This is a genomic window from Bradyrhizobium sp. AUGA SZCCT0105, assembly GCF_018129565.1.
Classification (GTDB): Bacteria; Pseudomonadota; Alphaproteobacteria; order Rhizobiales; family Xanthobacteraceae; genus Bradyrhizobium.
This window is the reverse complement of the sequence record NZ_JAFCMK010000017.1, coordinates 1-57,671: the sequence shown is the minus strand read 5'-3', so window position 1 is coordinate 57,671 and position 57,671 is coordinate 1. Positions and strand designations below refer to the sequence as shown.

52 protein-coding genes (1 of these 52 running past the window's edge) are annotated in these 57,671 nt (G+C 64.0%); 37 read left to right on the top strand and 15 right to left on the bottom strand.

All coding sequences use genetic code 11. From position 1 onward, the window contains the following. The 3 genes in view from JQ573_RS38400 to JQ573_RS38390 are tightly spaced (at most 3 nt apart) and all read left to right on the top strand, a layout consistent with a single transcriptional unit that may run on beyond the window. On the top strand, positions 1–247 hold the end of the coding sequence (locus JQ573_RS38400) for a (2Fe-2S)-binding protein (RefSeq protein ID WP_212316377.1). 251 nt of this gene lie to the left of the window's left edge; 247 of the gene's 498 nt are visible here — the last part of the coding sequence; its start codon lies off the left edge, out of view; its stop codon occupies positions 245–247. Next, on the top strand, positions 244–1,290 hold the full coding sequence (locus JQ573_RS38395) for a xanthine dehydrogenase family protein subunit M (RefSeq protein ID WP_212316375.1): 1,047 nt from the start codon (positions 244–246) through the stop codon (positions 1,288–1,290). The genes JQ573_RS38400 and JQ573_RS38395 overlap by 4 nt, the downstream gene beginning before the upstream one ends. A gap of 3 nt (positions 1,291–1,293) precedes the next feature. Then, complete coding sequence (locus JQ573_RS38390; protein WP_212316373.1) at positions 1,294–3,561, top strand: xanthine dehydrogenase family protein molybdopterin-binding subunit; 2,268 nt, start codon at positions 1,294–1,296, stop codon at positions 3,559–3,561. Between the two features lie 81 nt (positions 3,562–3,642). Here the strand turns inward: JQ573_RS38390 and JQ573_RS38385 are convergent, their stop codons facing one another. Further along, entirely contained in the window at positions 3,643–4,290 is a 648-nt protein-coding gene (locus tag JQ573_RS38385) for a cupin domain-containing protein (RefSeq protein WP_249132742.1), read from the bottom strand. A gap of 180 nt (positions 4,291–4,470) precedes the next feature. Here JQ573_RS38385 and JQ573_RS38380 point away from each other — a divergent pair, with 180 nt between their 5' ends. From JQ573_RS38380 to JQ573_RS38365, 4 genes are all read left to right on the top strand, one after another. Further along, positions 4,471–5,238 carry an ABC transporter substrate-binding protein gene (locus JQ573_RS38380; protein WP_212316371.1) on the top strand — a complete coding sequence of 256 codons (768 nt, stop codon included), beginning with the start codon at positions 4,471–4,473 and terminating at the stop codon, positions 5,236–5,238. A 213-nt stretch (positions 5,239–5,451) separates the two neighbouring features. Next, complete coding sequence (locus tag JQ573_RS38375; RefSeq protein WP_212316370.1) at positions 5,452–6,105, top strand: amino acid ABC transporter permease; 654 nt, start codon at positions 5,452–5,454, stop codon at positions 6,103–6,105. Beyond that, positions 6,102–6,833 (top strand): amino acid ABC transporter ATP-binding protein, encoded by a 732-nt coding sequence (locus JQ573_RS38370; RefSeq protein ID WP_212316369.1) that lies wholly within the window; start codon positions 6,102–6,104, stop codon positions 6,831–6,833. Before JQ573_RS38375 ends, JQ573_RS38370 begins: the two co-directional genes overlap by 4 nt. A gap of 14 nt (positions 6,834–6,847) precedes the next feature. Continuing rightward, a complete protein-coding gene (locus JQ573_RS38365; RefSeq protein ID WP_212316368.1) occupies positions 6,848–8,140 on the top strand; it encodes an FAD-binding oxidoreductase in 1,293 nt (430 codons plus the stop codon). A gap of 127 nt (positions 8,141–8,267) precedes the next feature. Here the strand turns inward: JQ573_RS38365 and JQ573_RS38360 are convergent, their stop codons facing one another. Both JQ573_RS38360 and JQ573_RS38355 read right to left on the bottom strand, forming a co-directional pair. Further along, complete coding sequence (locus tag JQ573_RS38360; RefSeq protein WP_212316367.1) at positions 8,268–9,257, bottom strand: dienelactone hydrolase; 990 nt, start codon at positions 9,255–9,257, stop codon at positions 8,268–8,270. A gap of 2 nt (positions 9,258–9,259) precedes the next feature. Beyond that, complete coding sequence (locus JQ573_RS38355; RefSeq protein WP_312011751.1) at positions 9,260–9,661, bottom strand: PaaI family thioesterase; 402 nt, start codon at positions 9,659–9,661, stop codon at positions 9,260–9,262. A gap of 275 nt (positions 9,662–9,936) precedes the next feature. Between JQ573_RS38355 and JQ573_RS38350 the strand changes: the two genes are divergently transcribed. Continuing rightward, positions 9,937–11,160: a GAF domain-containing sensor histidine kinase gene (locus JQ573_RS38350; RefSeq protein ID WP_249132740.1), complete on the top strand. Its 1,224-nt coding sequence runs from the start codon at positions 9,937–9,939 to the stop codon at positions 11,158–11,160. 439 nt (positions 11,161–11,599) lie between these two features. On the opposite strand, the gene JQ573_RS38345 is transcribed toward JQ573_RS38350, so the two are convergent. Next, complete coding sequence (locus tag JQ573_RS38345) at positions 11,600–13,189, bottom strand: gamma-glutamyltransferase (RefSeq protein ID WP_212316365.1); 1,590 nt, start codon at positions 13,187–13,189, stop codon at positions 11,600–11,602. Between the two features lie 101 nt (positions 13,190–13,290). Between JQ573_RS38345 and JQ573_RS38340 the strand changes: the two genes are divergently transcribed. Beyond that, positions 13,291–14,064, top strand: coding sequence for an enoyl-CoA hydratase-related protein (locus tag JQ573_RS38340; RefSeq protein ID WP_212316364.1), 774 nt, complete (start codon positions 13,291–13,293; stop codon positions 14,062–14,064). A 9-nt stretch (positions 14,065–14,073) separates the two neighbouring features. Here JQ573_RS38340 and JQ573_RS38335 read toward each other — a convergent pair whose 3' ends face one another. Then, entirely contained in the window at positions 14,074–15,087 is a 1,014-nt protein-coding gene (locus tag JQ573_RS38335) for an NAD(P)-dependent alcohol dehydrogenase (RefSeq protein ID WP_212316363.1), read from the bottom strand. A 212-nt stretch (positions 15,088–15,299) separates the two neighbouring features. On the opposite strand from JQ573_RS38335, the gene JQ573_RS38330 reads away from it, so the two are divergent. After that, entirely contained in the window at positions 15,300–16,160 is an 861-nt protein-coding gene (locus JQ573_RS38330) for a DUF2066 domain-containing protein (RefSeq protein WP_212316362.1), read from the top strand. A gap of 38 nt (positions 16,161–16,198) precedes the next feature. Here the strand turns inward: JQ573_RS38330 and JQ573_RS38325 are convergent, their stop codons facing one another. From JQ573_RS38325 to JQ573_RS38290, 8 genes are all read right to left on the bottom strand, one after another. Beyond that, positions 16,199–17,152: a helix-turn-helix domain-containing protein gene (locus JQ573_RS38325; RefSeq protein WP_212316516.1), complete on the bottom strand. Its 954-nt coding sequence runs from the start codon at positions 17,150–17,152 to the stop codon at positions 16,199–16,201. Positions 17,153–17,378: 226 nt separating this feature from the next. Next, positions 17,379–17,660: a hypothetical protein gene (locus JQ573_RS38320; RefSeq protein WP_050401090.1), complete on the bottom strand. Its 282-nt coding sequence runs from the start codon at positions 17,658–17,660 to the stop codon at positions 17,379–17,381. Between the two features lie 147 nt (positions 17,661–17,807). Further along, complete coding sequence (locus tag JQ573_RS38315; protein WP_212316361.1) at positions 17,808–18,299, bottom strand: MarR family transcriptional regulator; 492 nt, start codon at positions 18,297–18,299, stop codon at positions 17,808–17,810. A gap of 98 nt (positions 18,300–18,397) precedes the next feature. Further along, entirely contained in the window at positions 18,398–19,711 is a 1,314-nt protein-coding gene (locus JQ573_RS38310) for an MFS transporter (RefSeq protein WP_212316360.1), read from the bottom strand. Between the two features lie 37 nt (positions 19,712–19,748). Further along, complete coding sequence (locus JQ573_RS38305; RefSeq protein ID WP_212316359.1) at positions 19,749–20,072, bottom strand: non-heme iron oxygenase ferredoxin subunit; 324 nt, start codon at positions 20,070–20,072, stop codon at positions 19,749–19,751. An 8-nt stretch (positions 20,073–20,080) separates the two neighbouring features. Continuing rightward, entirely contained in the window at positions 20,081–20,596 is a 516-nt protein-coding gene (locus tag JQ573_RS38300) for an aromatic-ring-hydroxylating dioxygenase subunit beta (RefSeq protein ID WP_212316357.1), read from the bottom strand. Then, entirely contained in the window at positions 20,596–21,969 is a 1,374-nt protein-coding gene (locus tag JQ573_RS38295) for an SRPBCC family protein (protein ID WP_212316355.1), read from the bottom strand. The genes JQ573_RS38300 and JQ573_RS38295 overlap by 1 nt, the downstream gene beginning before the upstream one ends. Before the next feature lie 213 nt (positions 21,970–22,182). Beyond that, positions 22,183–23,079 (bottom strand): LysR family transcriptional regulator, encoded by an 897-nt coding sequence (locus tag JQ573_RS38290; RefSeq protein WP_212316353.1) that lies wholly within the window; start codon positions 23,077–23,079, stop codon positions 22,183–22,185. Positions 23,080–23,189: 110 nt separating this feature from the next. On the opposite strand from JQ573_RS38290, the gene JQ573_RS38285 reads away from it, so the two are divergent. From JQ573_RS38285 to JQ573_RS38255, 7 genes are all read left to right on the top strand, one after another. Then, complete coding sequence (locus JQ573_RS38285; RefSeq protein WP_212316351.1) at positions 23,190–24,809, top strand: FAD-dependent monooxygenase; 1,620 nt, start codon at positions 23,190–23,192, stop codon at positions 24,807–24,809. Between the two features lie 11 nt (positions 24,810–24,820). Continuing rightward, a complete protein-coding gene (locus JQ573_RS38280; protein ID WP_212316349.1) occupies positions 24,821–25,612 on the top strand; it encodes an alpha/beta fold hydrolase in 792 nt (263 codons plus the stop codon). 18 nt (positions 25,613–25,630) lie between these two features. Further along, on the top strand, positions 25,631–27,049 hold the full coding sequence (locus tag JQ573_RS38275; protein WP_212316347.1) for an MFS transporter: 1,419 nt from the start codon (positions 25,631–25,633) through the stop codon (positions 27,047–27,049). Between the two features lie 18 nt (positions 27,050–27,067). Then, entirely contained in the window at positions 27,068–28,258 is a 1,191-nt protein-coding gene (locus JQ573_RS38270) for a Xaa-Pro peptidase family protein (protein ID WP_212316345.1), read from the top strand. 389 nt (positions 28,259–28,647) lie between these two features. Then, entirely contained in the window at positions 28,648–30,195 is a 1,548-nt protein-coding gene (gene ilvA, locus JQ573_RS38265; RefSeq protein WP_212316343.1) for a threonine ammonia-lyase, biosynthetic, read from the top strand. A 120-nt stretch (positions 30,196–30,315) separates the two neighbouring features. Continuing rightward, the gene (locus tag JQ573_RS38260; RefSeq protein ID WP_212316341.1) at positions 30,316–31,044 is read left to right on the top strand and encodes a class II aldolase/adducin family protein; all 729 of its coding nucleotides are present in this window, start codon (positions 30,316–30,318) and stop codon (positions 31,042–31,044) included. Between the two features lie 153 nt (positions 31,045–31,197). Next, on the top strand, positions 31,198–32,172 hold the full coding sequence (locus JQ573_RS38255; RefSeq protein ID WP_212316515.1) for a TRAP transporter substrate-binding protein: 975 nt from the start codon (positions 31,198–31,200) through the stop codon (positions 32,170–32,172). 55 nt (positions 32,173–32,227) lie between these two features. Here JQ573_RS38255 and JQ573_RS38250 read toward each other — a convergent pair whose 3' ends face one another. After that, the gene (locus JQ573_RS38250; protein ID WP_249132738.1) at positions 32,228–33,115 is read right to left on the bottom strand and encodes an acetamidase/formamidase family protein; all 888 of its coding nucleotides are present in this window, start codon (positions 33,113–33,115) and stop codon (positions 32,228–32,230) included. A 456-nt stretch (positions 33,116–33,571) separates the two neighbouring features. Here JQ573_RS38250 and JQ573_RS38245 point away from each other — a divergent pair, with 456 nt between their 5' ends. The 8 genes from JQ573_RS38245 to JQ573_RS38210 all read left to right on the top strand — a co-directional run bounded on the left by JQ573_RS38245 (position 33,572) and on the right by JQ573_RS38210 (position 43,000). Further along, entirely contained in the window at positions 33,572–34,492 is a 921-nt protein-coding gene (locus JQ573_RS38245) for a CoA transferase subunit A (RefSeq protein WP_212316513.1), read from the top strand. Continuing rightward, positions 34,485–35,255: a CoA-transferase subunit beta gene (locus JQ573_RS38240; protein WP_212316339.1), complete on the top strand. Its 771-nt coding sequence runs from the start codon at positions 34,485–34,487 to the stop codon at positions 35,253–35,255. The genes JQ573_RS38245 and JQ573_RS38240 overlap by 8 nt, the downstream gene beginning before the upstream one ends. Before the next feature lie 27 nt (positions 35,256–35,282). Then, the gene (locus JQ573_RS38235; protein ID WP_207832125.1) at positions 35,283–36,236 is read left to right on the top strand and encodes an LLM class flavin-dependent oxidoreductase; all 954 of its coding nucleotides are present in this window, start codon (positions 35,283–35,285) and stop codon (positions 36,234–36,236) included. 36 nt (positions 36,237–36,272) lie between these two features. Continuing rightward, positions 36,273–37,550, top strand: coding sequence for an ArgE/DapE family deacylase (locus JQ573_RS38230; RefSeq protein ID WP_212316337.1), 1,278 nt, complete (start codon positions 36,273–36,275; stop codon positions 37,548–37,550). A gap of 158 nt (positions 37,551–37,708) precedes the next feature. Next, complete coding sequence (locus JQ573_RS38225) at positions 37,709–40,135, top strand: xanthine dehydrogenase family protein molybdopterin-binding subunit (RefSeq protein ID WP_212316511.1); 2,427 nt, start codon at positions 37,709–37,711, stop codon at positions 40,133–40,135. Continuing rightward, positions 40,132–40,971 (top strand): xanthine dehydrogenase family protein subunit M, encoded by an 840-nt coding sequence (locus JQ573_RS38220; RefSeq protein WP_212316335.1) that lies wholly within the window; start codon positions 40,132–40,134, stop codon positions 40,969–40,971. Before JQ573_RS38225 ends, JQ573_RS38220 begins: the two co-directional genes overlap by 4 nt. Continuing rightward, entirely contained in the window at positions 40,968–42,188 is a 1,221-nt protein-coding gene (locus JQ573_RS38215; RefSeq protein ID WP_212316334.1) for a 2Fe-2S iron-sulfur cluster-binding protein, read from the top strand. Before JQ573_RS38220 ends, JQ573_RS38215 begins: the two co-directional genes overlap by 4 nt. 53 nt (positions 42,189–42,241) lie before the next feature. Next, the gene (locus tag JQ573_RS38210; protein WP_212316333.1) at positions 42,242–43,000 is read left to right on the top strand and encodes a GntR family transcriptional regulator; all 759 of its coding nucleotides are present in this window, start codon (positions 42,242–42,244) and stop codon (positions 42,998–43,000) included. Between the two features lie 36 nt (positions 43,001–43,036). On the opposite strand, the gene JQ573_RS38205 is transcribed toward JQ573_RS38210, so the two are convergent. Continuing rightward, complete coding sequence (locus tag JQ573_RS38205; RefSeq protein WP_212316332.1) at positions 43,037–44,224, bottom strand: diaminopropionate ammonia-lyase; 1,188 nt, start codon at positions 44,222–44,224, stop codon at positions 43,037–43,039. A gap of 255 nt (positions 44,225–44,479) precedes the next feature. On the opposite strand from JQ573_RS38205, the gene JQ573_RS38200 reads away from it, so the two are divergent. From JQ573_RS38200 to JQ573_RS38145, 12 genes are all read left to right on the top strand, one after another. Next, complete coding sequence (locus JQ573_RS38200) at positions 44,480–45,256, top strand: LamB/YcsF family protein (RefSeq protein ID WP_212316331.1); 777 nt, start codon at positions 44,480–44,482, stop codon at positions 45,254–45,256. 21 nt (positions 45,257–45,277) lie between these two features. Then, on the top strand, positions 45,278–45,937 hold the full coding sequence (gene npdG, locus JQ573_RS38195; RefSeq protein ID WP_212316330.1) for an NADPH-dependent F420 reductase: 660 nt from the start codon (positions 45,278–45,280) through the stop codon (positions 45,935–45,937). A 3-nt stretch (positions 45,938–45,940) separates the two neighbouring features. Next, the gene (gene cofE, locus JQ573_RS38190; RefSeq protein WP_212316329.1) at positions 45,941–46,714 is read left to right on the top strand and encodes a coenzyme F420-0:L-glutamate ligase; all 774 of its coding nucleotides are present in this window, start codon (positions 45,941–45,943) and stop codon (positions 46,712–46,714) included. Then, entirely contained in the window at positions 46,711–47,649 is a 939-nt protein-coding gene (gene cofD / locus JQ573_RS38185; RefSeq protein ID WP_212316327.1) for a 2-phospho-L-lactate transferase, read from the top strand. The genes cofE and cofD overlap by 4 nt, the downstream gene beginning before the upstream one ends. Positions 47,650–47,657: 8 nt before the next feature. Beyond that, on the top strand, positions 47,658–48,350 hold the full coding sequence (cofC, locus tag JQ573_RS38180) for a 2-phospho-L-lactate guanylyltransferase (RefSeq protein WP_212316325.1): 693 nt from the start codon (positions 47,658–47,660) through the stop codon (positions 48,348–48,350). Beyond that, entirely contained in the window at positions 48,350–50,755 is a 2,406-nt protein-coding gene (gene cofH / locus JQ573_RS38175; protein ID WP_212316323.1) for a 5-amino-6-(D-ribitylamino)uracil--L-tyrosine 4-hydroxyphenyl transferase CofH, read from the top strand. Before cofC ends, cofH begins: the two co-directional genes overlap by 1 nt. A gap of 335 nt (positions 50,756–51,090) precedes the next feature. Further along, on the top strand, positions 51,091–52,290 hold the full coding sequence (locus tag JQ573_RS38170) for a pyridoxal-phosphate dependent enzyme (protein ID WP_312011748.1): 1,200 nt from the start codon (positions 51,091–51,093) through the stop codon (positions 52,288–52,290). Between the two features lie 278 nt (positions 52,291–52,568). Then, the gene (locus tag JQ573_RS38165) at positions 52,569–53,732 is read left to right on the top strand and encodes an ABC transporter substrate-binding protein (RefSeq protein ID WP_212316319.1); all 1,164 of its coding nucleotides are present in this window, start codon (positions 52,569–52,571) and stop codon (positions 53,730–53,732) included. Between the two features lie 110 nt (positions 53,733–53,842). Then, on the top strand, positions 53,843–54,715 hold the full coding sequence (locus tag JQ573_RS38160) for a branched-chain amino acid ABC transporter permease (protein WP_092116278.1): 873 nt from the start codon (positions 53,843–53,845) through the stop codon (positions 54,713–54,715). Beyond that, a complete protein-coding gene (locus JQ573_RS38155; protein ID WP_212316317.1) occupies positions 54,712–55,746 on the top strand; it encodes a branched-chain amino acid ABC transporter permease in 1,035 nt (344 codons plus the stop codon). Before JQ573_RS38160 ends, JQ573_RS38155 begins: the two co-directional genes overlap by 4 nt. Next, entirely contained in the window at positions 55,743–56,549 is an 807-nt protein-coding gene (locus JQ573_RS38150) for an ABC transporter ATP-binding protein (RefSeq protein ID WP_212316315.1), read from the top strand. The genes JQ573_RS38155 and JQ573_RS38150 overlap by 4 nt, the downstream gene beginning before the upstream one ends. Beyond that, positions 56,536–57,240 (top strand): ABC transporter ATP-binding protein, encoded by a 705-nt coding sequence (locus JQ573_RS38145; protein ID WP_212316312.1) that lies wholly within the window; start codon positions 56,536–56,538, stop codon positions 57,238–57,240. Before JQ573_RS38150 ends, JQ573_RS38145 begins: the two co-directional genes overlap by 14 nt. The last annotated feature ends 431 nt before the right edge of the window (positions 57,241–57,671 follow it).

Sequence of the window (57,671 nt, the reverse complement as noted above, 5' to 3'; positions counted from 1 at the left end):
CGAGCTGCATCCGGTGCAGGCCGCCTTCATCGCCCATGACGGCTTCCAGTGCGGCTTCTGCACCCCGGGCCAGATCATGAGTGGCATCGGCCTGATCCAGGAAGGCCAGGCCGGCGACGACCCCGAGCGCGTGCGCGAATGGATGAGCGGCAACCTGTGCCGCTGCGGCGCCTATCAGGGGATCACCGAAGCCGTGCTCGAGGCACAATCCAACATGACCGCCAGCAAGCAGAGGCGCTCCGCATGATGAACTTCGATTATGTCAGGCCGGCCAGCGTCGCGGACGCGATCTCGGCGGCTTCCGAGAAGGGCGCGACCTATCTCGCCTCCGGCACCAATCTGCTCGACCTGATGAAGGGCGGCGTCAGCCGGCCGAGCCGCCTCGTCGACGTCACGCGTCTGCCCGGGCTCGATCGCATCGAGCATCTCTCCGATGGTAGCTTGCGCATCGGCGCGCTGGTGCGCAACGCCGATCTCGCGCATGACACCGCGTTCGCGCGCAACTATCCCGCGGTCGCCGAGGCGCTGCTGTCGGGCGCATCGGCGCAGCTGCGCAATGCTGCGACCGTCGGCGGCAATCTGATGCAGCGGACGCGCTGCGCCTATTTCTACGACGCCGGCAGCGCCTGCAACCGGCGCTGGCCGGGCGCCGGCTGCGACGCGCTGAAAGGCGAGAACCGCTTGCACGCGGTGCTCGGCTGGAGCGAGGGCTGCATCGCCACCCATCCGTCCGACTTCTGCGTGCCGCTGGTCGCGCTCGATGCAATCGTCGAGATCGAGGGCAAGGGCGGCCGGCGCGAGCTGCCGCTCGAGGCGCTGCATCGTTTGCCCGGCGAGTCGCCTGAGCGCGAGACCGTGCTGGAGCGCGGCGACCTGATCGTCGCGCTGCGGCTGCCGGCCGACGCGCGAAGCTTCGCCGGCCATGCCCGCTACATCAAGGTGCGCGAGCGCACGTCCTATGCCTTCGCCGTGGTCTCGGCCGCGGCCGGCCTGCGTATCGAGGACGGCAAGATCCGTGAGGCGCGGCTCGCGCTTGGCGGCGTCGCGGCAAAGCCGTGGCGGGCGCGCGAGGCCGAGCAGGTGCTCGCGGGCGCCGCGCCCGATGCGGCGGTTTATCGCGAGGCGGCGCGCGCGGCGCTCGCCGGCGCCAAGCCGTCCGGCGACAACGCCTTCAAGATCGAGCTCGCACAGCGCATCGTCGTGCGCGCGCTCACCCTTGCCGCCGCAGGCACGCCGGATCGCATTCCCGCGCTGCCCGGCTCTCCCTTCTCGTCCGTTGCAGGAGCGTAACGCATGACGGTTGAACTCAGTCTGACCCGCGACCCCGCCCACATCAGGCACGGCTCGAATATCGGCCAGCCGATGACCCGCACCGATGGCGTGCTGAAGGTCACCGGCAAGGCCCGCTATGCCGCGGACAATCATCCGCCCGGCATGGTCTATGCCGTGATTGCAACCAGCTGCATCGCGCGCGGCCGCGTCACCGCGCTCGATGTCGCCGCCGCCATGCGCCATCCCGGCGTCATCGACGTGATGACGCCGGCGCACAAGCCCGAGCTGGCGGAAGATCCCGACGCCAAGGGCAACCCGTTCGCCTTCCGCATGGAGCTGTTGCAGAGCGACGAGGTGCGCTACGCCAACCAGGCAATCGCGGTCGTGATCGCCGAGACGCTGGAAGCCGCGACCGAAGGCGCAGCGCTGCTCTCGCCGCGCTACCAGGTCGAGATCGCGCGCGTCGGCCTCGACGCCGGCAAGGCCTATGCGCCACCCGTGGTCGGCATCGGCAACCCCGCCGAAGTCCGCCACGGCGATATCGATGCCGGCATGGCCGCGGCCTCGAAACTAACCGACGCGACTTACGAGACGCCGGCGCAGTATCACAACGCGATGGAGCCGCACGCGATCGTCGCGGTGTGGGACGGCGACCGCCTGTTCATCGACACGCCGAGCCAGGGCATGGGGTTCGCGCAGATGCGCATCGCGGGCCTGTTCGGCATCCCGCCGGCGAACATCCACATCAACAGCCCGTTCCTCGGCGGCGGCTTCGGCTCCAAGGGGCTGATCTCCGGACCGCAGGTGCTCGGCATCATGGCCGCCAAGCTGATCGGCCGTCCGGTCAAGCTGGTGCTGCGCCGCAGCCAGATGTATGGCCCGGTCGGCCATCGTCCGCCGACCCGCCAGCGCATCCAGATCGGCACCGACGATGCGGGCCAGCTGACCGCGATCAATCATGAGGCGCGGGTCACGACGTCGAGCTTCGACGATTTCTACGAGCCCGCCGCTGACGCCTCGCACACGCTCTATGCCAGCCCGGCGATCCGCACCGCGCACGAAGCGGTGCGCGTCGACACCGGCACGCCGCTGTTCATGCGCGCGCCGGGCGAGGCCACCGGATCGATCGTGCTGGAGAGCGCGATCGACGAGGCGGCGTTCGCCTGCGGTATCGATCCGCTGGAGTTTCGGCTGAAGAACTATGCCGAGGTCGAGCCGACCACCGGCAAGCCGTTTTCCTCGAAGGCGCTACGCCAGTGCTACGCCAAGGCCGCTGAGCGCTTCGGCTGGGCGGGGCGTCCGCTGCAGCCGAAGCAGATGCGTGACGAGAACGGCTTTCTGGTCGGCTGGGGCGTCGGCACCGCGACCTTTCCGGCCATCATGTTCCAGGGCAATGCGCGCGCGGTGGTCCGCGCCGACGGCAAAGGCGTGATGGAGACCGGCGCGCACGACATGGGGCAGGGCGCCTGGACCGCGCTGGCGCAGATATCGGCCGACGCGCTCGGTCTCGATTTCGATCAGCTGACGTTCCGCTCCGGCAGCTCCGATCTGCCCGATGCCGGCATTGCCGGCGGTTCGGGGCATACCGCAACCGTCGGCGCCGCGATCCACAATGCAGGCGCTGCCGTGATCGCAAAGCTCGCCGAGCTCGCGACCGCGGACCAGCGCTCGCCGCTGTTCGGCGCCGGCAATGCCGGCGTGGTGGCGCGGGCCGGGCGGCTGCATCGCCGCGACGACGATGCGCGCAGCGAAAGCTATGCCGACATCCTGGCGCGCGCCGGCCTCGCCGAGGTCGACGCCACCGGCAGCGGCGCGGCCGATGCGGCGGCGCAGTCGCAATATGCGATGCACGCGCATGGCGCCGTGTTTGCCGAGGTCAAGGTCGATCCCGAGCTCGGCCAGATCCGCGCGACGCGGCTGGTCGGCGCATTCGCTGCGGGGCGCATCGTCAATCCGTTGATGGTGCAGAGCCAGCTCTACGGCGGCATGATCTGGGGCCTCTCCTTCGCGCTGCACGAGGAGGCGGTGATGGACCATCGTTCGGGCCGCATCCTGAATGCGAACCTCGCCGAGTATCATGTGCCCGTGAATGCCGACGTGCCGCCGATGGAGGTGATCACGGTCGACGAGCACGATCCGCACGTCAATCCGCTCGGCATCAAGGGCGTCGGCGAGATCGGCATCACCGGCAGCGCCGGCGCAGTCGCCAACGCCGTCTTCCATGCCACCGGCATCCGGGTGCGGAATTTCCCGATCAAGATCGAGGAAATCGTGATGGGGTTGAAGTGATGCGTCTTGACGTGAGGGCTCCGTAATAACAGGTGTCGTCCCGGCTTTCGCCGGGACGACGAACGGAGAGAGCGCGGGGCCTCACCCCGCCGCCGTCACGCAATTCACCCACAGCACCACGGCCTTGGCGTCGCCGGCCGGATTGGAGAACCGATGCGGGCGGCGGCTGGCGAAGCGGAAGCTGTCGCCCTGCTTCAGCGTCCAGGTCTCGGTATCCACCGTCAGAATCATCTCGCCTGATAGCACGAGGCCGGCCTCTTCGCCGTCATGGGTATAGAACTCGTCGCCGGTGTTGCCGCCGGGTTCGAGATGCACGAGGAACAGATTGAGCCGGCTCTCGCTGCCGGCCGGGCTCAATAGCTGCTTCGAAATCCCGGTGCGCCACAGCTTCAGCTCGGCGCGCTGCACCTCGCGGGTCACGACGCCGCCGGCGCCGCCATCCCTCGGCGTCGCGCCGAACAGCGCGGCGATGCCGACGCCGAGCACGTCGGCCAGCGTCGCCAGCACGCGCAGCGAGGGCGACGACAGGCCGCGCTCGATCTGGCTGATGAAGCCGATCGACAGGTCGGTACGCGCGGCAACGGTCTCCAGCGACATCTGCTTGGTGCGGCGCAGGTCGCGGATGCGGCGTCCGACCGCGAGATCCATCGCCGGTTCGGCCGGCTTCTTGACCGGCTTTTTGGCCGCGCGTCGTGGCGTCACGGGCCGCGCTGCCGCGCCTTTGCGCATTCTCTTGCCGCCGCTCACGTCAATCCGCTTCCTTCATGTGCATGAAAACCGCTTGCATTGGCCGCGGTTTCGTGACCACAATTTCATATTGGTGAAAATAGGCCGGAACGGCGTCGCCCGCAACATCTAGCTCGAAAAGCAGGGCGATGCGGCGCCGAGGCCAGCTTCGGGAGGTGTGCGATGTCCTTTCAGCGTCTCGTCCATGCCGCGGTCGCGGCGCTTGCCCTTGCCTTGAGCGCGCCGTCAGGCGCGCAGCAGGTGCTCAAGGTCGGCTCGACGCCGACCGGCATTCCCTTCACCTTCCTCGACACCAAGACCAACTCGATCCAGGGCATCATGGTCGATCTCGCCACCGAGATCGGCAAGGACGCCGGCTTCTCGGTGCAGATCGAGCCGATGCAGTTCTCGGCGCTGATCCCCTCGCTGACCGCAAACAAGATCGACATCATTGCCGCCGCGATGTTCGCCACCGCCGCGCGCAAGGAGGTGATCGACTTCTCCGAGCCGGTCTACACCTATGGCGAGGGCCTCGTGGTGCCGAAGTCCGACGCCAAGGCCTATGCCACGCAGGAGGATCTGAAGGGCACCGTGGTCGGCGCCCAGGTCGGCACCGCGTTCGTCGATGCGCTGAAGAAGACCGGGCTGTTCAGCGAGGTCAAGGTCTACGACACCATTCCCGACATCCTGCGCGACGTGAATGCCGGCCGTCTCAAGGCCGGCTTCGCCGACTATCCGATCCTCGCCTACAATCTGCAGCAGGGCAATTTCGCCGATGTGCGGCTGGTCGATGGCTACAAGCCCGTTACCGTCGGCACGGTCGCGATCGGCATCCGCAAGAGCGACACCGAGCTGCTGGCGAAGATCAACGCCTCGCTGGCCAAGCTGAAGGCCAACGGCACGATCGCGAAGATCCTGGAGAAATGGGGCCAGAAGACCAGCGCGTCGTGAGCGCGTGTGCTGCTTCACTCTGTCTGGCTATGTGAGATTAGTTGACCCGTTACCCTGAGGAGCGCGTAGCGCGTCTCGAAGGGTCGACGGCCACCAGCGGGGCCGATTCATCCTTCGAGGCTCGCCCAGCGGCGCAAGTGCGCCGCAAGGCTCGCACCTCAGGATGACGGAGGTAGTATTCGAGCATGTGACGGGACTGGATACATTTAGCCGATGCAAAAATTCTTCCATGACGCCGTCGAGTTCGTGCCGATCCTGTTGCAGGGTGTCTGGCTGACCATCGTCGTCACGATCGGCTCGCTCCTGCTCTCGACCGCGCTCGGGCTGGTGTGGGCCTTGATGCGGGTGTCCGGAATTCACATCCTCACAGGCCTCAGCGCGGCGCTGGTCAATGTGATCCGCGGCATCCCGATCATCGTGCTGCTGTTCTACATCTATTTCGTGATGCCCGATTTCGGCATCGCGCTGTCGGCGTTGCAGGCCGCGATCATCGGACTCGGCATCGCCTACTCGGCCTATCAGGCGGAGAATTTCCGCGCCGGCATCGAGGCGATCGACAAGGGGCAGATCGAGGCGGCACAGACCATCGGGATGGGCTGGTGGCTCACCATGCGCCGCGTGGTGCTGCCGCAGGCGGTCAGGATCATCCTGCCGCCCTACGGCAACATCATGATCATGATGCTGAAGGATTCTTCGCAGGCTTCCACCATCACGGTCGCCGAGCTCGCATTGCAGGGCAAGCTGATCGCCTCCTCGACCTTCAAGAACACCAGCGTGTTCACGCTGGTGGCGCTGATGTATCTCACCATGAGCATTCCGCTCATCCTGCTGGTTCGGCACTTCGAGAACAAGGCGAACCGCAAATGATCGAGCTCCGCGACGTCCACAAGAGTTTTGGCAAGGTCGAGGTGCTGAAGGGCATCACGGCATCGGTCGCCAAGAGCGAGGTGGTGTGCATCATCGGCCCGTCGGGCTCCGGCAAGTCGACCATCCTGCGCTGCATCAACGGCCTCGAGAGCTACGATCGCGGCGAGATCAGCGTCGAGGGCGCGCGCGTCGATCAGGGCGCCCGCTCGATCGTGGCGATCCGCACCCAGGTCTCGATGGTGTTCCAGCGCTTCAACCTGTTTCCGCATCGCACCGCGCTCGAGAACGTCATCGAGGGGCCGCTCTATGTGAAGAAGGAGCCGCGCGAGGCGGCGATCGCCCGCGGCCGTGCGCTGCTCGCGCAGGTCGGCCTTGCCGACAAGGCCGAGGTGCATCCGCCAAAGCTCTCCGGCGGCCAGCAGCAGCGCGTCGCGATCGCGCGGGCGCTGGCGATGCAGCCGAAGGCGATCCTGTTCGACGAGCCGACCTCGGCGCTCGATCCGGAACTGGTCGGCGAGGTGCTGTCGGTGATGCGCAAGCTCGCCGATGACGGCATGACCATGGTCGTCGTCACCCATGAGATGGGCTTTGCCCGCGACGTCGCCGACCGCGTGCTGTTCATCGACGGTGGCGTCATCGTCGAGCAGGGCTCCGCCAAATCCGTCCTCAACCAACCGCAGCATCCGCGCACCCAGGATTTCCTGCGCCGCGTGCTGCACCCGTTGTGATCAGGCCACCTGCAATGAACGCGCCTATTCGCCTGCCGCTGCCACCGAGTCTCTACGCCGACACCGCGGTGGAGGCGACGCCGACACCGCCGCTGACATCGGACAAGAGCGTGCCGGTCGCGATCATCGGCGGCGGCTTTACCGGCCTGTCGACCGCGCTGCACCTCGCCGAGCAGGGCGTGCTCGCGACCGTGCTGGAGGCGCAGGAGCCGGGCTGGGGCGCCTCCGGCAACAATGGCGGCCAGACCAATCCGGGGCTGAAGCACGACCCCGATCAGATCGAACAGGATTTCGGCGCCGACCTCGGCCGCCGCATGATCGAATTCTCCTACGGCACCACCAACTTCACGCATGACCTGATCCGCCGCTACCAGATTCCCTGCGAGGCGCGGCAGAACGGCACGCTGCGCGCCGCCTATAATGAAGCCAGCGCCACGGCGATCGAGACCACGGCAAAGCAGTGCATCCGGCGCGGCATGCCGGTCAAGCTGCTCAATGCCGCCGAGATGCGCGAGATGACCGGCAGCGACCGTTACCTCTGCGCCATGCTGGATGTGCGCGGCGGCGACCTGCATCCGCTGAGTTACGCACGCGGCCTGGCGCGCGCCGCGATCGGTGCCGGCGTTGCCGTCCATGGCGAGACGCCGGCACTGTCGTTGCGCCGTGACGGCAGAAGCTGGCGAATCGAGACCCCGCGCGCAATCGTGCATGCCGACAAGGTGCTGCTCGCGACCAATGGCTTTACCGATGATCTCTGGCCCGCGCTCCGCCGCACCATCGTGCCGGTGTTCTCGTCGATCGCGGCGACCGCGCCGCTGTCCGACGAGGTCGCGCGTTCGATCATGCCGGGCCGTCCGGTGCTCTACGAGAGCGGCCACATCACGGTCTATTATCGGATCGACCAGCACAATCGCCTGCTGATGGGCGGCCGCGGCCCGATGCGCTGGATCAGCAAGCCGACCGACGTCGCTTATCTGATGCGCTACGCCGAACGGCTGTGGCCGCAGCTCAAGGGCGTCAGCTGGACCCACGGCTGGAACAGCCGGCTCGCCATCACCACCGATCACTATCCGCATGTTCATGCGCCCGCGGAGAATTTGCTGATCTCGCTCGGCTGCAACGGCCGCGGCGTTGCGCTCTCGACCGCGATGGGCGCGCAACTCGCCCGCCGCCTGGTCGGAGGTGCAAAGGCGGAGATCGACATGCCCGTGACCGGCATCAAGCCGATCCCGATGCACGCTTTCTGGCGCGTCGGCGTCACCACGGCGGTGCTGACCGGCCGGGTAAGGGACAAGCTCGGGATGTAGAATGCGGATGGGCGGTTGCGCAGGGTGGGTTAGCGAAGCGTAACCCACCGCTGGTCTCCCGTCGGTCGACAGGCCGATTTGGGACGACAATGGTGGGTTACGCCTCCGGCTAACCCACCCTACGAAGCTATCGCGTCCCGGCCTCGCCCAAATGCGTTCTGAAGAACGCGATGGCGGCCGTGTGGAAGCGCTGATGAAAGGCGAGGCGATCGAAGCCTGGCGGGTCGGTGCAGATGGCAGCCATCTTCGCTGTCTCCTCCGGCGTGCAGGTCGCGAGGAAGGAGAAGTGCTTGGCATCCTTCACCAGGTGAAAGTCCGGTCTGGACGGAAGCTTGTCGTTGATCGCGGCGGCACAGCACCCGGAGAGACCGTCGCCGCTCTGCGCGGGGTCCGAGCTCCACAACTGAATCGGGATCGTCACGGCTTTCAGGTTTTCGGCGGCAAAGAACAGCACAGGAAAGGGATCGACGATGATCGCAGCCTTGATCCGCGGATCGTGGACGACCGGTCCGCTCGGCTTTTCTCCGCCTTCGAGTTCCTTGCACGCCCGCAAGCTCGATGTCTGGCAGTTCGGCAGGCCCTTGCGGAGATCGGGCTCGCCGCCAATCGCCGCGAGGCCTGTATAACCGCCCCAGGAGAAACCATAGAGACCGATGCGTCCGGCATCGATGCGAGCTGCATTGGGCCAGCCTCCGAGTGCGTAGTCGATCGCGCGCTTGATGTCGGCGGGCCGCTCGACCGTGACGGCAAGGCTGTCGGTGCCGCTGGTGTCGCGCTCGGTATCGGTCGGATGATTGATCGTCACGACGATGAAGCCGGCATCCGCAAGCGCCGCGGCGGTGTCGTGATGGCCGCCGAGCCAGCCGCGCCTGCCATGCGAGATCACGATCAGCGGCAGCTTGTCTCCCACGATCGGGCAGTCGTTGACGCCGAAGAATGTTCTGCCGCCGCGGGCGTCGATCTCGTGCGGGGGCTCGGCGCAGGGATGCCATACCACCCCTCTGATCGCAGGCCCCTCGGGACCGGCGGGAACGTCGAAGCGCCGTAGTCCGGCCGCCTGCGCCGCAGAGACCGCAAGCAGCAGCAGGGCTGACAGCACGAAGGGAGCACAACGCATGGCTATCGCTTGTCCAGAATCCGCAATTCGGCCGTGGCGCTGGCAACCGTCAAATTGTCAGCGTCGATCAGATCGGCCTCGACGATCATGTCGCGGTCGGTCTGCGAGACGACCTTGGCCTTGGCCGTGATCGGACCGACGCGCGCCGGCTTGAGAAACCGCGTGGTGAGGGTTCTGGTCACCACGGTCTTGGTTGACGGAAGTACAGCGAGGGCGCCGAGGCCTGTCGCCGAATCCAGCATCGCCGCAAGGAAGCCGCCCTGGATCGTTCCATGCCGGTTGGTGAACAGCGGCTGCGCCACAAAGCGGATCGAGGCGATTTCGCCGTCGAAGCCCAGCCACTCGCGTCCGAGGAGCTGAGCGCCGGGCGGCACGTCTGCGCTTGCATCGCTCAAGCCAGTCACCATTGTTCGTTGTCGGGCCGAAATGTATCAGCCCATTTGCGTCCTGCAATGTCGCTCGGCGCGCCATCGCGAAAGTGCCGATCACTGATTTATCCGACAGGCCCCTGCGGCGTCGGTGCGATCCGAACTTGGGAAATGCGGGAACCATCATTAGATGTGGACAGCGGTCGAAGTTTCGGGCCATGCTGAGATCACTGACGATCCCCATCGTGCGTGACCCATGATCGAGCTTTTTGTACCCGGTGTTTTGCGTGAGGTAGATCCGAATTCCCGAGTTGATTGCCACGAACTTGGAAGGCTCGTCAGCCGCCGCGACGACAGAGCTCCCCGCTGACCTGAAGGCTGATATCCTGGCGATCAGCCGGATCGATGCAGTTCCGACCATCCTCGACGTGGTGTGCCGCAGCACAGGCATGGGCTTTGCCGCGGTGGCGAGGGTCACGGAAAGCCGCTGGATTGCCTGCGCGGTCCGGGACAACATCTCGTTCGGACTGAAGCCCGGCGATGAGCTGAAGGTCGAGACCACGATCTGCGACGAAATCCGGGCGAGCGGACACGGCGTTGTCATCGACCATGTCGCCGAGGATCCGGCCTTTCGCGACCACCGCACGCCGGCGATGTACGGATTTCAAAGCTACATTTCGATCCCGATCGTCCTCGCCGATGGCACGTTTTTCGGGACGCTCTGCGCGATCGATCCGCACCCGGCGAAAGTGAACACGCCGGAAGTCGTCAACATGTTCAGATTGTTCGCTTCGCTGATCGCGTTTCATTTGCAGGCGCAGGAGAGGGTCGCAACCAGCGAGGCCGCGCTGCTGAACCACCAGCAGGCGGATGAGATTCGCGAGCAATTTATCGCGGTGCTCGCGCACGATTTGCGCAATCCGCTCGCCTCGATCGACGCGGGCATGAGGCTGTTGCTGAAGGAGCCGCTCAACGAAAAGTCGATGACCTATGTCGGGTTGCTTCAGAACAGCGTGAAGCGCATGGCGGCCCTGATCGACGATGTCCTGGACTTTGCGCGCGCCCGTCTGGGCGGCGGCTTCAGATTGAAGCGCAGCGCCGACGCGCAATTGCTGCCGGCGCTTGAGCAAGTCGTGAATGAATTGCGTGCGGCATGGCCCGATCGCGTGATCCAGACCGATTTCGCCATCAATCGCGGCATCAACTCCGATCCGGCCCGGATCGCGCAACTGCTGTCCAACCTGGTCGGCAATGCCCTGAAGCATGGCGATGGCAATTCGCCGATCAGGGTGTCAGCGGCAACCGACAGCGAGGGCTTTGAGTTGTCGGTCGCCAATGGCGGGACGCCGATCTCTCCGGCGGTTATCGAGAGGTTGTTCCAGCCGTTCTTTCGCGTTGCGCACCAGTCGACCTACGAAGGCCTGGGTTTGGGCCTCTACATCGCCGCGGAAATTGCGCGCGCCCACAACGGCAAGCTCGAGGTGACGTCCTCCGCCGCCGAAACACGGTTCACCTTTCGGATCCCGCGCTGCTGATCGAAAGCCGTACAAACTCGCGCCGTTGATCCATCACCGACACCTCACGCCATGGCATGGACTTGGCCTCCCACTTTGCCAATCCCTGCACTATGATGTGTCGGCTATGTCTCCGAACACCCGTCGGTCATGTCCTCGGGCTGAACACTTGACCGGGCGATCCAGTACGCCGCGGCCTCTCGGCTCACGCGCCGGCGTCTCTGGAATACTGGATCGCCCGGTCAAGCCGGGCGATGACACCGAGATGAAGTACGCAATGATCGTGCGTCGTATCGCGCGAGAACCATCCTCGTCGTCCTGGCGAAAGCCAGGACCCATTACCCCAAATCGCAATCGTTGCGCGACGCTGGGGCCACAGCCCCCTTCAACAACATGACCCTGTGGTTATGGGTCCCTGCTTTCGCAGGGACGACGGCGGGAGGAGAGCTGTGCGCACAACTTACCCCTCCGCGATTGCATCGCTCCACGGATGAAACGGCTCGGTGGCGCCGCTGTTTGTGGTGCCGTCGCGCAGCACGATGCTGGGGCAGGCGAACTTCTTTGGTTGGGTCTGGATGCGGGCCTCCGCATAGTCGAAGCTGCCGCGCAGCGCGTCGCGCACAGCTTGCGGCAGGCGGACATCGCCGATCACCACATTGCCTTCGCTGGCGTCGATGCGTGGCTGGTGGATCGCGGCGTCGAGATCCATGCCGAAATCCATCACGAAGGAGAGCAACTGCGACACCGCGGGCAGGATGCGGCGGCCGCCGGATGCGCCGGCGGCAAGACGGCGGCCGTCGGCCCCTTCCGCCACCACGGGCGTGTAATTGGTCAGGCAGCGCTTGCCGGGCGCAAGCGAGTTCGGATTGCCTTGCGTCGGATCGAACCACATGATGCCGTTGTTCATGGTGAGGCCGGTGTTCGGCGTCACGAATTTGGAGCCGAAGGTCGACAGCAGCGTCTGCGTCACCGCGGCCATGTTGCCGTCGCGGTCGACCGCCGAGAAATGCGTGGTGCAGCTTGGGGCGATCGCCTCCGCGCCGAGCGCGCGGCGGCCGTCGACGTCGCCCATGTCCTTCAGCCGCTCGCGATAGGCGGCCTGCAGCGCCTCGGCGTAGGCAGCATAGGCGGCCGCGTCCGGACCGCCCTGCGCGGGTGCGAACGCCTTCTGCAACAGGCCGAGCGTGCGCGCCATGGTCGGACCCGCGGTCAGCTCCGGCGTCGCGTAGACCGTGCCGCCGCGATAGGGAATCCTGAGCGGCTCGCGCAGATGGGCGCGGAAGGCGGCGAGATCGCGCACCGACAGCGCGCCGCCGGCGGCCTGGATATCGTCAGCGATGTTGCGCGCCAGATCGCCCTCGTAGAAATCGCGCGGGCCAGCCGCGGCAAGCTGCGCCATCGTCGCCTTCAGCCTGTCCTGCGGCATGCGGACCACCGATCTGATGCCCCATTGCGCATTCGGCGGCAGGCCGTCCAGCAGATACGCCGCGGCGCTGGCCGGATAGCGCCGCAGATCGGCGGCGGAGCTTGCGATCATGTCGGTGGTCCACCAATCCACCAGCAGGCCTTCGCCGGCGAGCTTGACGCTCGGCGCCAGCAGGTCCTTCCACGGCATTTTGGCGTGGCGGCGATGCGCCTCTTCCATGCCGGCGACGACGCCGGGCACCGCGATCGAGCCGGGGCCGTGCAGATTGCGGTCGTCCTTGACCCGCGCCCAGGGGAACAGGTCGGAGGCGGCGCCACCGGTCAGCGGATAATCCTCGAGGCGCAGGCCGTCCGGCGCCCGCATGCCGTAGTCGATCACCTCGACGCGGTTCTCCTTGGCGCGGTACAGCACCATGGCGCCGCCGCCGCCGGCGCCGCTCATCCATGGCTCCAGCACGCCCAGCGCAAAGGTGGTTGCAATCACGGCGTCGACGCAATCGCCGCCCGCTGCCAATACCTCCGCGCCGACTTCGGCCGCCTTGCGCGATTGCGCGGCGACGATGCCGCCCTTGGCGCTGACGGCCGGCTTGCGGATCACTTGCGAGTTGGAGAACTGGTCGGACATGGCGTTGCTTTCGCTGTTCTTGTTGCGGGCGGGTCGCGTTGGCGTAGCATGCCAAGCTTGGCACTGTCAGTGCAACAAGAACCAATTTCGGGGAGCGGAAAATGAGCAGTGTGAAGCGTGAGCGGGACGGCAAGGTCGGCATTCTGACGCTGAACGATCCCGCCAGCCTGAACGCCATGACGCCGGAACTGCTCGGTGATCTCGCACGCGCCATAGGCGAGATGGGCGTCGAGCCCGGCATCCGCGCGCTGATCCTGACCGGGGAGGGACGCGGCTTCTGCTCCGGGCAGAATCTCAAGGCGTTCAACTCGCTCGGCGACAATATCTATACCGGCGTGATGAAGCATTACTGGCCGGCGATGCAGGCCTTGCGCGAGTGCCGGATGCCGGTGGTGGTCGCCGTCAACGGCGTCGCGGCCGGCGGCGGCTTCAGCCTTGCGATGTCCGGCGACATCATCCTGGCCGCGCGCTCGGCGAGCTTCATCCAGGTGTTCAGCCGGATCGGCCTGGTGCCCGACCTCGGCTCGACCTGGCTCTTGCCGCGCCTGATCGGGCGCCAGCGCGCACTCGAGTTGATGCTGCTGAACGAGCCGTTGTCGGCCGAGCGAGCCAAGGAGTGGGGATTGGTGCGCGACGTGGTCGACGACGCAAGGCTGCTCGACGAGGCGAAAGCGCTAGCAGGCCGCCTCGCCGATGGCCCGACGCGCGCGCTGGTCGCGACCCGGCAGCTGCTCGAGGAGAGCGAGCACGCAAGCTACGCCGATCAGTTCCGCCGCGAAATCGAGCTGCAGATGGTGATCCGCGAAAGCGCCGACGCGCAGGAAGGCCGCAAGGCCTTCGTCGAGAAGCGCAAGGCCCAGTTCACGGGGCGCTAGGCAAGCATGCTAGCCGATCGCGATCGCGATCTTGCCGAAATGCGCGCCGCTCGCCATGTGGGCGAACGCGTCCTTGACCTGGTCGAACGCGAACACCTTGTCGATCACGGGCTTGACGCCGTGCATGCTGATGCCGTCGCACAGCGCCTGCAGATCCTCGATCGAGCCGACGGTGACGCCCTGCAGCCGCTGCTGCTGCATCACCATCAGCGGCAGCCGGGTGTCGGACGAGGCGGGACCGGCGAGCACGCCGATGAAGGCGATGGTGCCGCCGATCTTCGTCGCGCGGATCGACTCGTTCAGCGTGCCGACGCCGCCGACCTCGACAACGAGATCGACACCGCGCCCGGTCAGCTCGCGCGCCTTCTTGCCCCAGTCGGGTGTGGTCTTGTAGTTGAGCGTCACATCGGCGCCGAGCTGCTTCAGCCGCACGATCTTGGCATCGCTGGAAGAGGTTGCAATGACGCGGGCGCCGCACATCTTGGCGAATTGCAGCGCGAACAGCGAGACGCCGCCGGTGCCCTGGGTCAGCACCGTCTGCCCCGGCTTGATATCGCCGAGCTTGACCACCGCGCTCCACGCCGTGAGGCCGGCGCAGGGCAGTGCCGCGGCCTCGATGTCGCTGAGATGGTCCGGCGTGCGCACCAGCGCGTGCGCCGGGAACACGCGGTATTCGGTCAGCACGCCGTCGACGCTGCCGCCAAGCGCCGCGCGCATCCGCGCCTCGCTGGGCTCGCCGCCGAGCCAGCTTTCGAAGAAGCTGCCGATCACGCGATCGCCGGGTGCGAAACTCCTGACGCCGGCGCCGACCGCCTCGACGACACCGGCGCCGTCGGAGACCGGCACCAGCGGAAATTTCTGGCGCGAGCCATAGCCGCCCTTGACCGTGAGCAGGTCGCGATAGTTCAGCGTCGCCGCCTTCAGCCGTACCAGGACCTCGCCGGGGCCGGCCTGCGGAACCGGCTTGTCGACCAGCGCAAGCGCGTCGACGCCGCCGGGGCCTTGCAACTCATAGCATTTCACGGGACGTCTCCTGCTGGCTGTTCTCGTCGATCTTCTTGTCTTGGGCGGCGCACCCGGCGCCGCCGCGCCTCCACCGAGCATATGTCAAGCTTGCGGCGCGTGGCCATAGCGTGCAGTGCGGCCGATGGAATGGTGCCCAAGTCCGAACATGTTGGCGCTGCCGAAAAATGCCGCCAATGTGCCGTTGATGACGTGACCGAGCGGAGGTGACCATGGCTGCCTTGCTTGAGACGAAACCCAATTCGATCGCCGCGTTCGCGCGCGGAGTGATCTTGCTTGCCGCTGCATTGATCTGTTGCAGCGCTGCGATGGCGGCGGATGACAGCCTTTACCGCGCGCAGGCCGTCGTCACCGGCCAGGGCGAGCCGAACCGCATCATCGGCTTCGGTGCATGCCTGGAAGACGTCCTGATCAAGGTCTCCGGCCAGCCGATGCTGGCAAGCGACCGCAGGCTGGCCGCATACAAATCGAGGGCCAGAGAATTCGTCAGCAGTTTCGACTATCACGACCAGTATGCCGGCAAGCCGCATCATGACGAGCAGGGCACCCGCGACCGGCCTTACGACCTGACGGTGGCTTTCGACGAGAACAAGATCGACGGCATCCTCGTCAAGCTCGGCCTCAAGCCGTGGCGATCGCAGCGGCCGGCGCTCGGCGTCTTCGTCGAGATGCTGCACGGCCCGAAGGACTATATCGTCACATCGGACGGGACGCAGTCCGATTTGCAGCGCGATGCACTCGCGGCTGCGGCCGGCAAGCGCGGCATGCGCTTCGTGCTGCCCGAGAGGGCCGCTCTGACGAGCGCCAATGTCGCGGCTGCCGGCCTCCTGAAGACGCCGCCCGCGCAGTTGAGTGCGATCGTGGCGCCGCGGGGCGGCGAGGCCATTCTGGTCGGACAGCTGGTCTGGGACGACAAGGATCTCGGCTGGGCCACGCAATGGCGGATGGCGTGGCGCGGCAGGGACTACACATGGCGGTTTCGCGGCGTCACCTTCGATGAGGCCTTCCGGCGCGGCATCGGCGGCGCCGCGCAGGTGCTATCCGGCAATGGCGATCCGGGACGATCGAAATGAGCTTGCGCTTGAACGTGCGTGAGCGCCTCCGGATCGTTCTAACCGGCGTAGCCGAGCGTCTGCGACGGGTACTCCCCGAACATCGCGCGGTAGTATTGCGAGAAGCGCCCGAGCTCGATGAAGCCCTGTTCGATCGCAACCTTGGAAACGGTGGTCTGCTCCGGCGTGCTTTCGCGCAGGATCGAACGGATCATGCAGAGCCGCTTGTAGCGCAGGAACGTCACCGGGCCGACGCCGAACACCTCGTGGAAGGCGCGGTGCAGGCTGCGTCGCGACAGCCGAAGCTCGGTGCAGATTTCCGAGACATGGACCGGGCGGGCGCCCGCGGCATGCAGATAGTCCTCGACGTGGCGTACCAGCTTCATCGCCGACGGCAGGTAGCTGGTTCCGTCTGATGGCAGCGATTTGATCGCCGTCGGCCTGACGCAATCGATGATCGCGCGCTTCCAGAACTCGGACGACGCCTCCGACAGCGCGTCCGGATACCGGGCGAGATGCGAGACGATCTGCGGCAGCCTGATCGCCCCGGCCATGCCGAGCGTGGGGTCGGCGCGAAAGTGGTTCTTTGCTTGCCATGTTTCGGCATCGGCGAGCCGCGGCTCATCGCCGAAGATGTCGGGCAGATCGGCCATGTCGAAGCGAATGGCGGCATAGGACGAGGCCTTGTGAAAGACGCCGTCATGCTCGACCGACGGAGGGATCACCAGCACGTCGGCCGGCTGCATGTCGAAAGCCCAATGCGTGACGCGGTCCGTGGCGTTCAGCAGCATTCCGATGATCAGCTTGTCGTCGGCCGAGGTGCGCTGGGTGCGGACCCCGACATTGAATGCGCCGATGCTGAGCGAGAAATCGCCGATCCCGACATGGGACAATGTCCCGCGCAGCTTGCCGCGCTCAAGCTGCATGACTTCGACATGCGAGCCTTTGACGGCGTCGTGGAGTCCCTCGAAGCCGTCAAGCTCGCCGGTGCTGACCGTCAGATGCTGGCCCATATCCACGCGTCCCACGGCGGAATCGTGGACGGGATTTTTGCCGGTTTTGCCCGGGAAGGCAACGCGGACGACGGCACGGGATCGATGGGTCGGGACGCCGTTTTGTCAGGACCGCGCGCCTTGGGGACGAGACTGGCACAAAGTGCATATCGCCCCCGCTGCATGGCGGGCAATCGTTTGATCTCAAAGCAGAATGCGCGGGTCGTCAGCGGCTCTGCGCCGGTGGCTAGGCCGCCATCAGGTGCTCAAGCGCGACAGCCTGCTCGCGGGTCTGGAAGGCGATCGCGGTATGCGTGAAGCCCGACGAGGCTTGGGTCTGCGCGATGTGATTGAGGACCTCGGTGCCCTTGACCACGTGAAGGTCCATTCCAGGGCCGGCGGGGAAGATGCCGAGGACGACATCGTAGGCGTCGACGATGGCCTTCAAGGCACCGCCCTTGTCTTCCGAAGCATCGATAAAGATACGAACATCCGCGGCGATACTACGAAGTTCGTCAAAGTCGATCACTGGAAGTCTCCTATACGCAACTCACTGATCGACTTTAGCTACAACTTGCTTACTGAAACCTAAATTGAGCCCGGTTCCTTCGTGCACTCACCGCACCGTGACTCGGATTTCGATCTGCGCGATCGCCGCCGTCCCGGCCTGCCGCCTTCAGGCGCCGGTTGGCGATCTCCGCTTCGCAATGCGCTTGACCGGCGCATGGGCCGGCGCGGCATGTTCGGACGGATCGGCCATGTGAGGAATGCGGTGCTCGATGTGATCAACGACACGGAAGAAGGTGTCCAGCGTCCTGGCGTCGAGGCCGGCCGTGAGGTTGCTGTGCCGGCGCAGGATTTCGTCGAGGCTGCGGTCAAGCAGCGCCACGCCCTGGGACGTGAGGCGGATCTCGCTCCGGTTCCGGGCGCTGCCCCTGACCGGGGTCAGCTCGATCAGCCCCTTCTTCTTCAGCGACGTCGTCTCGCGGCTGACGACGGCCTTGTCCAGCTGCGCGTTGGTCCAGATGTCGTAGGCGCTGGCGGGCTCATGCTCCCTGAGAAAGGATAGCACCCGCCATTCCGCGAGCGAGACGCCATAGGTTTGCGGGAAGAACGCATTGGCGTTCGCGCGCAACTTCGCGACGAGGCTCGACAGCACCGTCGGCACGTAGCGTCCGAAATCGATCACCAGCTCCGAGCGCGCGTCCTCTTGCGGGGCGCGGCGCGCGACAGCGACTTTGGTGCGACTTGTGGCAGTCCGATTTTTCATTCTTTCACGAGTTGTGTGCGCGCGATCAACACCAGCACCGCCGCGACGAGGAGAACGCCTGTTACCACGAGGAATCCGGTGGTGAAGCTGCCCGAATCGTCCTTGGCGCGTCCGATCACGATCGGGATCGTCGCGCCTCCGATGCTGCCGATGGTACTGACCAGGCCGATCGCTCCCGGCGCGCTTTGCCGCGACATGTAGGACTGCGGAATGGTCCAGAACACGGCCTGCGTACCATAGACGCCGACATTGGCAACCATGAATCCGATGATGATCCAGACCGGCGATGTGGAAAAGGCCGCGATTGCGAAGCCCGCTGCGGCGATCACGAAGGTCGTCGCGGCATAGTAGAAGCGTTCACCAACATGATCGGAGTGCCGCGACAGTGCAATCATGCCGATCAGGCCGGCGATCGGCGGGATCGCGGTCACGAAGCCGACCTGCGAATTCGGCAGGCCGAACGACTTGATGATTTGCGGCAGCCAGGGGAACAGCGACGCGAGCCCGCAGAACAGCCCGAAATTGCACAGGCCGAACAGCAGCACCATCGGCTTGGTGATGGTCCTGAGCACGCCCTCGGCATGCACCACCCCGGTTGCCTTGGCATCGCGCTCCAGCGCGCCGGTCAGCCAGTTGCGCTGCGCCGTCGACAGCCACGTCGCCTGCTGCGGGCGGTCGGTCAGGTAGAAGATGCCGACGATCCCCAGGATGATGGGCGGCACGCCTTCCAGGATGAACAGCCATTTCCAGCCGGCGATGCCGAACGTTCCGTTCAGCTCGAGGATGGCGCCGGAGATCAGCGAGGCGAAGATGTAGGAGATCGGCACCGCGTAGTTGAACATGGCGTTGTAGCGGGCGCGATAGCTGAACGGAAACCAGAGGCTCAGCAGCAGCATGACGCCGGGAAACAGCCCGGACTCGGCAAAGCCCAGGAAGCCGCGGAAAGCATAGAGGCTCAATGGCCCCTGCGTGAAGGCCATCAGCACCGTGGCAATGCCCCACAGGATCGCGATCCGCGTCAGCGTGACGCGCGCGCCGTACTTGCTGAGGATGAGATTGCTCGGGATCTCGAAGATGGAATAGGTGAAATACATGATGCCGACCGCGATGCCGAACATCTCGGCATTGAGGCCGAGCTCCTTGTTCATCTGCAGCGCGGCAAACGAGATGTTGCCGCGGTCGAGAATGGCGAGAAAGTACATCGCCATCACGAACCACATCAGGCGCAGCGCGACCTTGCGGATGGTGGTGCGTTCGATCTCCGGATCGGCGGTCGCGCTCACCGCCTTGTCCATCACGACTTCGGTCATCCCGGCTTCCCCCGATGCTTGCTTTTTGATGGTCGTCTTATGCGGGCAGGCAGACTTCCAGCCGGTCGCCCGCCACGCGAACGGGATAGGTCTGGATGTCGATCTCGACCGGACTGGTCAGCGCCTCGCCGGTCCTGATGTCGAAGCGGCCCATATGCAGCGGGCATTCGATCTCGCAACCGTCCAGCATGCCGTCCGACAAGAGCGCCTCCGCATGGGTGCAGATATTGCTGGTGGCGTAGTACTCGCTGCCGACGCGGTAGAGCGCGATGTGGTGGCCGGCGATCTCGATGCCGTGAGGTTCGCCCTCGTTCAACGCGCCGAGTGCGGCAGCTTCGTGCCAGATTCCTTGATCCGTCATGTGGTCTCTCAAATGCTGTAGAAATCGAGCACGGTCGGGACCCGGTCATTGACCAGCGTGATGACCTTGCGTGCGATCTTCCAGGTGTCGCCTTCACGCCGCAGCGTGTGCTGATAGCGCCCGTGGCGCAGATGCTCCTTGGCGACGCGCGGGTCGTAGACGTGCACTGAGAACACCGACTGACAGGTGATCTCGTCAGGTGCGCTCTCGGACGCTTCCAGGTTCGAGATCTGGTGCACGGTGCGCGGCAACGGCAGCGCGGTAATCGATTTGCGCGACTCGATGCGTGCGATCCGCTCTTCCAGCCCGCGCCGCGCATCGTGGTAGAGCAGCGAGACCTGCGTATCGGGATCATTGGTGGCGGTGTATTCGTCGAGCCATCCCGGCACCCAATAGACGGCATCCTCGCTGTACATCGCGACCCAATCGGTCCATTCGCCGGTGTCGAGCAGGCGGGCTTCGCGGAAGATGGTCGCGGCGGCGACCGCGTGCACATCCGTATGTTTGATTGCGCTGTCAGCCATCACGCCGTCTCCCCCGCGGCGCGCTGCAACAGCCTGCGCCACTCGCGATAGCCGGGGTGGAAATTCGTCTCGCCGCCAAAGGTGGTGGGGCCGAACGACCATTCGGACGGGGTTATGCCGAGTTCGCGCGTATGCACGCTTTCGCCGTGGCCAACCTCCGCAACGCCGCGCAGATAGCCTTGCGTGGGCGCGGCTGACGTCGCGTCGTAGCCGGTCTGGCAGAATTCATACATCACGTTATCGTCGGAGCTCGCGAGCCCCGAGGCATTGAAGAAGTCTTCGTAGTTGCGAATCCGCAGCGTGCGCGCCGCTGCGCTTTCGCCGACCGGAGCGAGACAATGCGACACCATCTCGGTCTTGTCGGGTGCGAGCGGCCGCCAGGTCCGCACCTGCGCCGACAGGATGTCGATGACCTGCAGGTTCGGAAAAATCGTGAGATTGCGTTGCCGAAGCATCCACTTGGCGCGGGTGCTGCCGACGCGTTGCCGTACGGCATTGAGACGCGCCGCGTCCATGCCGAGCGGACGACCATAGAGCTGCGTCCGCTTGATCGACCAGTTGACGGCATGGCCATAATCGAAGCTGAAGCTGCCTTGCCCTTCCTGTTCGCCTTCCGGCTCAACCGTGAAACCGGCGTCCGGTCCGGCGGTGGCGTTGCGCTTCTTCAGGATATCGACGTAGGAGCTATGGGTGGTCGCGAAATGATAGTAGTCGAGGCCGTTTTCGAACTGCAGCTTCCAGTTTGCATCGAAGGTGTATGTGCTGGCGCCCGGCACGAACTCGACTTCACCGCTGTCGCTCTGATCGATGATGAGGTCGAGGAAGGCGCGGGTGTCGCCGAGAAACTCTTCCAGTTGTGGAACGTCGGCTGAGAGGCTCGCGAACAGGAATCCGCGATACGAGCCAAGCCGGGCGACCGGGAGAAGGTCGTGATTCTGGTTCGAGAAGGAGGGCGGATACTGCCCGCTCGCTTCCTCGGTCACCGAGATGTTGCGTCCGCTCGAATCGTAGGCCCAGCCATGATAGCGGCAGACGTGAAATTTCTGCCGGCCCTGCTTGAAGGGGCAGACGATCGTTCCGCGATGCCGGCAGGTGTTGAGGAATGCGCCGACCTTGCCGTCGGCGCTCCGCATCACCAGAATCGGATGCCGGCCGATATGGGTGGTGACGAAGTCGTTGGGCCGGGCGATCTGGGATTCCAGGCCGATGAAATTCCACGTGGCCTCGAAAATATGCCGCAGCTCGGCGTCGAACACGTCGGGATCGCTGAAGATCCGGCGATCGACCTGGAAGATGCGTTCGCTGGGCCGGTCGTCAATGAGCCGGGAAATCTCCCGCAGCCGTGCCGCGTGGTTCTGCGAAGCAGCGTTCATCACGTCCTCCCTACGACTTGCCGGCGGCTGCAAGGCGCGTTCCACGGCGGGAACAGCCGGCTTGATCGCCAATCTTGGAACGACTCTATAGTTGTCATGACAACTATGGTCAAGGCGATTGGTGGACCCGGAGCGGACGCGGTGAGGCCGGGTCGCCTGGAACGGGCGGCGGGATGCCGCGAATGGAGCCGCGCGTGCAGCGCGGAATCATGCTCAGCTCTTGCGTGCCGGCGCGGTCAGGATAATCCCGTCATCGATCAAAGCGCGGCAAATCTTCTTCAACGTTGCAATCGCTTCACGCGTTGCCCGGCTGACCGGCCGTCCACGCGGCAATGCCAGGACGCGGTCGGCGCGCATCCACGGCAACAGCGCCGCCGATAGCGCACCGGCAGCCACTTCCTGGTGAATGCCGGAAAAGGGCAGCAATGCATAGCCGAGGCCCGCGGCCACCATGCGCTTCATCGGCGTGCTGTTGTCGACCCGTACCGCGCAGAGCATCGTCGGCGGGAACGGGTTGCGGCTGAGCGGGCCCACGGCGGATGGCAGGGCGTCGAACTCCTTGCGGGTCAGTCTGCCGCGCTTCAGCAGCGGATCGCGCGACGGACCGATCAGGAACACCTGTTCGACCATCAGCAGTTCATAGTCGAGGTGATCGTTGGGCGGCGGCGTCGTCACGATCGCCAGATCGAGCTCACCGCGCAGCAGGCGTTCGGATGCATTTTCCGTCAGGCCTTCACTCAGCTCGAGCCGCACGCGTGGAAATTGCTTCACGAATGTCTGGGCAAGCGGCGGGTAGAGGATATCGCCGAGGCTTGGCGGCGCGCCGATCCGCACCGTGCCGCTCGGCTCGCGATTTTCCGTACGCACCTCGGCTTTGATGTCGTCGATCGTGCCAAGCAGCCAGCGCCCGCGCGCGAGCAGCACCTTGCCGGATTCCGTGACCGAGACACCGCGCGCGCCGCGTTCGAGCAGGGCGCCGCCTAACTCGTCTTCAAGTTCCTTGACGTGGCGGCTGAGCGCCGACTGGGCGACGTTCAGCGTGCTCGCTGCGGCGGCAAAGCCGCCACGCTCGGCGACGGCAACGAAATAGCGGATCTGCCGCAGGTCCATGATGGGCGCTCCATCTCAAATCGAGATGGATACCATATCAAACATATTCTTGTGAGATACCAAAAAAGGAGCAGTCTTCTCCCCAACGATCAAACGGAGGAGAGACGAGCATGGGCATCGCCACCGACGAGGCACGCCAGACGTCCATATTCATCGCCGGCGGCGGCCCGGTTGGGCTTGCGATGTCATTGCTGCTCGATCGCTTCGGCATCGACTGCGTGGTGGTCGAGAAGAGCCCGACGACGACAGATCATCCCAAGTCGCGCGGCTGCTGGGTCCGCACCATGGAGATCTTCCGGCAGTGGGGGATCGAGCAGGCGATCCGCGACCGCGGCCTGCAGGACAACTCCGACATGTTCGTGTTCCTCGACAGCATCGCGGGTCACGAGTTCGGCCGCACCCGCCCCGAGCCGAATGTCGGGCATACCCCCGCCTGGAAGAGCCTGGTCGCCCAGGACGCCGTCGAGGAGGAAATTCTGCGCGTGGTCGAGCAGTCAAAACACGCCACGGTCCTGTTCAATACGGCCTGTGAATCGTTCGAGGAGACCAACAGCGGCGTCAACGTCACGACACGTTGCGAGAAGACCGGTGAGGTGACGCAGTGGACGGCGACCTACCTGATCGCCGCCGATGGCGCGGGTAGCCAGACGCGGCGCAGCGCGGGGATCGAGATGGTCGGGCCGTCCACGCTGGCGGTGATGTCGAACGAGTATTGGCGGGCCGATCTGTCGCGGTTGCCGATCGCGCGTGAGGCCGCGGGCTTCATCATCGTCCCGGACAGGTCCGATCTGCCGCGCGCCGGCATCCTGAACACCAACGGCCGGGATCGCTGGCTCACCGTGACGCAAATCGGCCTGACCAAGGACGATCGCGAGCGGCCGTGGACCGACCAGGAGTTCATCGAGATCGCGCGCGGCCATGTCGGCATTCCCGACCTCGACGTCACGCTTCTCAACCGTTCGATCTGGCGCGTCAGCATGCAGGTGGCCGAGACCTTTCGAAAGGGCCGGGTGTTTCTGGTCGGCGACTGCGCGCACCGCTTTCCGCCGACCGGCGGCTTCGGCCTGAACTCTGGCGTTCAGGACGCGCACAATCTCGCCTGGAAGCTCGCCTTCGTGTTGAAGGGCCGCGCGGACGAAAGGCTGCTCGACAGCTATTCCAGCGAACGCCGTCCGATCGCGCAGTCCAATGCCAATTTCAGTTACGGGAACAGGCTGCGATTTGGGCTGACCGACGACGCCGTGCGATCGCGCAATCCGGACCGGATCAGGTTCTGGATCAACGATATGGACAATCATTTGCACAGCATCGGGCAGAACCTCGGACACAATTACGAGGAGGGCGCGGTGATCCCCGACGGCACCGTCGCGAAGGCCCTGAACTCCCGCTACTACACGCCGACGGATCGCCCCGGCGCGCGTTTTCCGCATATGTGGCTCGAGCCTTCGCGCAAGAAATCGACGCTCGACTGGTTCGACAAGGAATTCACCGTCGTCACGGGTCCGCTCGGCAGCGAATGGCTGGAGGCGGGGAAGCAGGTATCGGAGAAGACCGGCCTGCCGCTCTCGCTCAAGCAACTGCCGTCAGCCGACCCGGCGGACGGATTCCAGTTGGGCATGCGCGGCGCCGTGCTGGTGCGCCCCGATGGACACGTGGCGTGGCGGATGCCGTGGGTGCCGTCGGATCCGGCGAAGGAGTTGGCCGGCGCGCTCTCGACGTTGCTGCATTAGCGGAGGCTCCCATGCAATCGTTCGAATCCAACGGCGTCGTCACGGCGTTTGAGAAAACCGGACGCGGCGAGCCGATCCTGCTGCTGCATGGCGGCGAGGCCGATCATTCGATGTTCGACGGCCTTGCGCCTGCGCTGGCGGCGCATTTCACCGTGATCGCGTATGACCAGCGCGATTCCGGCGCCACCAGGAATCCACCGTCGTCCTATTCGCTGGCCGACCTGGCTGATGACGCCGCCGCCTTGATCGGAGGGCTCGGCTACGATCGTGTCCATGTCTTCGGGACCTCGCTGGGCGGCCAGATCGCGCAGGTGCTGGCGGCCCGCCATCCCGGCCGCATCGACCGCCTGATCCTGAGCAGCACCTGGAAGGTCAACAGGAGTCCGCTGGACGTCAATGCGGATGTCTTCCGCAAGCTCGCGTCCTATCGCGCGGACACCGCAGGCAACGCGCCGAAGATCGCGGAGTTCTTCTTCCCGCCGGATTACCTGCGCGCGCGGCCCGAACTGATCGACATCTTTCGTGGCTCCAGCCGCGACGACGGCCAGAAGGCGCGACGTGGCGCCCTGCTCGCGCAGCCTGTCGCCGCTGATCTGACGGCCTTTGATCGCCCGACCTTGCTGCTGGCGGGCGGCGACGACCGGCTGATCCCGAATGCCGAGACATTTGCGCTCGCCCGCGACCTTGCGCGCGTCGAGACCAAGACCATCGCGGACGTCGGCCATGTCGCATCGATCCAGGCCCCCGAGCGGGTCGCGGAAGCGGTGACGGCATTTCTGAATCCAAAAAAGAAGGCGGCTTGACAACAACAGGGGGAGACCATGGCTGAGCAAACGAGCGCCGTGCCGTTCGACGAAGCGCCGGTGACGACGCGCTATTGGCTATCGATCATCATCTTCGCCATCTCCGGCGTGGTCGATTTCTTCGATTTCTTTGTGGTTGGATTTCTGGTCTCGGTGCTGGCGCCGAAATGGCACCTGACCTTCGGTCAGACCTCGATCATGCTGATGAGCGCCGGCATCGGGGCGATGCTGGGAGCATTCGCCGCGGGCGTCCTCGCCGATCGCTTCGGGCGCAAGCCGCTGGCGGTTATCGGCGTTCTGCTGTGCGGCCTGACCTCCGGCGCGATCGCGTTCATTCCGGAAGACGGCTGGGTCGCATTCGCAATCCTACGCTTTTTCGTCGGCTTCGGCCTTGCCGCGGGCGCGGCGGCAGCAGTTCCTGCCATCGTCGAATTCGCACCGACCCGCCATCGCACCTTGGTCACGAGCCTCGTGGTCGTTCCGGTCGCCTTTGGCGTGCTGTCGGCGTCGGTGACGGCGAGCTTCCTGTTGCCGCTGGTCGGCTGGCGCGGCCTGGCGGCGGTCGGCTTTCTGCCGATCATCCTCGCGGTTCTGACCATGATCATCATGCCGGAATCGCCACGCTGGCTGATCAGCAAGGGTCGCGTGCGCGGGGCGCAGGCGGCCATCCGAAAGCTCTACCGGGTCGGCGGCGAGTCATTTGTTCTGCCTACGCTGCCGCCGGCGAACCCGGCGACATTCGCCGATCTCTTTGCAGAGCAGCGGCGCTTCTGGTTGACGGTCCTGGTTTGGTTCGGCGCCAGCACAGCGAATTACGGCGTCTTCCTGTGGGGACCGACGATTGTGGCGCTGCTGCTTGGCGTCGCGCCCCAGGATGCGGCGAAGATGTTCATCTATGTCAGCCTCGCCGGCGTTGTTGGCCGAACCGGCTTTGCCTTTCTCGCCAATCGGATCGGGCGCAAGCCGTGTGGCCAGTTGATGGGCTATGGCACCGCGGTCTCGCTGGCGCTGGCGGCCTATTTTCACAACGACTTTGCCGGCTCGGTCCCGCTGTTCCTGGTCTTCCTGATCATCGGCGCCGTGTTCTTCGACGGTGGATTTTCGAACATCGGGCCTTATCCCGCGGAGATATTCCCGGTCCAGCTTTCGGGACGCGCGGTCGGCCTTGCTCAGCTCTCAAACGGGGTCGGCAAGATCGTAGGTCCCCTGTGTCTCGCATTGATCGCCGGCGCGGATAATGTCGTGCATCCGAGCGCGACCGCAGCGGCGGTGATGCCGGCGTTTTTCTTTCTTGCCGGCGCGGGCCTCCTGATTGGACTTGCCTTTACGTTCCTTGGCGTCGAGCCGCACGGACGCCCGGTGGCTCTGTTTGGTGAAAACGCGGGCTCGAGCGCCGCACCGACGCCGCTGGCCGCAAAAGCGGCTGCGGGACAGTGAAAGACGGAAGGTTTTACCATGGACAATGCGCACGACACGATCGCAACGGCGGCGCCGTTCGATACTGCAAAACTCGATCGGCTGATGGATGAGGCGGGGCTCGACATCCTGGTCGTTACTTCGCGTCACAACGTGCAGTACGTGCTCGGTGGATATCGTTTCTTCTTCTTCGACGTCATGGAGGCGATCGGCACCAGCCGCTATCTGCCGGTCTTCGTCTATCAGAAAGGGCACCCTGAAAATTCCATCTACATCGGCAACCGCATGGAGAAGTTCGAGCATGAGCTCGGACGAATATCGGCGCCGATTGTCAAAGCGGGTGCATGGGGGACGATCGATGCGATCGGCCTCGTCATTGATCATGTGAGAAAGCTCGGGGGCGCCGCCAAGCGCGTCGGCATCGAAGCCGGCTTCCTGCCGGCCGACGCCAGGGATCATCTGCTTGCCGGTCTTGGCCACGTCGAGGTCCGCGAGGCCCATTTCACGCTGGAACGGCTTCGCGCCGTCAAGTCTCCGGTCGAACTGGATCTCATCAGGGAAGCTTCCGAACGGGTCGTCGATGCGATGATGGCGACGTTCAAGGGCTGTGCACCGGGCATGACCAAGAACGACGTCGTCGCCCGTCTGCGCCGTGAGGAGCAGGAACGTGATCTCGTGTTCGAATATTGCTTGATCGCCGCGGGCAAGAGCCATAACCGCGCGCCGTCGAACCAGCGCCTTGCGGAGGGCGACGTGATCTCGATCGATTCCGGCGGAAACTACCGGGGCTATATCGGCGACCTCAGCCGCATGGGTATTCTGGGTGAGCCCGACAGCGAGCTGCGCGAGTTGCTGCAACAGGTCGAGGAAATCCAGCAAGTGGCCCGGCGCGCAATCCGGCCGGGCGCCTTGGGTGGCGACATCATTGCGGCGGGCGAGGCGGCCGTCAAAGCCTCGTCGCATCGCGCTGTGCTCGACTTCACCGCGCACGGCATCGGGCTTGTCAGTCACGAAGCGCCGCGCCTCACCGCGACCGGCCCGGTACCCTACGCGCCGTATGACGCCGACCGGCCGCTCGAATGCGGGATGGTGATCTCGATCGAAACCGCGCTGCTGCATCCGGTGCGCGGCTACATCAAGCTCGAGGACACGCTGATCGTCTCCGAATCGGGCTGGGAAGCGCCCGGAGACCACGGCCGGGGATGGAATTCGTCGCGTCTCATCGCGTGAAGCGGTCAACGCCAGGGCGGCATTTTTGGCTGGGGCACCGATTCAGCTGCGGGTGCCGTAGGCGCCCGTGGCCAGTTTCGGAATACTAGAAATATATCCCTGAATTGCCCGACGTGTCAAGTTGCCCGGTCGACGCCGGCCGCCGCCGGCTACTTTGCATGGGGTTGTTTTCGATATTTTGGCAGTGCCCCCTGCGACGGCCCGGATGACTTCATATGCGCTGGGCCAGACGATTGATCCGGCGGTCTTTGCTTCACGCGAGCCTCCGGTCATGCGATGCTTCGAGCTGGATGTAGCGGCGGCTCCGTGCCGTCTGCTCGCCAGGGCGGCGCCGACGATGGGCAGGTGCAACCGATATGGATTGCCTCCCCATCGACAGAAGCGACCTGATGACCACTGCCGCCAACGCGCTCCGTGACTACGCCCAACGCATCCTGACCGCCCGTGTCTACGACGTGGCGGTCGAGACGCCGCTCGATCCGATGCCGCGGCTCTCGGAGCGCTTGTCGCGCGCCGTCTTGCTGAAGCGGGAGGATTTTCAGCCGATCTTCTCGTTCAAGCTTCGCGGCGCCTATAACAAGATCGTCCGGCTGCCGGACGCGCAGCGAAGACAAGGCGTCATCTGCGCGTCGGCGGGTAATCACGCGCAGGGTGTGGCGCTGTCTGCGCGCAAGCTCGGCATTCCCGCGACGATCGTGATGCCGCGGACGACGCCGGCCATCAAGGTCGAGGCCGTCCGGCGTCTGGGCGGCGACGTTGTGCTGCATGGCGACACGTTCGACGACGCGCAAACCAAGGCCAGGGAGATCGAGGTCGCGCGCGGCCTGACCTTCGTGCATCCGTTCGACGATCCTGACGTGATTGCCGGCCAGGGGACCGTCGGGATGGAAATCCTGCGCCAGCATCCCGATCCGATCGAGGCGATCTTCGTGCCGATCGGCGGGGGCGGGCTGGCGGCCGGCGTCGCCGCCTTCGTGAAATTCCTCAACCCCTCGATCAAGGTCGTCGGCGTGGAGCCGGCCGACGCCGCCTCGATGGCGGCCGCGCTCGCCAAGGACTGCGTTGTCGCGCTGGATCAGGTCGGATTGTTCGCCGACGGCGTCGCGGTCCGCAAGGTCGGAACGGAGACGTTCCGGCTCTGCCGCGACCTGCTCGACGAAGTCGTCACCGTGGACACCGACGCCATGTGCGCGGCCATCAAGGATATCTTCGACGATTTGCGATCGGTTGCTGAGCCCTCCGGCGCATTGGCGCTCGCCGGCCTCAAGGCCTATGCCGAGCGCGGCGCGCTGAGCGACGGCAGCCTGATTGCCGTCAACAGCGGCGCCAATCTGAATTTCGACCGGCTGCGCACCATCGCCGATCGCGCCGAGGTCGGCGAACATCGGGAGGCGCTGCTTGCGGTAACGGTGCCGGAGAAGCCGGGCAGCTATCGCCATTTCATCCGCATCCTCGGCTCGCGGGCCATCACGGAATTCAACTACCGCTTCGCCGAGACGACCGCGCCGGCGCAGCTGTTCGTCGGCATCGCGCTGAGCCGCGGCGAGGCCGAGAAGCGGGAAGTCATGGAGCTGCTGCGGCGCGAGGGCTATCCGATCCTGGATCTGAGCGAGAACGAAATGGCCAAGGACCATGTGCGCTACATGGTGGGTGGTCGCGCGCCGCTTCTGAGGGACGAGGTGATCTACCGCTTCGAGTTTCCCGAGCGTCCTGGCGCGTTGTTGAAATTCCTTGAGAGCCTAGCGCCCGACTGGAACATTTCGCTGTTTCACTACCGGAATCATGGCGCCGACTACGGACGCATCCTGGCAGGCATCGAAGTCAAGCCTTCGGAGCGCGCCCGGTTCGTTCAGGCGCTCGACGCGCTCGGCTATCCCTACTGGAACGAGAGCGAGAACCCGGCCTATCGCCTGTTCCTCTCCGCCGAGAAGGGATGAAGCGGCGGGGTCCTACGCTGGTCCAGAGTAAAGAGGACAGTTGGCGGTGCAAGACATCGGCGAGCCGCCACGCAATCCCTGCTGAAGAGGCAATTCGTGCTGAAGAGAAAGGCAGTCCGTATGACCCGTGAGGAACGACAATTGCGCGAGGCGATCATTGCCAAGTGCCGATGGATGAATGCGTCGGGTCTCAACCAGGGGACATCGGGCAACATCTCCGCCCGCTACAAGGACAGGATGCTGATCACGCCCTCGGCGACCCCGTATGATTCGATGAGGCCGGAGATGATCGCGTCGATGTCGCTCGAGGGCGACGATGGCGCGTGGGAGGGGCCGCTGCAGCCCTCTACCGAATGGCGCTTCCATCTCGACATCACGCGCGCCCGGCCCGATGTCGGCGCCATCGTCCATACCCACTCGACCTATGCGACCGTGCTTGCGATCGCGCGCAAGCCGATCCCGGCCTGCCACTACATGATGGCGGCATTCGGCGGCACCGACATCCGCTGCGCCGGCTACGCGCGTTACGGCACCAAGGAATTGTCCGATCATGCGATCGCCGCGCTGGAGGGTCGCAATGGCTGCCTGCTCGCCAATCACGGCATGATCGCGCTCGGCGCCAATCTCGACAAGGCGATGTGGCTCGCGGTCGAGCTCGAGACCCTCGCGCGGCAGTACTACCTCTCGCTTGCGCTCGACTCGCGGATCATCCTGAGCGACGAGGAGATCGCCGACACCGCGAAGGGGTTCTCGTCCTACGGGTTGCAGGCACCAAAGCCGAGCAAGGCCCGCGCGACGGCAAAGGCGGCGCCGCGCCGTGCCGAGAAACGGCGTAGCAGCAAGCGATGACGGGCACTCGCCGGTCCAGGACGGCATGTTTGACGGCCCCGTCAGCATAGGCAAGACTGATCGAAGTCAAACTGTGCCTGCGGGATATATCCGGTGCTCGATTCGGATTCTGATTTGCCTTGGTCGACCAGTTGGGCCGGTCTGCGCTCTGCCATGGCGGCGCTTCTTCTCATCGCGTCGACGGCCTTCTTCAGCGCACCTGCGTCCGCTCAAGTGGCGTGGCAGATGGCGACGGAATATCCTCGAAGCAATATCTCGGGAGTTGGCTTGGCAAAATTCGCGGAGCTCGTGTCCACACAGACGAACGGATACGTTACGGTCCGCAATGCGTTCGATAACGAGTTGAAGATCAGCTCCGGCGAAATGCTGCGTGCGGCCCAAGAGGGACGGATTGCCGGTGGCGATGCATTCGCGGGGCCACTCGAAGCGTCCGATCCGGTATTTGGTCTGCCGTCGCTGCCGTTTGTCGTCCAGTCCATCGAGGCGGCGCGGACCATCAACGCACGCGCGCGGCCACTCTACGAGAAGGCGTTGGCCGCACAGGGCCTCAAGCTCCTGTACATCACCATTTGGCCGTCCACCGGCCTCTGGACTGTCCAGCCAATCTCGACGCCGGCGGACCTGCGATCCATTGCCGCGCGGACGTATGACTACAATTCGGCCGAGGTCATGCGCGCGGTCGGTGCAACGGCGGAGTATCTTCCGTTCAACGAGGCAATCGCCAAGGTAAGAAGCCATGTGCTGAATGCTATCCTGACGTCTGGCGATGGCGGGGCCGGCCGAAAGCTCTGGCAGGATCTGACCCATTTCACGGCGATCAACTACGCGATTCCGATCTCGATTGCTTTTGTAAGGACCGATGCCTTTGAAGCGCTGCCGGAATCGGTTCAACGCCAGGTGATGCAGGTGGCTGCCGAGACGGAACAAAGCCAGTTCCAGCTTCTGGCCAATCGCACAGTCGAGAATTATGCGCGCATGCGCGCCAACGGGGTTGAGATCGCGGAGCCGGCGCCGGCTCCTGTTCTCGCCGCGCTCAAGCAAGGTGCGTCGGCACCAATCGCAATGTGGAAGGCCAAGGCTCCTCCGGAAGCCGTGGCTATCGTTGAGCGGGCGTTGCAGCAGCAATAGACGGTGTCATTGCACGGGCGACGATGAGCCAAGGCGCTGTGCGCGGCGTGCAACACTAGTTCGTGCGTTGGCTGCGGCCTTGCGGTGTGAACGCATTGACGGTCGATGTGCTGGCCGACGCGGATGTGGTCTCGACCCGAGGGGTCGCCAGATGCAGATTGCGGCGAATGTGAAATTCGAACGTGCCGGCGAGCGCCGTTTCGATGGCGGAGAGCTGCGCAGCCCCATCGTCCAGCAGCGCGTGGCCATGACCCGCCGAGAACAATGCGCCTGCGACGAAGATCGGGAAATAGGCGGTGCATCCGACGCCGAGATCCCTGTTGTCGATGCGCCCGCTGAAACCATTCGCTTCGTTCGGCTTGCGGGGGTCCCAGTTCGCCGGCGGCGCGACACCAAAGTTGCCAAAGCACGGCGACAACCTCAGCTCCCGTCCCCAGGGCAGGCGCGCGATGTTGCGCGTGCGATCGAGCGGGACATACCGGCAGCAAAAGTCCAATGACGTTTCCCGCGCAGCGCTCGTTGGGGCCCTCATGTTCCAACCCCAGTCCGATCGCAAGCGGACATCGAGGACCCGAACCTCGAGCACGTCACCCGGTTCGGCGCCCTCGATGTGGATCGGTCCGGTCAATAGCCGCGGTGCGGCTCCGTGGGACGCGGGGATGTCGCTGCAGCCAAGCGGTTCGACCAGGTCGCTCACGAGATCGAACGCTTCATCCGGCTCGGCCGATAGCGTTTCGATCGTTACCCGATCACCAGACGCAATTCTGATGACGGGACTGAGCCGACCATCCCACAGTCCCCAATGAAGATGATCTGGTGTCGAGGTAAGATAATGCTCCACGGTCCATCCTCTCTTGTTGGTTCTTGTTGACGCCTGTGCGCCCGCTGCCGCGCCACGCGCTCGCTTCAACCGGGTGATCGCCATCGAAGCAGCGCGCTGCATGCGACGCTCTCGAAAGCGACGCTGGTTCATAAGCATGATCTGTGCCAAAGGCCGTGATGCAGGGCAGGACATCCTATCTATCGGCTTATGGTCCTTATGCCGTCGCTTCGAGTTCCCATCCTGAGCTGACCAGGTCAGCACTGCGGCAACTCCGGCCGCTCGCACAGCGGATAGCGAGAGTCGGGAGAGTCGGGAAGACCAGGCTGCAAAGGTAGGCATTGCTCGTCGTTTTACTGTGCGCCCGGCGATCGCAAACCCAAGGCATATCGCGGAGACCGAATCCGTCACGATCGGCCGTCGCGAAGATTCTGCTAGACGTATGGGACTAACATTAGTACGATAGGTCCAATTGGCAGGAAGGGCCTGCGGTTCGCTCCTCAGCCGCTGCCGGTTGCCGACAAGGAGGATGTTTTGCCGGATACCCTGGTGGAGCCGTACACGCGGCTCAGAGAGAAGATGGCGCAGCGCGACCGCAGCCTGCGCGAAAAGGTGGTGTCGCTCGAGGAAGCGGCAGGCTTCGTCCAAGATGGCATGAAAGTGGGTATTGGCGGGTCGACCATGTCCCGCACGCCGATGGCGCTGCTCTGGGAGCTGATCCGCCAGCGTCGCAAGGACCTTTCGATTTCGCGCTGCATCGTCTCGACGGACGGCGACCTCGTGTTCGGATCCGGCATCGCGAACCACGTCGTCACCAGCTGGTTCGCCCAAGGTATTCTCTGGGGCCTGTCCAAGGTGATGCGGCATCACGTGGAGAGTGGCGGCAAGCGCTATGAGGAATGGAGCCACATGGCTGTCGGCATGCGCTTTCGCGCCGGCGGCATGGGTGTTCCGTTCCTGCCGACCCGCGCCATGTTGGGGTCGGATATCGTTGGTCAGCGTCCCGAAGCCAAGCAGATCGACTGTCCGTTCACGGGCGAGAAGCTGCTGCTGGTCCCCGCGCTCAACCCCGACGTCGCGCTGATCCACGTCCAGCGCTGCGACCCCTACGGTAACGCCCAGATCGACGGCCTGCAATTCATGGACATCGATCTCGCGCTCGCTGCCAACAGCGTGATCCTCACGACCGAGCGGATCGTCTCGAACGACCAGATCCGGCGCGCGCCGGACCAGACCAAGATCCCGTTCTTCTGTGTCGATGCCGTGGTCGAGGTTCCCTACGGATCGGCGCCGCACGAGTGCTACGGCCTCTATGAGCCGATGATGCGGCACATGGAAGCCTATGTCGCGCAGGTCAACGCGGATCCCGTGAAGGGCATGCAGGAATATCTCGACCGCTATTTTTACAGCCCGAAGTCCTGGAACGAATATCTCTCGCTGATCGGCATGGATGAGGTGTTGGAGGCAACGCAGAAGGGCAGGAGCATCTACAATGACTGAGGCGCAGCGCTACACCGCAAGCGAAATTCTCGCGATCTTGAGCGCGCGCCAGCTGCAGGACGGGCAGGTGGTCTTCGCCGGCATCGGCGTGCCGCTGCTCGCTGCAACCCTGGCCCAGCGCACCCGCTGTCCAGCCCTGACCATTCTGTTCGAGGGCGGCGTGGTCGGCGCCTTCGTCGAGCCGGGCAAATTGCCGCCGTCGACCAACGACCAGCGCTGCACCAAGCGCGCCAACATGGTCCTCGGCAGCGCCGATGTCCTGCTGCTGCTCCAGCGCGGTTACGTCGATGTCGGCTTCATGGGCGGCGCCCAGATCGATCAGTTCGGCAATCTGAACTCGTCGTTCATCGGCGACCCGGCCAAGCCGAAGACGCGCCTGCCGGGTACCGGCGGCGGCAATGACATCTCCAGCCTGACCAACATGATCGTCGCGATGAAGCACGAGAAGCGGCGCTTCGTCGAAAAGGTCGACTTCATCACCAGCCCCGGGTTCATTCGCGGCGGCACCAGCCGGCGCGACTCCGGCCTGCCGAGCGGCGGCATGTGGCGCGTGATTACCGAGCTCGCCGTGTTCGGCTTCGACGACAGGACCCGGCGCATCAAGGTGCTCGCGCTCAATCCCGGCGTCGGCCGCGAGGAAGTACAGGACAATACCGGCTTCAGGCTCGACTTCGACGAGAACCTCCACGTCACGTCGCCGCCGACCGACCACGAACTCGAGACGCTGCGGATGCTCGATCCCGACCGTCTCTTCACCGCTTAAAGCTACACCAAGTCCGGAGATCTATTGATGACCACGCTCGCCAACACGTTTGGTATTGCCGCGCGCAACTTCACCGCCTATCCCGAAATGCCCAACGCCCGGGCGCTCGTCGAGTACGGCGTTCGGGTCGAGGAGCTCGGCTATGATTCGGTCTGGGTCTGGGATCACATGCTCCTCGGCGTCGATCCGAACTTCCCGATCATCGATTCGTTGACGACGCTGACGGGCATTGCTGCGCGCACGAAGCGGATCAAGATGGGCACCGGCATCCTGGTTCTGCCGCTCCGTAACGCGGTGGCTCTCGCCAAGCAGCTCTCGAGCATGGATCAGCTGTCCGAAGGCCGCCTGATCATGGGCATGGCGTCCGGATGGTACAAGCGCGAGTTCGATGCGCTCGGCATTCCCTTCGAGAAGCGCGGCAAGATCATGGATGAAAATCTTGAGATCATGCGCCGGCTGTGGACCGAAGAGTCGGTGACCGGCGAATACATGCGCCACAACATTTCGAAGGCGGTGATGTATCCCAAGCCGGCGCAGCCGCAAATTCCGCTGCTGATCGGCGGATACGCCGATCCCGTGCTGAAGCGCGCCGCTCTGAACGGGGATGGCTGGCTGACCTACTTCTATCGTCCCGCCGACTTCAAGAAGTCCTGGGACAAGATCATCAACTTCGCCAAGGAGGGCGGCAAGGATCCGTCGACTTTGAAGAACGCCTCGCAGCTGCCGATCATGATCGGCAAATCACGGCAGGCGGTCGAAGCCGACATGATGGACTGGCTCAACAAGGAGTGGGATTTCCCGGCTCACAGCGATTGCAGCCGCGAGAGCGCCATCATGGGCTCGGTCGATGAGTGCGTCGCCCAGCTTCGCGAGCATATCGCGCTGGGCGTCCAGAAGATCATCTTCGTCCCGTACAAGTATCAGGCGGACCAGGTCGAGACCATCGCGCGTGAGATCATCCCGCGCCTGCGCGCCAAGTAACGAAACCGGAAAACGCTCAACACAGGCGACAAGCAGATGACAGACCCCGTACGCAAGAAGATCCTCGACAAGGTCGACGCTTCGAAGGATCACGCGATCAAGTTCCTCCAGGATATGGTCGCGATCCCGAGCGTGACCGGCGACGAAGCTGCGATCCAGAAGCACATGCACGGCTACCTGACCGAGGTCGGTCTCGAGGTCGACATGTGGGAGACCAATTGGGACGAGCTGAAGAAGCATCCCGGCTATCGCCCGGTCGATCGCGGCTATGAGAATCGCCCCAATATCGTTGCCACCCTGAAAGGCACCGGCGGCGGCCGCTCGCTGCTTCTCAACGGTCACACCGACGTGATCCCCGTCGGCAACGGCGAGGGATGGAGCGACAATCCGTGGTCGGCTTCGATCAAGAACGGGCGCATCTATGGCCGCGGTTCGTGCGACATGAAGAGCGGCGTTGCCAGCCACGTGCTCGCGGTCCAGTACTTGAAGGAGCTTGGGCTCACTCCGAAGGGCGATGTCATGATCAACATCGTCATCGACGAGGAAGTCAGCGGACACGGCACGCTCGACACTGTCATCCGCGGATACAAGGCGGATGCCGGTATTTCCGGCGAGACCAGTGACCTGTTCGTGCAGCCGGCTTGCATCGGGCGTATCTGGTTCCAGATCGACATCGAAGGCAAACCCGCCGGTATCCAGCAGCGCTACCTTGGCATCAGCGCCATCGAGCTCGGCAACAAGATCGTGAAAGCCGTGCAGGAGCTGGAAGACGAGCGCGTTGCGAACGTCAAGCACGCGCTCTACCCGAGCGCCATCGACTCCTTGCCCTGCATCATCGGCAGCTTCCAGGCCGGCAATTATCCGAGCGCCTTCCCGGCCAGCGCCGTTCTGAAGGGATCGATCGGCACGGTTCCGAGCGAGGACCACGAGGGCGTCAAGCAGAGCCTCGTCAAGAAGATTGCCGAGGTTGCGGCTCAGGATCCCTGGATGAAGGACCATCCTCCCGTGGTGAAGTTCGTCGGCTACGACGCCGAGGCCTCGGAGATTCCGGTCCAGCATCCGATCGTGCAGACCGTCTGCGATGTCTATACCGAAGTGACTGGCAAGAAGCCCACGATCTCGGGGCGCCAGGGTGCGGCGGACACGCGGTTCTTGAACAAGTACGCGAATACGCCGACCGTGATCTTCGGACCCGGTTCGACGGCGGTCATGCATGCGAACGACGAGTATGTGTCGATCGATGATTACCTGACGGCCATCAAGGTCATGGCGCTCAGCATCTACGACTGGTGCAATTCCGCCCCAGCCAGGTAATCAAGGGCCGGATCGATCGGGAAGGGGCCCAAGGTTTGGGCCCCTCCTTTTTTGGCGGCGTCGGTGATGCGAACTCGCTATTGTCGCACGCGGGAGGGTTCTCGAGACTCGACGCTCAATCCTAGTGATGCTATCTTTGCGATAATAGAATGAATTTGATGTTCGAGCCGTCGATCGCTCCGGACACCGACGACAAAAGGGGAGACGGAGTGGCAAAGCAGGGCGTTGGAGCTTCCGTTTCCCGAAAGGAAGATGATCGCTTTCTCCGTGGACGAGGCGAATATGTCGGCGATATTCGCTTGCCCGGCATGCGCGACGTTGCGTTCGTCCGTAGTCCGCTTGCCCATGCGCGGATCAAGGATATCCGTATCCCGCCGCACCTCCGCAGCAGCGTGTTCATTGCGTCGGATATCGCGGCCGATACGCGTCCCATTCGCGCTGTGTCCGGACTGCCGGGCTTCAAGCCTTCCGATCAGCCGATCCTCGCGTTCGAGAAGGTCCGTCAGGTCGGCGAATTGATCGCGATGTGCGTCGCCGATAGCCGCGCGGAAGCCGAGGACATTGCAGCTGCGGTCGAAGTTGATTTCGAGGAATTGCCGGCCGTGCATGACATGCTGCTGGCGCGGCGTCCGGACTCGGCCCTGGTACACGAAGAGTGGGGCGACAATGTCTTCCTCGAGACGTTTGTCGACATCAACATGGAAGCGGCCTACGACGCTCCGATCAAGATCACGCGCGAGATATCGACCGCGCGGCAGAGCATGGCGCCGATGGAAGGCCGCGGGACGGTTGCCGTCTGGCACAAGCGGATGGATCAGCTCGTCCTCTACACCGGCAATCAGCAACCGCACATCGTGCGCAACGGTCTGTCGGAATGCCTCAATCTCGAGCAGCTGAAGATCCGCATCGTCTCGCCCGATGTCGGCGGCGGCTTCGGCTACAAGGGTATCGTGCTGACGGAGGATGTTTGTCTGGGTTGGCTCGCCATGCGCTGCGGCTATCCCGTGCGTTGGATCGAAGATCGTCGCGAGCATTTGACGGCGGGCGCGAATTGCCGCGAGCATCATTATAACATCACCGTCTACGCCGATCGCGACGGGAAACTGCGCGGTGTCGAGTGCGAGGCCTCGGTCGATTCCGGCGCCTATTCGTCGTATCCGTTTTCTGCCTGTCTGGAGGCTGCGCAGATCGCCAGCATTTTGCCCGGGCCATACGATTTCCCGTCCTATCGCTGCCGCACCTGGTCGGTGTCCACCAACAAATGTCCGATCCTGCCTTACCGCGGCGTTGCCCGCACCGGCGTTTGCTACGCGATCGAGCTGATGATGGACGCGATCGCACACGAATGCGGTCTTGAGCCGTACGAGGTGCGGCTCAAGAATTTGGTGCGGCCGGAGCAGATGCCGTTCGACAACATCACCAAGAAGCATTTCGACAGCGGAGATTATCCGGAATCGCTGCGACAGGCTCTGGCAAAGATCGATTTGGCGGGCCTCCGCGCGCGCCAGAAGAAGGGCGAGCCGGACGGCCGGCTGATCGGGGTCGGGCTGTCAGTCTATTGCGAGCAGGGTGCGCACGGCACGTCGGTCTACGCAGGCTGGGGCATCCCGATGGTTCCGGGACACGAACAGGCGACCGCCCGCATGACCCCCGACGGCGGCCTCGAGCTTCGCATCGGCGCGCATTCGCATGGTCAGAGCATGGAGACCACGCTTCCGCAGGTCGCGCACGAGATCCTTGGGATCGACATCGCGCGCATCAAGCTGGTTCACGGCGACACCGAGTACACGCCGTACTCGACAGGCAGCTGGGGATCGCGCTGCGCGGTGATGTCCGGCGGCGCCGTTGCGACGGCCTCGCGTGAACTCGCCAAGCTCATCAAGGGGATTGGCGCGCATCTGCTGCAGACCGAAGTCGAGAATGTCAAACTCGAGAACGGCGCGGTCGTCGGTCCGTCGAACAGCGTGAAGATCGATGAAATCGCGCACACCTGGTATCGCCGGCCGCAGGATCTGCCGGCAACGGTCGATCCGAGGGGCCTGGAGGTCACCATCGGCTACAAGCCGGCGCGCGATTCCGGGACGTTCAGCTACGCGACCCATATCGCGGTGGTCGCCGTCGATCCGGAGTTGGGCGATATCGAGCTGATCGACTACGTGGTCGTCGAAGACGGCGGCCAGCTGATCAACCCCATGGTCGTCGATGGGCAAATCTATGGCGGGCTGGCGCAAGGCATCGGCACCGCAATGTATGAAGAGATGAACTTTGACACGTCGGGGCAGCCGCTCGCATCGACCTTTGCCGACTATCTGTTGCCGGGCCCGACCGAGGTGCCGGCGCCCAAGCTCGGCCACATGGAGACGTTGGCGCCCTATACGGAGTTCGGTGTCAAAGGCATCGGCGAGGGCGGTGCCATTGCGCCTCCCGGGGCAATCGGCAACGCGGTCAATGACGCATTGCGGCCTCTTGGGGCCCAGGTCTTGCACACACCAATGACGCCACGGCGTGTCCTCGAGGCCATTCGGGCCGCAGCCGAGCGCCGCAAGGAGAGGGCGCCCGAACTGGCAGAAGGGTTGCCGGCGTGAAACCTGTCAATTTCGACTATGCGCGCCCCGATGCGGTCGACGCGGTGATCAGGCTCATCGCGGACGACAGCAGAACCGTCAAGATGATGGCCGGGAGCCAGTCGCTCGGGCCGATGTTGAATCTCAGGCTCGTGCAGCCCGATCTGATCGTCGACCTCACCGGGATCGAAGAGCTCCGTTGTTTCAGTGACGGCGCGGACGAAATCTCGATCGGGGCGTGCGTCACGCATGCCGATATCGAGGACCTCCGTGTCACCGACGTCACCCGCGGTGCGCTGCCGACGGTCGCCAACGGCATCGCATACCGCGCGGTGCGCAATCGCGGCACCATCGGCGGAAGCTTGACGCATGCCGATCCGTCCGCCGACTGGCACTCGATCCTCGCCGCGGTTGGGGCCAAAGTCGTGCTGCGCGGCCCGGCCGGAGAGCGGACCGTGGCCGTTGAGGACTACATGGTCGGCGCTCTCGAAGCCGACCTGCGCCCTGGTGAAGTTCTCGTTCGCGTCGTGGTGCCGCGACTGAGCAAATCGGCGCGCTGGGGCTATTACAAGAGCTGCCGCAAGACGGGCGAATTTGCCCATGCGATCGGCGCCTTCATGACCGACCCCGATCGCGGCATCAGCCGCGCGGTGATCGGCGCGACGGAGAGCCGTCCGATCGTCATTGCCAAGGCAAGCAATGTGATCGGCGACGGCCGCGCTCCGCGGCTGAACGACAGTTTCGACGGCCGGGCTGTCGACGAGATTCTGGAGAAGGCAGGGATGGTCGATCCCCTGGACAAGCAAACCCATGTCGCTGCGCTGCGCCGCGCGATCGAGCAGGCACGGCCGCAATGAGCACCTGCAACCTCAACGTCAACGGGAGCGCCGTCAGCGCGGAGATCCAGCCGCGAACGCATCTTGCGGACTTTATCCGCGAGAAGCTCAATCTGACCGGCACCCATCTGGGCTGCGAGCACGGCGTCTGCGGTGCATGCACACTGCTTGTCGATGGTGTGCCCACGCGCTCCTGCATCACCTTCGCGTTGGCTTGCCAGCAGGCCGACGTCACGACGATCGAGGGGCTCGACGACGACGAGATCACGCGCGAGCTGCGTGCGGCCTTCACGAGGGAGCACGGCCTGCAATGCGGCTATTGCACGCCGGGGATGGTTGTGTCGGCGCGCGATGTCGTGCTGCGCATGCAGGACCCCAGCGAGCGCGATATTCGCGTGGCCATGAGCGGAAACCTCTGTCGCTGCACCGGCTATGTCGGCATCGTGCGCGCCATCCAGGGTGTGATCGCAGACCGCAGGGGGCGAGGGATCGCGGCGATTCCAAACGGAAACCGGACGCGTCTTGGACCCTCGGGTTCGGGCAATGCGACCGCGGTGACCTCCGCTGCGGCTCGGCCCAAGACAACCGCCGCACCAGCTGTGAAAAAGGCGGAAGCTCCGGCAGCGGCGGCGGCCTCGCTCAGGGATACGAGCTGGAAGCCGCAAACGACGTTCACGCAGAGCTTCACCGTCGGGCATCCGATCGATGACGTCTGGAATTTCTTCTCCGACATCGGCGCGGTCGCGGCCTGCCTGCCGGGCGCATCGTTGGCCGGAGAGCCGGTCGACGGTCACGTCGACGGCCAGATCAAGATCAAGGTCGGGCCGATCTCTGCCGAATTTCAAGGCATCGCCGATGTGACGCGCGATGATGCGCGCCGCACGGGCACGATTGTCGGCGCAGGCAAGGACAAGCGCAGCAACTCGTCAACCCGCGGCCTGATCGGCTATGCCGTCAAGCCGGGTGACGTGGAGAATCAAACCAAGGTCGATCTCAGCATCGGCTTCACCTTGACCGGGGCCCTGGCGCAGTTCAGCCGCTCCGGCCTGATCCAGGATGTGGCCGGACGAATCATCGCTGTCTTTGTCCAGAACCTCGAGACGCGGCTCTCCCATCGATCGGGTGGAGGCGAGGGCGAGCCGGCCATGGTCAGGGAATTCGACGCCGGTGCGCTCATGCGATCGATGGCGTTGGATTATGTGAGACGAGCGCTGCGATGGCTCTTGCGACGATCCTAGTTGTTCGGCGATAAAAACTCGCCTTTGGCGATGAAATGGACTATCTTACTATCATGAATAAGGTAGTCCCAAATTACGAGCGCAGCCGGGTCCCCCTCTACGTGCAGGTTGCATCGGTCATGCGCCAACGGGTCGAGTCCGGGCGATGGCAAGAGGGCGACAAGATCTCGACCATCGAGGAGCTCGAAACCGAATTCGGCGTCGCGCGCGTTACGATCCGGCAGGCGATCGAGATGTTGCGGAACGAGGGGCTCCTCGACGCCCAGCAGGGACGCGGGACGTTCGTGTCCGGAAGACCCAAGAATCGTCACTGGCTGAACCTGGCCAATGATTTCGAGTCGATGGTCGATTCCGTCAGGAACAACGTCCTCAAGCGCGTCTATGTCGAGGAGAATGCGGATCCGCCCCGGCTCGCCGCGCATGAAGGCCGGCCCGCCGCCAGCTACGCGTTTCTCAGAAGCGTGCAATACAACGAGGACGAGCCGTTTTCGGTCGTCAACCTCCATCTGGCGCGCAACCTCTACCTCAAGGACCGCAAGCGCTTCACCCACACGGCCGCGCTGACGAAAATCATGGAGATGGACGACATCACGCTCGCCCATGCTCATCAGGTCGTGACGATCGGCGTGGCCGATCCCGAAACGGCCGAACTGCTCAAGATCGGCCTCGGCGAACCAACCGCCGATTGTCGCCTGGTGCTGGTCGACAGCAACGACATCGCCGTCTACGTCGCCAACATCCATTATCATCGCAGTTGCTTCGCGCTCCGTTCCGATCTTCTCGAAAAATCGAAGAAGCGCACGAAGGCCTGACGAAGGAGCGGGCGCAAGGCCCGCTCCCGGTTCGCTCTAGGCGAGGATGCTGCCCGGCGAAGCACCCACGATTTCCGTGTAGCGCTTCTGGTCGGTCGCACCCTCGGTGTTGATCAGCAGGACGCGCGACGCCTGGTTCAAGCCCAGCGATTCACGCGCGGCGCTGCTCTTGGCGGCGCGCCAAAGGCCGGCCAATCCGGCTGCGCCGCTTTCGCCGGCCACAATGGCCGGATCATCGCCCGTCGGATGCGCGAGGCGGCGCATCGCTGCCGCGGCACCTTCTTCGCCGACCATCATGAACGCGTCCGCCTTCCGCGACAGGATGCGCCAGGCAACCAGAGAAGGCTCGTAGCATTCGAGCATCGCCATGATCGTCGGCTCGCCATGGGCGATCTTGATCGGCGCGCCCGCAATGGCGCTTTGATAGAGGCACGCAGCCCGTTCGGGTTCGACGACCACGAATGTCGGCCGGCTCTTGCCAAAGACGACATCAAAGTAACCGGCGACCGCGGCCGCGAGGCCGCCGACGCCGGCCTGGATGAAGACATGGGTGGGCGTCTCCGGCTGCTGCCGGAGGATCTCGTTCAGCATCGCCGTATAGCCCTGCATGACCAGTCCGGGGATGCGCTCATAGCCGGGCCAGGACGTATCCGAGACGACGATCCAATGATTGTCCTGGCAGACCTTGTCGGCGACAGCGACGGAGTCGTCGTAAGTGCCGGGCACCCGCACGATTTCCGCGCCGAAGCGGGCAATTGCCTGCACGCGTTCATCCGTGACGCCGGAATGTACGAAGATGACCGCCTTGGCTCCGACCATCTGCGCGCCGGCCGCGACCGATCGCCCATGATTTCCATCGGTGGCGCAGCCGACCGTCAGGCTGCGCGCGATCTCGCGTATCGCAGGCGTCCCGATCTCGCTGATATCCACCGCGCGGCCCAGCTTGCTGCTCGCATGCTCCAGCAGTAGCCTGACGACGGCGTAGGATCCGCCCAGTGCCTTGAAGCTGCCGAGGCCGAGCCGATGCGATTCGTCCTTGATATGGATGGACTTGACCTCGAATTCGCGGGCGAGCGCCGGCAGCGATCGCAGCGGCGTTTCCGCGTGGTTCGGTCGGAAGGCGAGAAAGCGCTCGACTTCGCTCGCTTCTTCACGCGCCAGCGTGGCGGCATCCGCCGGGTCGAGCGGTTGGTTGTGAGATGAACTTGTATTCGACAGGAACATTCGAACCGGCCTTCGCGATGGGTTGTTTGGTGGGAGCTGCCGCCGCCGATCGGACGTGTCGCCATCGGGGCAGCGTAGCTTGCCAGGATTGGGGATACATACTATCATTGGGATGATGGTTCAATGCGGATCTCGTGAGACGGCCGCCTGCCGTCGTTCCTTAAAAACGATCTTCGGAAAACGGGAAAAATTGTTTGCAAAAGGGATTGTCTTACTAATGATAGGACATTATAGCTCGAGCAGACGAGGTGACGGATGACCATATCGATCAACTTGAACGCCGACATGGCCGAAGGGTTCGGTGCCTACGACGTCGGTGACGATGCCGGAATCCTCAAGATCATCGGATCGGCCAATATCGCCTGCGGCTTTCACGCCGGTGACCCGCGGGTGATGCGCAACGTCGTGCGCGAAGCCAAGCGCCTCGGCGTCACGATCGGTGCTCATCCCGGTTTCAACGATCTCTGGGGTTTCGGACGTCGGCGCATCGATATGCGCCCCGACGACCTCGAATACATGGTCGCCTATCAGATTGGCGCGCTGCAGGCGATGGCGGCCTACGAAGGCGAGCGGGTCACCCACCTCAAGCCGCACGGCGCGCTCAACAACATGGCCGCCGAAGACGCTGAATACGCGCTGGCCATCGGCCGCGCCATCAAGGCCGTCGATCCGCGCATCATCTATGTGGCTCTCGCTGGGTCCGAGATGGAGAAAGCCGGCCGCAAGCTCGGACTGCCCGTCGCAATCGAAGGCTTCTGCGATCGCCAGTACGACGACGACGGCAATCTGACATCGCGCAAGATCGCGGGCTCGGTCATCAAGGACGCGGCGGTCGCCACCCGGCAGGTGCTCGATATGGTGCTGAACAACACCATCACCTCCCGCAACGGCAAGAAGATCACATGCAAGGTCCACTCGCTGTGCGTCCATGGCGACGAGCCCACGGGCGTCGCCACGGCTCGTGCGGTGCGGGAGGGCCTCGAGAAGGCCGGCGTCAAGCTCGTGCCGCTCACCGAAATGCCCCTCGACTAATCCCGGAAAGGCCACCGAGACATGAACACGAAGCCGACGATTGCCATCCTTGGAGGAACCGGTGACTTGGGATCCGGCCTCGCGAAATGCTGGCTTGCGGCCGGTTACAAAGTCATTCTCGGTTCACGCTCCGCAGAGAAGGCCAGGAGCGCGGCGGAGACCATGACCGGCGACGTTGCGGGCGACGACAATTCCGCCGCCGCGCGGGCTGCCGACATCGTGGTCGTTGCCGTGCCGTTCGCGAGCCATGATGCGACGCTGAACGAAGTCAAGGACGTGGTTCAGGGCAAGATCGTCGTGGATGCCGCGGTCCCGCTGGTGCCGCCGAAGGTGTCCGTGGTCCAGCTTCCGTCCGCCGGCTCGGCCGCGCAGATCGCGCAGCAGTTGCTCGGACCCGGCGTGCGGGTCGTCTCCGCCTTCCACAATGTGGGCGCGACCAAGCTGCACCAGGGCAGCCGGGCGGATTGCGACGTTCTGGTCTTTGGCGACGACAAGGCGGCGCGCGACGTCGTCATCGGTCTCGCGAATGAAGTTGCATCCGCAGGCATCGACGGCGGCGTGCTGGCAAATTCGGCGGCAGCCGAGGCGCTGACATCCGTGCTGATCGGGATCAATCGACGCTACAAGGTGCCCGGCGCGGGCATCCGCATCACCGGCCTGTCCGCTACCCCGGGTACCTGATCCATGCCTGTGGGGACGCGAGTCGAATACATCGCCCTGCAGGACATTCGGCGCGTCGAGCCGGGCGAGGATCTTGCCGCGCTCATCAGGCAGAGCCTGGCCGGGATGTCTCTCGAGCTGCAGCGGGGCGACATCCTCGTCATTGCGCAGAAAATCGTCTCGAAATCGGAAGGGCGGTACGTTCGGCTGAGCGACGTCGAGCCGTCGCCGGAGGCGCTCGAACTCGCGGCGACGGTCGGCAAGGACCCGCGCTTCCTCGAGGTCGTGCTGCGCGAATCCGCGGAGGTCGTCAAGACACGGCCGAACGTCGTCATCGCCGCGCACCGGCTCGGCTTCGTCATGGCCAACGCCGGCATCGATCAATCGAACATCGAACACCGTGAAGGCGAAGAGCGCGTCCTGCTGCTGCCCAAAGATCCTGACGGATCAGCGCAGAGGCTGAAGATCGCGCTGGACGCAGCCGGCGACCTCGATCTTGGAATCATCATCAACGACAGTTTCGGCCGTCCCTGGCGCAATGGTGTCGTCGGCGTGGCGATCGGCGCTGCCGGCATTCCCTCGTTGCTGAGCCAAATTGGTGTTCCAGACATGTTTGGCCGGGCGATGCGCGTCACTGAAGTTGCCATCGCCGATGAGATCGCCGGCGCCGCCTCGCTCCTGATGGGGCAAGCGGGCGAGGGCATGCCGATCATCCTCGTCCGTGGCCTCACGCTTGATGGACCGGTCTCACCCGCGGCCGCGCTCGCGCGACCCAAGAGCCAGGACATGTTCCGATGAGTGGCGCTGACCTCAACGTTGTTGCGCTTTGCGGCGGAGTCGGAGGCGCCAAGCTTGCCTATGGCCTCAATCGCCTGCTGGGCGCCAAGCTCGCCGTCATCGTCAACACAGGCGACGACTTCGAGCATCTTGGCCTCACGATCTCACCGGACATCGACACGGTGGTCTATACGCTGGGCGAGCTTGCCGACGAAGAGCGCGGCTGGGGACGAGCCGGCGAAAGCTGGAACTTCATGGAGGCGCTCGGCGGCCTGAACGGCGAGACATGGTTTCGCTTGGGAGACCGCGATCTTGCCATGCACGTCCTGCGCTCGCGCGCGCTGAGCGCCGGCGTGACCTTGACCGATTTCACGGGCAGGATTGCATCGCAGCTCGGCATTGAGGCGAGCATCCTGCCGATGACCGACGATCCGTTTGCGACGATCGTCGTGACGGCCGATCAGAAGCTCGCATTTCAACGCTATTTCGTCGAGCTGCTGGCGCGGCCCGAGGTCAAGAAGATCGAATTCCAGAGCCCCAGCGGTGGAACGGCGACCAGCGCCGCATTGCGGGCCATCGGCGCCGCCGATGCCATCATCGTCTGTCCGTCGAACCCGTATCTCAGCATCGATCCGATCCTGGCTGTACCCGGTATCCGCGCGGCCCTGGATGCGACCAAGGCCTCCATCGTCGCAATCTCGCCGCTGGTCGGCGGCCGCGCCATCAAGGGGCCGACCGCAAAGATCATGAACGAGCTCGGCGTCGCGACAAACTGCGCCTCGATTGTCAGGCACTATGGCTTCCTCGATGGTCTGGTGATGGATCGCGAGGACCAGGCCGACGCCGATGCGATCGGCATTCCCGTGCATGTGACGAACACGATCATGCGCTCGAAGGATGAGCGTGTTCAGTTGGCACGCGAGTGTCTCCGATTTCTCGATCGACTAAACAGCTGAGCGGAGCGATGGACGATTCCGAAACCTGGGCCCTGGTGCCTGTCAAACGGTTCAGTCAAGCAAAGAGCAGGCTGGGCGACATCCTGGTGGCGACCGAGCGCACAAAGCTGGCGCAAGCCATGCTGTGCGATGTTCTCGGAAACCTGCGGGATACGCGCGCGCTGGCCGGCATCGCCGTGGTGAGCGCCGATCCGGAAGCGTTTGCGATCGCCAAGCGCTTCGACGCGGCCATGATCTTCGATGACGTCGAGACCGGCGTCAATGCCGCGGTGCAGCGTGGCCTCGATGCGTTCCAACCGTACGGGCGGCGGGTTCTTGTCGTGCCCGCCGATATTCCGTTTGCCCGTCCGGAGGACTTCGAACACGTCATCCGGTTGCTGGACCACACGCCGATCGTGCTCGTACCCGCGCTTTACGACGGTGGCACAAATGCCCTGGCGATGCGGTCGCCCGACATGCTGGAGCCTCGGTTTGGCGAAGAGAGTTTCCGCGCCCACCGCGCCCTGGCGCGGCAGCGGCAGCTGAGCTGCAGCGTGTTCAAGTCCCATGGCATCGGCAAGGACATCGATTGCCCGATCGATTTTGGTCCGTATCTGATCTCGTCGCAAAACCTCGGAACGACAGGTTCGTTTCTAGATGAGCTCAAGATTGCCGAGCGCTTCGGCAGCGACGACCATCCCGTCCCCGTGAGGCTGTTCTGATGACGTCCGTCTTGAATCTCCCGTTCGATCGTCGCCTGTCCCGAAGCGAAGCCTATGAGCTCATCGATCTTGCTGACATCGACGAACTCCTGACGGCCGCCGCCAGGCGAAGGGATGCCGCGCACGGTGATGTCATCACCTATTCGCCCAAGGTGTTCATCCCGCTCACCCAGCTTTGCCGCGATGTCTGTCACTACTGCACGTTCGCTCACGCGCCGCGTTCGAACGTCAAGCCGTATCTCTCGGTCGAGGAAGCGGTCGCGATCGCCAGGGCCGGCAAGGAGGCCGGCTGTCATGAGGCGCTGTTTACGCTCGGCGACAAGCCCGAGCTTCGCTACCGCGTCGCGCGTGAGGAGCTGACAAGGCTCGGCCACGAATCCACGCTGTCGTATCTCGCCGAAGTCGCCAGGGCTGTGTTCGAGCAAACTGGCCTGCTCCCTCACGTCAATCCCGGGATCATGAGCGAGCTCGACCTTGCCATGCTGCGCAAGGTATCGGTCTCGCAGGGCGTCATGCTGGAGTCCGCGTCCGACCGGCTTTGCGCGAAGGGCGGCCCCCACTTCGGATCGCCGGACAAGGTGCCTGCCGTCAGGCTTCAGACAATCAAGACTGCCGGTGAGCAGGCCATTCCGTTCACATCCGGAATCCTGATCGGCATCGGGGAGACCAGGGCCGAACGGATCGATGCATTGCTCGCGCTGCGGGACCTGAACGATGCGCATGGCCATCTGCAGGAGATCATCGTCCAGAACTTCCGGCCAAAGGTCGGGACGCGCATGGCCGATGCACCCGCGCCCTCCGTGGACGATCATCTCTGGACCATCGCTGTCGCTCGCCTGATATTCGAGCCGGAGATGAACATTCAGGCGCCGCCGAACCTCAGCCCGGCAGCCTTGGGGCGCGTCGTTGCGGCAGGGATCAACGATTGGGGTGGCGTCTCGCCCGTCACGCCGGACCACGTCAATCCCGAAGCACCATGGCCGCATCTGCGGCTCCTGGAGGCTGCAACGCGGTCAACCGGCAAGCGGCTCGAGAAGCGGCTGCCGATCTATCCGAGCTTCGCACGCTATCCCTCGCGCTGGCTCGACAACAAGCTGCTGAAGTCGGTCCTCGACCGCATCGACGGCGATGGATTCCCGCGCAGCGACGACTGGCATCCCGGCCACATCGGCGGGCTGCCATCGCGCGAGCTCGGATGGCTGAAATCCGCACCGCGCACCGCGCACGGCAGCGAAGTCATGTCCGTCATTGCCAAGGCCCAGCGCGGCGATGAGCTTTCGGAGGGCGAGATCGTCAGGCTGTTCCGCGCTCACGAGCGCGACTTTACCAGCGTCTGCCGGGCGGCCGACGAATTGCGGAGCAGCGTCAACGGCGACGTGGTGTCCTACGTCGTATGCCGCAACATCAACTACACCAACATCTGTTCCTTCAAATGCCAGTTCTGCGCCTTCTCGAAGGGGAAGATGAGCGAGAACCTGCGGGGCCGGCCCTACGACCTCGAAATGTCCGAAGTCGCGCAGCGGGTCACCGAGGCGTGGGACCGCGGCGCCTCCGAGGTGTGCATGCAGGGCGGCATCCATCCTTCCTATACGGGGCAGAAGTACCTGGATGTCTGTCGGGCCGTGAAGGGCGCCGTCCCGGCCATGCATCTCCATGCGTTCTCGCCGCTCGAGATCCATCAAGGGGCACACACGCTGGGTATTTCGGTCGCCGAATTCCTGCTGGAGCTGAAAGCGGCCGGGTTGGGCACCCTGCCGGGAACGGCCGCTGAAATCCTCGACGACGAGGTGCGCGAGACGCTCTGCGCGGACAAGATCAGGACCCAGCAGTGGCTCGACGTCATGCGCACGGCGCACTCGATCGGGCTCCGATCGACGGCCACCATCATGTTCGGCCATATCGAGCGTTACGACCATTGGGCGCGGCACCTGCTCCGGCTGCGGCGCTTGCAGGCGGAGACCGGCGGATTTACCGAGCTCGTGCCGTTGCCGTTCGTTCACATGGAAGCGCCGGTCTATCTCAAAGGCCGGGCGCGACCGGGGCCGACATTCCGCGAGGCGGTCTTGATGCATGCGGTGTCGCGCCTCGTCCTCAACCCGCACATCACCAATATCCAGGCATCCTGGGTCAAGATGGGACCGGAGGGGTTGCGGCACTGCCTTTCGGCCGGCGTCAACGACCTCGGCGGCACACTGATGGATGAGAGCATCTCGCGGTCGGCCGGCGCCTCGCACGGCCAGGAAATGACGCCGCAGGCGCTGGAATCGATCATCATTTCGGCAGGCCGTGTGCCGCGTCAGCGCACGACGACGTATGGCGTGGCGGATGACGTTCGGAGGCAGCGTTCATTTGACGCGGTCCATGAGCGGCAGACCAGCACGGGCATGCGATCCGCGGGGTGCTAGAGGACCCGGGGCGAGGCCGTGAGATTCAACAGGGATGATTGGAAATGGCGTTTGTAATCGAGCCGAATGTCGTCGACAGGAAGGGCTGGCGGCAAGCCGCGGCGCAAGCGCGCAAACTTAACCTGAAGCTGCCGACCTTCTCGCAGCTCGCGCATCCACCGCTTCCGTCAGCCAGGGTGTGGGAGGACATTGCGGCGGTCGGGCCGGATGAGCCGAGCGCCGCGAACCTCTGGCGCATGCACTGGTACAATGCGGAAGACCGCAGGGGCAGGGACCTGGTGCCGGGCCATATCGTGCTGCCAAAGGAGATCTCCGGCGTCGATGCCAAGATCATCGTGTTGCTCGGCGATCGCTTTCCGATGATCGGCGCGCACAAGGTCCTGCCGGCCTATGCCGCCTTGATCGAGCAGCTCGTGACCGGGCGCTTCGATCCATCCAAACAGAAGGCTGTCTGGCCTTCTACCGGCAATTACTGTCGTGGCGGTGTCGCCGTTTCGCGGATCCTCGGCTGTCGCGGCGTTGCCGTCTTGCCCGAAGGGATGAGCCGCGAGCGCTTCGAATGGCTCGAGAAGTGGGTGACGGATCCGGCCGACATCATCCGGACGCCCGGTACCGAGAGCAACGTCAAGGAAATCTACGACAAGTGCGCGGAGCTCAGGCGCGACGACAGCAACGTCATTCTCAACCAGTTCTCGTCGTTCTCGAACTATCTCATCCACTATGAATGCACGGGGCGCGCAGCGGAAGATGCCTTCAAGGCGTTCAATCAAGACGATAACCACGAATTGGCGGCCTTCGTCTCGGCAACCGGGTCGTCGGGGACGATCGCCGCGGGTGATTTTCTCAAGAGACGCTGGGGCTCGAAAGTCGTTGCCGTCGAGGCGCTCGAATGCCCGACGATGCTCAACAATGGCTATGGCGAGCACAACATTCAGGGGATCGGCGACAAGCACATCCCGCTCATTCACAATGTCATGAACCTCGACTTCGTCGTCGGGGTCTCGGACCGAACCACGGACCAGCTCAATCTACTGTTCGGCACGAAGGCGGCCCGGGACTATCTCGAGACGCGCCGCGGTCTCGAACCCGCGCTGGTGCGCGCCTTTGACCATATCGGCATCTCCGGGCTCGCCAACATCATCGCCTCGATCAAGCTGGCCAAGCAGATGAACTACGGGCCCGAAAAGGCCATTGTCACCGTGGCGACGGACAGCGCTTCCATGTACGGCAGCGAACGCAGGCAGTTTGAAGAGAAGCACTACGCGCGTGGCCTTGATCAGGTGAATGCCGCCGAAATCTTCGGCGCCTGCCTGCTCGGCGCCGCCGCCGACAACGTCGTTGAGCTGACGGAGCATTCGCGCCGCGCCGTCTTCAACCTCGGCTACTACACCTGGGTCGAGCAGCAGGGGGTTTCAGTTGCCGATTTTGAGCGGCGCCGCTCGCAGTCCTTCTGGAGCAGGATTCAGGACAGCCTGGGCGAATGGGATCAACTCACCATCGAGTTCAACAAAGAAGCGAATTTGGCGAACGCTTGATCGGCACGCGCGGCATCGTGTCCGTCGAAGGAGTTTCGAAATTGGTCTAGGCGAAAGCAATCGCGCAAATGATGGGCGGCTGCGTCAAATGAGGGCACTGCGAAAACAAAAATAGAGCAGGGCGCCTGCTTGACGACGGATTAGAAGTATCTTTAAGATACTAAGAATAGGATGATAGGATCATCCCGGCGGTGACGAATGGCCCAGCACCCATAAGCTGGCGCGCTGCACTGGTGTTTCGTTCCCTAGGCACGGCTCATGCGAGCACAGGAGGAAAGATGAAGCGAGCACACGGATTGATTACGGGCGCGGCCCTCGCCGCGGCGATGTCGACCGCACTGGCGACGGGCACAGCGGCGCAGCCCATCAAGATCGGCGTCAATGAGCCGCTCACCGGTCCGTTCGCCGCTTCCGGTACCTATGTCGTGAATGGCGCAAAGATTGCCGCCGACGAAATCAACGCCAAGGGCGGCTTGCTCGGTCGCAAGATCGAGCTGGTCATCGAAGACAACAAGAGCAATCCGACGGAGGCCGCTGCCGTCGCCGAGAAGTTGATCACCGGCGACAAGGTGCCCGTGATCATGGGTGCCTGGGGCTCGAGCCTGACGCTTGCGGTGATGCCGAAGCTCATGGAATACAAGGTCCCGATGGTGGTGGAGACCTCGTCCTCGAGCAAGATCACGACGTCGGGCAATTCCTACATCTTCCGCATCTCGCCGCCGTCCTCGGTCGAGGCGACCGAGTTCAAGGCCATCATGCCGTCACTCGGGATCAAGAAGGCCGACTTCCTCGTCATCAACAACGACTGGGGCCGCGGATCAGCCGAGGACTTCGGCAAGATCATGAAGGCCCAGAACATTCAGGTCGGCCTCGTGGAGATCATGGATCAGGCCGCCCAGGACATGAGCGCCCAGCTTGCCAAGATCAAGGCAACCGACTCGGACACGATCATGGTCACGACCGCGGTCGAGCAGCTGACCCTGGTGTTGAAGCAGGCCGCAGCGCTCGGCATCACCAAGCGGATCGTCACCACCGGCGGCTCGCAGAATCCGGATCAGCTGATCGAGCAGGCCGGCGCCGCAGCGAACGGCTCCATGCATCTGACGACCTTCGCGCCCTGGTATCCGGACAAGACCCCGGATCCGGCAGCGACGAAGTATTTCCTCGGCGAGTGGAAAAAGCGTGGCTATGCGATCGCCGGCGCGACTGAAAGCTTCCGTGGCTACGACGGAATTCGCACCATCGCCAATGCGATCCAGCGGGCCGGCAAGGCAGAGCCCGCGGCGATCACCGATGCGCTTTGGACGACCGACTTTCCTGGCCTGAATGGTCAGATCAAGTTCCAGAAGCAAGGGCCGACCGGCAAGGAAAGCGGCCAGAGCATGCCCAACCTCTATCTGATCAAGATCGTGAACGAAAAGATCGTCCTGTCGGGCTCCTGAGCTCGACGATTGCGGAAGGCGCCACCATAATCGGTGGCGCCTTGGCATTGCCTCGCCCATAAACATGCTCTGAAGAGAGGATCAGCGGTCTTTCGGCCGAAAAAATCAGCATGACCGAGCTTCTGCAACACATCGTCAACACGCTCATTCTGGGCAGCACCTACGCGCTGCTGGGCATCGGGCTTACGCTCATCTTTGGCATCATGCGCGTCGTCAATTTCGCGCACGGTGAGCTCTACTCCTTCGGGGCCTATGCGCTGTATTTCGTCGGCGTGATGCTCGGCCTGAACTTCTTCCTTGCGCTGATCGTGGCGGTCGTCCTGGGCTGCTTTGCTGGTGCGCTGATCGAGGTCGTCTTGCTGCGCCCGATGCGTGGCGCGGACATCGATACGACCATGCTGGTCATGATCGGCGCCATGATCGTGATGCAGAATGGCGAGCAGTTCGTCTGGGGTGGGGTCGCGAAGTCAGTTTCGACGCCGTTCCCCGAGCTTCCGCTCGTCATTGGTTCGATTTCGGTGTCCTGGTTGCGCCTGTTCGTCTTCTGCGCTGCCCTTGCCCTGATCGGCGTGTCCTATCTTCTGATCAATCGCACAAAGCTCGGAAAGGCAATGCGCGCCACCTTCCAGGATCGTGACGCTGCTTCGCTCATGGGCGTCAACATCCAGTTCATCTACATGGCGACGTTCGCGATCGGCTCGAGCCTCGCGGCAGCGGCGGGTGCATTGCTCGGACCCGTCTACGTCATCTCCCCACAAATGGGCAATCTCGCTTCGCTGAAGGCTTTTGCCATCGTCATCCTGGGTGGTCTCGGCAGCATCGGTGGGGCCACCATCGGCGGCTTCCTGCTGGCGTTGGCCGAGGAGCTCGGTGCCGGATACGTTTCGTCGGGCTATCGCGATGCCATGGGCTTTCTGATCATCATCGTCGTTCTCCTCTTCAAGCCGACCGGCCTGTTTGCACGCGCGGAGCGGATCGGATGAAGCGCCTGATCCCCTATATCGCGCTCGCCGCATTCGCATCTGTCCCGCTTTGGCTGCACGATCCGTATCTGCTGAACGCCTTCATCACGACGGGTATCCTCATTGTCGCGGCGATGAGCCTCAATCTCCTGCTCGGATACACCGGACAGTTGAGCCTTGGCCACGTCGCGTTCTTTGGAATTGGAGCCTACACCAGCGCGCTGGTGTCGCTGGGCTTCGATGTCGAGTTGATCGGCGGTATCCGCGTGGTTCACGAACCCTGGCCGGTCTGGACCGGGTTTGTGATCGGCACCCTGGTTGCAGCGCTCTGCGGCTACGCCGTCGGGAAGCTGTCCTTCAAGGTGCGGGGTGCCTACTTCGTCATCGTGACCATCAGCTTTGCGGAAGTGGTCCGGCTGGTCGCGCTGAACTGGGTCGAATTGACCCAAGGCCCGCTCGCCTTGACCTCGATCCCGCCGATGACGCTGGGATTCCCCGGAGTTGGCTATCTCGACTTCTACAGCAAGCAATCCAACTACTATCTCGTGCTTGCCGTCCTTGTGGTGTCCTACATCGTCATCCAGCGCCTGGTTTACTCCCGCGTCGGGCGCGCAATGATTGCGCTCAAGGAGAACGAGTCGCTCGCGGTCTCGGTCGGGATCGACGTGACCCGCTATTTGGTGCTGGCCGCGGTGTTTTCGGCCGGCATCGCGGGGGCCGCCGGAAGCCTCTACGCCCATTACCTCAAGATCATCGATCCCGACGTGTTTGCGTTCCTGTACACGGTCACGATGGTGATCATGGTGATCTCGGGCGGCAAGGGCACCCTCGCGGGACCCATCGTCGGCGGCCTCATCTTCGGCTTCATTCCCGTCGCTGCCCGGTCTTTCGCTACGCCTGAGATCCAGTGGATCCTCTATGGCCTGCTGATGATCATCATCGTCTTCGTGTTGCCAAAGGGCATTGTCCCCGCCATCGAGAAGTGGTTCGCAGCGCCTAGCACCCGCACCGATCCGGAGCCTCTCCAAGCCAAGATGCACGACACGCCATGAGCACCATACCCTCCAACGCTCCGCAGCCAGTTCTGTCCGTTGAACATATCGCCGTGCATTTCGGCGGACTGATTGCGATCACGGATATGAGCTTCGTCGTCAACCAGGGTGAGATTGTCAGCCTGATCGGGCCGAACGGTGCCGGCAAGACGACCGCCTTCAACGTCATCACCGGCTTTCTGCGGCCGACCAAGGGCGAGGTGCGCTATAAGAATACCTCGCTCAGCAACCTCAAGCCGCATGAAGTCACCTCGCTCGGCCTGGCGCGGACCTTCCAGCGCACCAGCGTGTTCCAGAGCGTGACCGTGTTCGAGAACGTGATGATCGGCTTGCACCGACGGAGCCGGTCGACGCTGCTGGATACGCTGCTGGCGCTGCCGCGCGAAGGGCGCGCGGAGGCGGAGTTGAGGAATCTTGCGCACGAGCTGCTTGAGATCGTCGGGATCGCGCGCCGTGCCGACGAACTCGCCGGGTCGCTGTCTTACGGCGATCAGCGCTTGCTCGGCGTCGCGCTTGCCCTTGCTACAGACCCTTCGATGCTTTTGCTGGATGAGCCGGTGTCGGGCATGAACGCGACGGAAACCTCCCGGTTCATGGAATTGCTCAACAAGCTGCACGGCCGCGGCATGTCGATCCTGCTGGTGGAACACGATGTGCCCATGGTCATGGGCGTCTCCGATCGCATCGTCGTGCTCAACTACGGCCGCATCATCGCCGAAGGGCCGCCCGCGGCGATCCGCGGCAATCCCGAGGTCATTCGTGCCTATCTCGGTGAAGGAGCCAGCCGGCATGCTGCACATTAATGGTCTTGTTTGCCGTTATGGCAAGGTCGAGGCCCTCAAGGGCGTCACCTTGTCGATCGGGCAGGGGCAGCTGGTCGCTCTCATCGGAGCGAACGGTGCAGGCAAAAGCACGACGTTGCGGGCGATCTCGGGAATCCTGCCTTCGGCTGCCGGACGGATTACGTTCGATGGGCACGACATTACGAAGTGCTCGGCGCGGGAGATCCTGAGCAAGGGAATCGCACATTGCCCCGAGGGGCGGCGTGTGTTCCCTGATATGACCGTCGACGAAAATCTCGATATGGGCGCCTATCTGCGGACCGACCGTCGGGAGATCGCGGCGGATCGGGAGCGGATCTTCGGGATGTTTCCGCGACTGGCCGAGCGCCGGCATCAGGTTGCCGGGACGCTATCCGGCGGCGAGCAGCAGATGCTGGCGATCGGCCGCGCGATCATGTCCAAGCCCAGGCTGATGATGTTTGACGAGCCGTCGCTCGGCTTGGCGCCCAACATCGTCGAACAGGTGTTCTCGATCATCGATAGCATCAGGAAAGCCGGGACGACGGTCTTGATGGTCGAGCAGAACGCCTATTCGGCCCTCGAGATGTGCGACTACGCCTATCTTCTGGAGACCGGTTCGATCGTTCTGTCCGGCAGCGGCAAGGATCTCATCGACGATGAACATGTGCGATCTGCCTACTTGGGCGGATGACGGTAGGTGAGCAGGAATGACGAGACTCTCATGGGCGGTGCGGCGCGAGCGAGGGACGAGGTGGGTTCCGACGAATGCCTGGTGCTTCTCGCGTCGTTCATGAGGGTGCGGGATCGAAAAGCTCGTGCTGAGATCGTCAAGTTTGCGCAACGATGCGCCGACTTCGAGCCCGGCGGAATTGTCTCCTTTGGGCTCGAGACGCCGCGCGATTAATGCGTCGGCGTTGCCAAGCTGGAAAATCCTGCGGCGCAGGCGGCCACCCAGGGATCGAGGACGATCCTCTGGGACATGCCGTGCTTGCGTCGCTGATTTGGTGAATGACCTCGTTGGTTCTCAAGAGTGGTGCTGTGAGCGTGAAGATCGCCGTTGCCAAGGAAATCGATGCGTCCGAGCCGCGGGTTGCGGTTTCGCCCGATACCATCAAGAAGTTC

Bases quoted from the DNA above. Each gene is read 5' to 3' on its own strand.
- JQ573_RS38395 (WP_212316375.1), top strand. From the start codon at position 244: ATGATGAACTTCGATTATGTCAGGCCGGCCAGCGTCGCGGACGCGATC.
- JQ573_RS38390 (WP_212316373.1), top strand. From the start codon at position 1,294: ATGACGGTTGAACTCAGTCTGACCCGCGACCCCGCCCACATCAGGCAC.
- JQ573_RS38385 (WP_249132742.1), bottom strand. From the start codon at position 4,290: ATGCGCAAAGGCGCGGCAGCGCGGCCCGTGACGCCACGACGCGCGGCC.
- JQ573_RS38380 (WP_212316371.1), top strand. From the start codon at position 4,471: ATGTCCTTTCAGCGTCTCGTCCATGCCGCGGTCGCGGCGCTTGCCCTT.
- JQ573_RS38375 (WP_212316370.1), top strand. From the start codon at position 5,452: ATGCAAAAATTCTTCCATGACGCCGTCGAGTTCGTGCCGATCCTGTTG.
- JQ573_RS38370 (WP_212316369.1), top strand. From the start codon at position 6,102: ATGATCGAGCTCCGCGACGTCCACAAGAGTTTTGGCAAGGTCGAGGTG.
- JQ573_RS38365 (WP_212316368.1), top strand. From the start codon at position 6,848: ATGAACGCGCCTATTCGCCTGCCGCTGCCACCGAGTCTCTACGCCGAC.
- JQ573_RS38360 (WP_212316367.1), bottom strand. From the start codon at position 9,257: ATGCGTTGTGCTCCCTTCGTGCTGTCAGCCCTGCTGCTGCTTGCGGTC.
- JQ573_RS38345 (WP_212316365.1), bottom strand. From the start codon at position 13,189: ATGTCCGACCAGTTCTCCAACTCGCAAGTGATCCGCAAGCCGGCCGTC.
- JQ573_RS38340 (WP_212316364.1), top strand. From the start codon at position 13,291: ATGAGCAGTGTGAAGCGTGAGCGGGACGGCAAGGTCGGCATTCTGACG.
- JQ573_RS38330 (WP_212316362.1), top strand. From the start codon at position 15,300: ATGGCTGCCTTGCTTGAGACGAAACCCAATTCGATCGCCGCGTTCGCG.
- JQ573_RS38325 (WP_212316516.1), bottom strand. From the start codon at position 17,152: ATGGGCCAGCATCTGACGGTCAGCACCGGCGAGCTTGACGGCTTCGAG.
- JQ573_RS38310 (WP_212316360.1), bottom strand. From the start codon at position 19,711: ATGACCGAAGTCGTGATGGACAAGGCGGTGAGCGCGACCGCCGATCCG.
- JQ573_RS38305 (WP_212316359.1), bottom strand. From the start codon at position 20,072: ATGACGGATCAAGGAATCTGGCACGAAGCTGCCGCACTCGGCGCGTTG.
- JQ573_RS38300 (WP_212316357.1), bottom strand. From the start codon at position 20,596: ATGGCTGACAGCGCAATCAAACATACGGATGTGCACGCGGTCGCCGCC.
- JQ573_RS38295 (WP_212316355.1), bottom strand. From the start codon at position 21,969: ATGAACGCTGCTTCGCAGAACCACGCGGCACGGCTGCGGGAGATTTCC.
- JQ573_RS38290 (WP_212316353.1), bottom strand. From the start codon at position 23,079: ATGGACCTGCGGCAGATCCGCTATTTCGTTGCCGTCGCCGAGCGTGGC.
- JQ573_RS38285 (WP_212316351.1), top strand. From the start codon at position 23,190: ATGGGCATCGCCACCGACGAGGCACGCCAGACGTCCATATTCATCGCC.
- JQ573_RS38280 (WP_212316349.1), top strand. From the start codon at position 24,821: ATGCAATCGTTCGAATCCAACGGCGTCGTCACGGCGTTTGAGAAAACC.
- JQ573_RS38275 (WP_212316347.1), top strand. From the start codon at position 25,631: ATGGCTGAGCAAACGAGCGCCGTGCCGTTCGACGAAGCGCCGGTGACG.
- JQ573_RS38270 (WP_212316345.1), top strand. From the start codon at position 27,068: ATGGACAATGCGCACGACACGATCGCAACGGCGGCGCCGTTCGATACT.
- ilvA (WP_212316343.1), top strand. From the start codon at position 28,648: ATGACCACTGCCGCCAACGCGCTCCGTGACTACGCCCAACGCATCCTG.
- JQ573_RS38260 (WP_212316341.1), top strand. From the start codon at position 30,316: ATGACCCGTGAGGAACGACAATTGCGCGAGGCGATCATTGCCAAGTGC.
- JQ573_RS38255 (WP_212316515.1), top strand. From the start codon at position 31,198: ATGGCGGCGCTTCTTCTCATCGCGTCGACGGCCTTCTTCAGCGCACCT.
- JQ573_RS38250 (WP_249132738.1), bottom strand. From the start codon at position 33,115: ATGCAGCGCGCTGCTTCGATGGCGATCACCCGGTTGAAGCGAGCGCGT.
- JQ573_RS38245 (WP_212316513.1), top strand. From the start codon at position 33,572: ATGGCGCAGCGCGACCGCAGCCTGCGCGAAAAGGTGGTGTCGCTCGAG.
- JQ573_RS38240 (WP_212316339.1), top strand. From the start codon at position 34,485: ATGACTGAGGCGCAGCGCTACACCGCAAGCGAAATTCTCGCGATCTTG.
- JQ573_RS38235 (WP_207832125.1), top strand. From the start codon at position 35,283: ATGACCACGCTCGCCAACACGTTTGGTATTGCCGCGCGCAACTTCACC.
- JQ573_RS38230 (WP_212316337.1), top strand. From the start codon at position 36,273: ATGACAGACCCCGTACGCAAGAAGATCCTCGACAAGGTCGACGCTTCG.
- JQ573_RS38225 (WP_212316511.1), top strand. From the start codon at position 37,709: ATGTTCGAGCCGTCGATCGCTCCGGACACCGACGACAAAAGGGGAGAC.
- JQ573_RS38215 (WP_212316334.1), top strand. From the start codon at position 40,968: ATGAGCACCTGCAACCTCAACGTCAACGGGAGCGCCGTCAGCGCGGAG.
- JQ573_RS38210 (WP_212316333.1), top strand. From the start codon at position 42,242: ATGAATAAGGTAGTCCCAAATTACGAGCGCAGCCGGGTCCCCCTCTAC.
- JQ573_RS38205 (WP_212316332.1), bottom strand. From the start codon at position 44,224: ATGTTCCTGTCGAATACAAGTTCATCTCACAACCAACCGCTCGACCCG.
- JQ573_RS38200 (WP_212316331.1), top strand. From the start codon at position 44,480: ATGACCATATCGATCAACTTGAACGCCGACATGGCCGAAGGGTTCGGT.
- npdG (WP_212316330.1), top strand. From the start codon at position 45,278: ATGAACACGAAGCCGACGATTGCCATCCTTGGAGGAACCGGTGACTTG.
- cofE (WP_212316329.1), top strand. From the start codon at position 45,941: ATGCCTGTGGGGACGCGAGTCGAATACATCGCCCTGCAGGACATTCGG.
- cofD (WP_212316327.1), top strand. From the start codon at position 46,711: ATGAGTGGCGCTGACCTCAACGTTGTTGCGCTTTGCGGCGGAGTCGGA.
- cofC (WP_212316325.1), top strand. From the start codon at position 47,658: ATGGACGATTCCGAAACCTGGGCCCTGGTGCCTGTCAAACGGTTCAGT.
- cofH (WP_212316323.1), top strand. From the start codon at position 48,350: ATGACGTCCGTCTTGAATCTCCCGTTCGATCGTCGCCTGTCCCGAAGC.
- JQ573_RS38165 (WP_212316319.1), top strand. From the start codon at position 52,569: ATGAAGCGAGCACACGGATTGATTACGGGCGCGGCCCTCGCCGCGGCG.
- JQ573_RS38160 (WP_092116278.1), top strand. From the start codon at position 53,843: ATGACCGAGCTTCTGCAACACATCGTCAACACGCTCATTCTGGGCAGC.
- JQ573_RS38155 (WP_212316317.1), top strand. From the start codon at position 54,712: ATGAAGCGCCTGATCCCCTATATCGCGCTCGCCGCATTCGCATCTGTC.
- JQ573_RS38150 (WP_212316315.1), top strand. From the start codon at position 55,743: ATGAGCACCATACCCTCCAACGCTCCGCAGCCAGTTCTGTCCGTTGAA.
- JQ573_RS38145 (WP_212316312.1), top strand. From the start codon at position 56,536: ATGCTGCACATTAATGGTCTTGTTTGCCGTTATGGCAAGGTCGAGGCC.